General features: G+C 36.2%; 33 protein-coding genes and 1 tRNA gene. 13 read left to right on the top strand and 21 right to left on the bottom strand.

Features of this window, described 5'->3' with window-relative positions:
- Positions 1–353: 353 nt before the first annotated feature.
- Genes E0Y80_RS19700 through spt form a run of 5 tightly spaced genes read right to left on the bottom strand, consistent with a single transcriptional unit; the run spans position 354 to position 4,798 of the window.
- Positions 354–740: a GtrA family protein gene (locus E0Y80_RS19700; RefSeq protein ID WP_156309372.1), complete on the bottom strand. Its 387-nt coding sequence runs from the start codon at positions 738–740 to the stop codon at positions 354–356.
- 3 nt (positions 741–743) lie between these two features.
- On the bottom strand, positions 744–1,442 hold the full coding sequence (locus tag E0Y80_RS19695; RefSeq protein ID WP_156309371.1) for a CDP-alcohol phosphatidyltransferase family protein: 699 nt from the start codon (positions 1,440–1,442) through the stop codon (positions 744–746).
- Between the two features lie 13 nt (positions 1,443–1,455).
- Positions 1,456–2,454 (bottom strand): NAD-dependent epimerase/dehydratase family protein, encoded by a 999-nt coding sequence (locus E0Y80_RS19690; RefSeq protein WP_156309370.1) that lies wholly within the window; start codon positions 2,452–2,454, stop codon positions 1,456–1,458.
- The gene (locus E0Y80_RS19685) at positions 2,451–3,572 is read right to left on the bottom strand and encodes a hypothetical protein (protein WP_156309369.1); all 1,122 of its coding nucleotides are present in this window, start codon (positions 3,570–3,572) and stop codon (positions 2,451–2,453) included. The genes E0Y80_RS19690 and E0Y80_RS19685 overlap by 4 nt, the downstream gene beginning before the upstream one ends.
- Positions 3,573–3,589: 17 nt before the next feature.
- A complete protein-coding gene (gene spt, locus E0Y80_RS19680; protein WP_156309368.1) occupies positions 3,590–4,798 on the bottom strand; it encodes a serine palmitoyltransferase in 1,209 nt (402 codons plus the stop codon).
- Between the two features lie 298 nt (positions 4,799–5,096).
- Between spt and smpB the strand changes: the two genes are divergently transcribed.
- Positions 5,097–5,552 (top strand): SsrA-binding protein SmpB, encoded by a 456-nt coding sequence (smpB, locus tag E0Y80_RS19675; RefSeq protein WP_156309367.1) that lies wholly within the window; start codon positions 5,097–5,099, stop codon positions 5,550–5,552.
- On the opposite strand, the gene E0Y80_RS19670 is transcribed toward smpB, so the two are convergent.
- Positions 5,539–6,462: an AraC family transcriptional regulator gene (locus tag E0Y80_RS19670; protein ID WP_156309366.1), complete on the bottom strand. Its 924-nt coding sequence runs from the start codon at positions 6,460–6,462 to the stop codon at positions 5,539–5,541. The genes smpB and E0Y80_RS19670 overlap by 14 nt on opposite strands.
- A 176-nt stretch (positions 6,463–6,638) precedes the next feature.
- Here E0Y80_RS19670 and E0Y80_RS19665 point away from each other — a divergent pair, with 176 nt between their 5' ends.
- Both E0Y80_RS19665 and E0Y80_RS19660 read left to right on the top strand, forming a co-directional pair.
- A complete protein-coding gene (locus E0Y80_RS19665) occupies positions 6,639–8,141 on the top strand; it encodes an aldehyde dehydrogenase family protein (RefSeq protein WP_156309365.1) in 1,503 nt (500 codons plus the stop codon).
- Between the two features lie 69 nt (positions 8,142–8,210).
- Positions 8,211–8,585, top strand: coding sequence for a DUF779 domain-containing protein (locus E0Y80_RS19660; protein WP_156309364.1), 375 nt, complete (start codon positions 8,211–8,213; stop codon positions 8,583–8,585).
- Positions 8,586–8,603: 18 nt separating this feature from the next.
- Here the strand turns inward: E0Y80_RS19660 and E0Y80_RS19655 are convergent, their stop codons facing one another.
- Genes E0Y80_RS19655 through E0Y80_RS19645 form a run of 3 tightly spaced genes read right to left on the bottom strand, consistent with a single transcriptional unit; the run spans position 8,604 to position 11,546 of the window.
- Entirely contained in the window at positions 8,604–9,005 is a 402-nt protein-coding gene (locus E0Y80_RS19655; protein WP_156309363.1) for an acyl-CoA thioesterase, read from the bottom strand.
- A 21-nt stretch (positions 9,006–9,026) separates the two neighbouring features.
- A complete protein-coding gene (locus E0Y80_RS19650; RefSeq protein ID WP_156309362.1) occupies positions 9,027–10,847 on the bottom strand; it encodes a MutS-related protein in 1,821 nt (606 codons plus the stop codon).
- Positions 10,848–10,889: 42 nt separating this feature from the next.
- The gene (locus E0Y80_RS19645) at positions 10,890–11,546 is read right to left on the bottom strand and encodes a protein-L-isoaspartate(D-aspartate) O-methyltransferase (protein ID WP_156309361.1); all 657 of its coding nucleotides are present in this window, start codon (positions 11,544–11,546) and stop codon (positions 10,890–10,892) included.
- Positions 11,547–11,725: 179 nt separating this feature from the next.
- Between E0Y80_RS19645 and E0Y80_RS19640 the strand changes: the two genes are divergently transcribed.
- From E0Y80_RS19640 to E0Y80_RS19625, 4 genes are all read left to right on the top strand, one after another.
- Positions 11,726–12,583 (top strand): DUF4886 domain-containing protein, encoded by an 858-nt coding sequence (locus E0Y80_RS19640; RefSeq protein ID WP_156309360.1) that lies wholly within the window; start codon positions 11,726–11,728, stop codon positions 12,581–12,583.
- A gap of 184 nt (positions 12,584–12,767) precedes the next feature.
- The gene (locus E0Y80_RS19635; protein WP_156309359.1) at positions 12,768–13,427 is read left to right on the top strand and encodes a DUF6266 family protein; all 660 of its coding nucleotides are present in this window, start codon (positions 12,768–12,770) and stop codon (positions 13,425–13,427) included.
- Positions 13,428–13,549: 122 nt separating this feature from the next.
- A complete protein-coding gene (locus E0Y80_RS19630; protein ID WP_156309358.1) occupies positions 13,550–15,880 on the top strand; it encodes a TonB-dependent receptor in 2,331 nt (776 codons plus the stop codon).
- Positions 15,880–17,067 carry a PepSY-associated TM helix domain-containing protein gene (locus E0Y80_RS19625; protein ID WP_156309357.1) on the top strand — a complete coding sequence of 396 codons (1,188 nt, stop codon included), beginning with the start codon at positions 15,880–15,882 and terminating at the stop codon, positions 17,065–17,067. The genes E0Y80_RS19630 and E0Y80_RS19625 overlap by 1 nt, the downstream gene beginning before the upstream one ends.
- Here the strand turns inward: E0Y80_RS19625 and priA are convergent.
- Entirely contained in the window at positions 17,064–19,544 is a 2,481-nt protein-coding gene (gene priA / locus E0Y80_RS19620) for a replication restart helicase PriA (RefSeq protein ID WP_156309356.1), read from the bottom strand. The two genes, E0Y80_RS19625 and priA, sit on opposite strands and share 4 nt — an antisense overlap.
- A gap of 96 nt (positions 19,545–19,640) precedes the next feature.
- Complete coding sequence (locus tag E0Y80_RS19615) at positions 19,641–20,030, bottom strand: DUF423 domain-containing protein (protein ID WP_156309355.1); 390 nt, start codon at positions 20,028–20,030, stop codon at positions 19,641–19,643.
- 133 nt (positions 20,031–20,163) lie between these two features.
- Here E0Y80_RS19615 and E0Y80_RS19610 point away from each other — a divergent pair, with 133 nt between their 5' ends.
- The 5 genes from E0Y80_RS19610 (at position 20,164) to E0Y80_RS19590 (ending at position 26,883) form a co-directional block, all read left to right on the top strand.
- Positions 20,164–22,812, top strand: a complete 2,649-nt coding sequence (locus E0Y80_RS19610) for an outer membrane protein assembly factor BamB family protein (protein WP_156309354.1) — start codon at positions 20,164–20,166, stop codon at positions 22,810–22,812.
- Positions 22,813–22,928: 116 nt separating this feature from the next.
- Positions 22,929–23,936 (top strand): DHH family phosphoesterase, encoded by a 1,008-nt coding sequence (locus E0Y80_RS19605; protein ID WP_156309353.1) that lies wholly within the window; start codon positions 22,929–22,931, stop codon positions 23,934–23,936.
- Between the two features lie 27 nt (positions 23,937–23,963).
- The gene (locus E0Y80_RS19600; RefSeq protein WP_156309352.1) at positions 23,964–24,953 is read left to right on the top strand and encodes an FKBP-type peptidyl-prolyl cis-trans isomerase; all 990 of its coding nucleotides are present in this window, start codon (positions 23,964–23,966) and stop codon (positions 24,951–24,953) included.
- Between the two features lie 109 nt (positions 24,954–25,062).
- Positions 25,063–25,857 (top strand): TatD family hydrolase, encoded by a 795-nt coding sequence (locus E0Y80_RS19595; protein WP_156309351.1) that lies wholly within the window; start codon positions 25,063–25,065, stop codon positions 25,855–25,857.
- A 3-nt stretch (positions 25,858–25,860) separates the two neighbouring features.
- Positions 25,861–26,883 (top strand): asparaginase, encoded by a 1,023-nt coding sequence (locus E0Y80_RS19590; RefSeq protein WP_156309350.1) that lies wholly within the window; start codon positions 25,861–25,863, stop codon positions 26,881–26,883.
- On the opposite strand, the gene E0Y80_RS19585 is transcribed toward E0Y80_RS19590, so the two are convergent.
- From E0Y80_RS19585 to E0Y80_RS19540, 10 genes are all read right to left on the bottom strand, one after another.
- A complete protein-coding gene (locus E0Y80_RS19585; RefSeq protein ID WP_156309349.1) occupies positions 26,870–28,171 on the bottom strand; it encodes a bifunctional folylpolyglutamate synthase/dihydrofolate synthase in 1,302 nt (433 codons plus the stop codon). The genes E0Y80_RS19590 and E0Y80_RS19585 overlap by 14 nt on opposite strands.
- 10 nt (positions 28,172–28,181) lie before the next feature.
- Positions 28,182–29,003: an energy transducer TonB gene (locus E0Y80_RS19580; RefSeq protein ID WP_156309348.1), complete on the bottom strand. Its 822-nt coding sequence runs from the start codon at positions 29,001–29,003 to the stop codon at positions 28,182–28,184.
- Between the two features lie 59 nt (positions 29,004–29,062).
- On the bottom strand, positions 29,063–29,470 hold the full coding sequence (locus E0Y80_RS19575; protein ID WP_156309347.1) for an ExbD/TolR family protein: 408 nt from the start codon (positions 29,468–29,470) through the stop codon (positions 29,063–29,065).
- Positions 29,471–29,501: 31 nt separating this feature from the next.
- The gene (locus E0Y80_RS19570; RefSeq protein WP_156309346.1) at positions 29,502–30,200 is read right to left on the bottom strand and encodes a MotA/TolQ/ExbB proton channel family protein; all 699 of its coding nucleotides are present in this window, start codon (positions 30,198–30,200) and stop codon (positions 29,502–29,504) included.
- Between the two features lie 38 nt (positions 30,201–30,238).
- Entirely contained in the window at positions 30,239–31,267 is a 1,029-nt protein-coding gene (locus tag E0Y80_RS19565) for a hypothetical protein (protein ID WP_156309345.1), read from the bottom strand.
- Between the two features lie 37 nt (positions 31,268–31,304).
- Positions 31,305–33,020 (bottom strand): TonB-dependent receptor, encoded by a 1,716-nt coding sequence (locus E0Y80_RS19560; protein ID WP_156309344.1) that lies wholly within the window; start codon positions 33,018–33,020, stop codon positions 31,305–31,307.
- A gap of 12 nt (positions 33,021–33,032) precedes the next feature.
- Positions 33,033–36,062: a tetratricopeptide repeat protein gene (locus E0Y80_RS19555; protein WP_156309343.1), complete on the bottom strand. Its 3,030-nt coding sequence runs from the start codon at positions 36,060–36,062 to the stop codon at positions 33,033–33,035.
- 291 nt (positions 36,063–36,353) lie between these two features.
- Complete coding sequence (locus tag E0Y80_RS19550; RefSeq protein ID WP_156309342.1) at positions 36,354–37,289, bottom strand: aspartate carbamoyltransferase catalytic subunit; 936 nt, start codon at positions 37,287–37,289, stop codon at positions 36,354–36,356.
- 22 nt (positions 37,290–37,311) lie between these two features.
- On the bottom strand, positions 37,312–37,857 hold the full coding sequence (gene pyrR, locus E0Y80_RS19545; RefSeq protein WP_156309341.1) for a bifunctional pyr operon transcriptional regulator/uracil phosphoribosyltransferase PyrR: 546 nt from the start codon (positions 37,855–37,857) through the stop codon (positions 37,312–37,314).
- A gap of 163 nt (positions 37,858–38,020) precedes the next feature.
- Entirely contained in the window at positions 38,021–41,044 is a 3,024-nt protein-coding gene (locus E0Y80_RS19540; protein ID WP_156309340.1) for a glycosyltransferase family 117 protein, read from the bottom strand.
- A gap of 264 nt (positions 41,045–41,308) precedes the next feature.
- Here E0Y80_RS19540 and E0Y80_RS19535 point away from each other — a divergent pair.
- Positions 41,309–41,379 (top strand) — tRNA-Gln (locus E0Y80_RS19535).
- Positions 41,380–41,571: the final 192 nt, after the last annotated feature.

Genomic DNA, 41,571 nt, shown 5'->3' with positions numbered 1-41,571 from the left:
GCTCGGGTTTCGCTCGTGAATGGTCCGCACACCGTCCGGGAATGATCCGCAGTTCGTCCGCTCACACGCGGACGAGCTCCGGACGAGTTTTGGACAAGCTGTGGACGAGACACGAGCAATACTCGAACAAAACTCGAAGAGAACTAAAAGGGAAAATTAAAAAAGCCCCCAACATGTGGAAACACGCATGAAAAAAAATTAAAACAAACTGTTAGAAATAAATAATATCAATGCTGGATGGAATTGCATGAAAACTTACTTAATTCCATAAAATAAGAAAAGGCCATGATGAATTCTCTTCAACATGGCCTCTATATACAAACGATAAAAGGATTACCGCAGCATTTACTTTCTTATTTCTTAAATACCCAATACTTCTGCAGGGTGTAATTAAATCCCAAAGACACAATAATCTCTACAATCACTTTGGAAAGTAGAAAGTGCAAATTCCATTGATGTACTAAAAGGTAAATTCCAAGTGATTTTAAGGATATACTACCAATAACTACAAGTATGAATTTCCACAATTGGCTACTTATTGATTTATCAGTATTTCCAAAGGACCAATATCTATTGATTAAAAAATTTACAATAGCACCTAAGCTCCCGCTGATGACATTAGAAAATGGAGCAGTAAACTTTAATACCGTATAACAAAAAGTATAGATCCCAAAATCAGAAAGTCCGCCAATAAATGCGGACAGCTGTGCTCTGAGAAAAACCCTTAGTTTATCTGACATGGACTACTCGTTAACTTTTGCTTCCTTAAGTTTATTGGCTTTTTCTTCTAAATCCTTTGCATCACCAAGATCCAATAATTTCTTCGTATCAATTAAATTGATAAAGAAAAGAATAATACAGATTCCCAATACTGAATAATTAATAGAACCAGGAACGATAACTTCTAAAATGAAGACCAAACTAATAACTACTCTAATTTCAGTTGGCCCTAACAAACCAGCATCAATTGTGTATTTGTCGGTAATTCGATATCTCAACTGGGAAATGATCATCGCCCAGCCATACAATGCCACTAAAGTAAATCCAAGATATTTAAAATCTCCAGTAGCATATAGCACATAGCCCAAACCGATAAAAACAGTAGAAACCCAGTCCATTACGATATCTAGTGCAAAGCCATACCATTTTCTCGACTTATTTCTATAAAAAGCAATCCTACCGTCCAATGAATCTCCAAACCATTGAACAAAGAACCCTACAATTCCTAATAACAGATAGTTAATATGGACGTATTCTGCCAAAAGGAAACTTCCCAGAATCATAAAGGAACCAAAGAGACCGATTGCAGTCAAACCATCAGAAGATATCCAATCTGGAATTCTTGGAACTAAATAAGTAATCAATCTTTGTTCAGGATTACTTAGAATATTTGTTCTTTTTCTGTCTTGGAAAAGTTTTTTATTAATTTTTTCTTCACTCATTTCAATGCTAGTTTTAAAGCCATTTATTTTCTTTATACCATGTTAGGCTTTCCTTTAAACCTTTTTCAAGATTAAACTGCGGATTAAAGCCAAGGTTTAATTTTGCCCGACTAATATCACAGCCCCAATTTTCTGCTGTAAGTTCACTCAACCGCTCCGGGTAAATAACTGGAGTTTTTGAAGAATTTCTATACAATCTCTGCGACAGTTCCGCGACACTTTTGACCAAGCCCAATGGCACATGCATTCTAAATAATTTTTTATTGAGGACTTCCTTAAAGATTTCAGCCATGGCATATCTAGAATAAACCTCTCCATCACTGATATTATAAAACTGCAGTCCCTCTTGAGGAGTCATGCAACCCTGCAACAACACATCAACCAAGTCTTTAACATAGACGAAGCTTAATTTTTGTGGACTTCTTCCGATATAAGGATCCAAACCCTTATTCATGGTATCGAAAAGAATAAAGATATCCTTTTCACGAGGTCCATATACAGCGGTTGGTCGAAAAACAGACACAGGAGCATTTGGATATTTCTCCTGAATCATTAATTCAGAAGCTTCCTTGCTCCTACCATAAACTGTCAAAGGGTTATAGGGTGAATTTTCGGTAATAAGCTGATCGCTTTGATATGAAATTGGGCCCACAGCAGCAAGGCTGCTGACATAGCTTATTCTTTCGAGCGGCATATCTGAAGAAGATGCAGCATGCAGAATAGCATCAGTATATCCGACATTGACTTCACGCATTACATTTTCATCCTTTGCTTTTGTCATAGCAGCAGCATGGATAATGTAATGGTATTGCTCATTTTCGAAAAGGGATTTTAGTTCATCAGGATTCCCGAGATTAGGAAAAACGAACTTATTGACTGCAGGTTCAATATCCTTTATAAGGCTGGACTTCCTGACAGCAGCATGAACCTCAAGACCCAAGTTCTGGGCAGCTTCAACAAGGTGAGAGCCTACAAATCCGCTCGCACCGGTTATGAAAATTTTCTTTTTCATATCGCTTTTTCAAAAAGACGATACCGCTTATAGAGGTCTGCATTGATTTGCTCAATTGCGTGATTCATGAGGTAGTTGTGATCTAGCATCCAAGAACATTCCGCTCCGATAATACCTGAAGGGATTGAATTCTTAATAATCCGACCATAAAGACAAGCTTCTATTCCCAATTTTCTATAGTTATCCAGCACACCTAACATCAATACCCTTAATGTTTTGATTTTTTTCCTGCCGAATAGCAATTTGAAAATACCAGTTGGCAGAAGCCTTCCACGCTTAATATTGATTTGGATTTCGTTAATATTTGGAATACCAAGAGCAAAACCAATGATATCGTCCCCTTTTTCTGCGATAATACAGTATTTAGGATCGACAATCATCTTAAGATCTTTTGCGGTATGCGCAAATTCATCATCAGTCATAGGCACAAAACCAAGGTTTTTGTCCCATGCTTTATTATACACACGCTTGATTTTTTCTGCTTCGTTCGCAAAATCCTTCAAGTTGATTTCTCTCAGGATAATTCCTGATCGTTTAAGTCTTTCTTCAAGTTTATCCAAAAGCAAGACGGAACGCTTATCGGAATTTTCCTTATTGACAAAATAGGCTCTTAAATCAACTTTTTTAGCAAAGCCAGCATTTAAGATCAAATCTTGATAATAAGGAAAGTTATAGGGCATCATGGCCACAGGAGGTTTATCATATCCTTCAACTAACAAACCTATAGAATCGTTGGTTGTTAAATTGACAGGACCAAAGATGGTATTACCGCCTTTATTTTTCACCCAGTTTTCAGCAGTTTCCAATAATTTATTTGCGACTTCTTGATCATTGATACAATCAAAAAATCCAAATTGACCTTCATTAACTTGATTGAAGGCATTGTGATTATTGTTATAGATTGCGGCAATTCGACCTACAATTTTGTCGCCTTGATAGGCTAGGAACATTTGCAGGGAAGAATGCTTATAAAAAGGGTGTTTAGCTGGGTTTAGCATATCATCCTGAGCGACAAACAGTTCAGGGACATAATTTGGATCTCCTTCATAAAGGTCATGAGGAAAATCGATAAACTTTGCCCTTTGCTTTTTGGTTTCAACAGGAACGATCGTAATCACAGCTTCCAAGATTATATTTAGCTAATAAAAGTTTCCACTTCTAACGCTTTGAATACTTTAGTCATTTTCTCTACAGCCTCATCGATTTGATCGAAAGTATGAGTTGCCATTAAAGAGAAACGGATTAAAGACTCTTCAGCAGGAACAGCAGGAGCGACAACAGGGTTTACAAAAACACCGTCGTCCTGAAGCATTTTGGTAACTACATATGTTTTTTCGTTGTTTCTTACGAAAACAGGTAAGATCGGGCTTTCAGTAGCACCAAGGTCAAATCCATTTTCAAGCAACAATTTTTTAGCATAATTTGTGTTTGCCCAAAGTTTTTCGATATGTTCAGGTTCAGTTTGAATGATTTCCAGGGCTTTGAGGGTTGAAGCAACCGATGCCGGGGTCATGCTAGCACTGAACATCAATGATCTTGCTCTATGTTTAAGGAATTCGATGGTATCACTGTCAGCAGCGACAAAACCACCCAATGAAGCTAATGATTTACTGAAAGTACCCATAATTAGGTCAACTTGATCCGTTAGGCCAAAATGACTAGCAGTACCAGCCCCTTTATCACCGATAACCCCTAAAGAGTGGGCATCATCACACAATATAGCTGCATCGAATTCGTTAGCAACTTGAACAAGTTCAGGCAACTTCACGATATCCCCTTCCATAGAGAAAATACCGTCGGTTGCAATTAGTTTAAAGCTTTCCTCAGGTAAGCGGGAAATTTTATCCCTTAAGTCGTCAATATTGTTATGAGCGTATTTAATAACTTTTGAGAAAGACAATCTCGAACCATCAATGATAGAAGCATGATCACGTTCATCCAATAGGATGTAATCATGGCGACCAGTAAGACAAGAAAGAGGTCCTAGGTTGGATTGGAAACCTGTGCTGAAAAGAATAGCAGCTTCTTTACCTACGTAATCCGCTAATTTTTCTTCCAGTTCCACGTGGATGTCCAAAGTTCCATTTAAGAAACGGGAACCAGCACATCCTGTACCGTATTTAGCTAAAGCATCTTGGGAAGCTTTGATAATACGAGGATCGGTGGTTAATCCTAAATAAGAATTTGAACCAAACATTAAAACTCTGCGTCCATCAATTTTTACTTCAGTATCTTGTTTAGATTGGATAGGTCTAAAATAAGCATATAAGTTTTTTGACTTTATATCTCCTAACTCGCCATTTAAAAACCGCGCAGTTCTTTCGTTTAATTTTCCCTTGCTCATTCGTCAGGTGTCTATGTACTCAATAAAATTTACTTTTTGAACTTTTAACAAAAATCGTCAAAAATCTCACAAAGGTACAAAACTAGTTTTATTAACATAATAAAATCACGTTTATATTACCTCTTATTACAAAAAATCGACGCAAACATACAAAACTTAAACCTCAAATTACATTTGATTTGACATATAAATATCATAAAATTAAATTAATATTAAGATAATGTTTACTGTAAATTACATGGAAATTTTGCAAAAATTCTTAAATTCTTACATTTGTGCTTCAATATAATTAAATAAAATGGCAATTTCATCAACGGTAAACATTAAAAACAAACGCGCATCCTTTGAGTATCACCTACTTGACACCTATGTTGCGGGCTTAGCACTTTTAGGCACCGAGATAAAATCCATTCGTGAGGGCAAGGCAAATATCAACGATAGTTTCTGTGCATTTTTCGAAGACGGACTCTATATCCGTAATATGCATATTGCGGAATATTCCTTTGGATCCTTCTATAATCATGAATCGAAACGGGATCGAAAATTACTTTTAAGCAAAAAAGAATTGAAGAAGCTTCGTGAAAAAGGAGAAGAGAAAGGATTCACGATAGTTCCGCTTCGTATTTTTATCAATGAAAGAGGATTTGCAAAAGTTGAAATTGCCTTGGCACAAGGTAAAAAAGATTTCGACAAACGTGAAACGATCAAAGAAAGAGAAAGCAAACGCGAGCTTGACCGAGCTATGAAACGGTAAAATCTATTTTACGTTGGTAATTTCCTGGTGTAATTTGTTCCCTGGATTTGAATAATCTGATGAAATAATTGACATCTGAAAAGCCACAGGCATAACAAACCTCCTTTATAGCCATATTTGCGGACAGCATTTCTTTAGCTTTCCTCAATCTTTCTTGAATGACCAATTCCATTGGACTAATTCCAAATTCATCTTTAAAAAGCCTGAACAAACTGGCTTTGCTCATATTCGCTTTTAGGCTCAAATCATCAATTGTCAACTTTTCGGTTAGATTTTCCCGTATGTATGTTTTTAACTGAGCAATTGCATCATTGATAGGCGCATCGGCATCCATTAATTCTCCGAGTTGCTGTTGTTGGATGATCCTAACGAGTAATTCCTTAAACAATAAATCAGCGAGAACATCTTTTAAAGGGTCATCACTAATCATATTGCTAAACAATTTATTGGTTAAAGTTGCGAGTTCCTGCGTGTTGACCAAATGAAATTTATTCCATGAGAAATTCCAGGAAAGATGATTGTTAGCTTTTGGATAAGCTTTATTCAGAAATTCTATAGATTCTTGAATTTTATCAGCAGCGATTAAAAGCGCGGTACATTGAGTTGGCTGTTTCATCTGAGCTTCGGGGAAATCAATTTTCATGGCTCTATGAGCTGGCAGGACGAGGGTTTCACCAGGCAGATATTCAAAAGCAGGCACATCTTCCAGATGCATCACTTTTTTGCCTTTGAGCATACTGATGATAACCATGTCATTAAATTTGAGGGGTACAAGCTGGCTGGCTTGATAAGTTTCGTACACGTTAAGTTCAAAATTATTTAACGTATATGCCCTTCTATTTTCGACCAATGTATTTAACTCCCGCTCCTTTGAATAAGGAAGTTCAAAAACTAAATTATTCTTTCCCATACGACTAATATTTATAATTGGCTGTTAATCAAAATTAAAAAAAACTAAATAAAAACAAAATGCAGGTGTTTGAAATTATTATGCTATGAAAAGCGACAATAATGCTACACTTAAAATTTACGTCTAGGTAAATTTGAGAAAGAGTCCAAAAATAAACTTAGTTAAAACCAAATAAGATGAGCGAAATTAAGAGACCAACGTTCAAAGAACGTTATGATAACTACATTAACGGAACATTCGTTCCACCAGCGCAAGGAAAATATTTTGACAACATTTCTCCTATAGACGGGAAGCCTTTTACGCAAGTTGCACATTCTACAAAAGAAGATATTGACAAAGCAGTAGAAGCGGCTGCAGAAGCCTTCAAAACATGGAGTAAAACCTCATCCACAGAGCGCAGTAATATTTTATTTAAAATCGCTGACCGTATAGAGCAGCATTTAGAACAGGTTGCAGCAGTAGAAACCGTTGATAATGGGAAAGCAGTTAGAGAAACCTTGAATGCAGATATTCCCTTGGCAATCGACCATTTCCGGTATTTTGGAGGGGTAATTCGCGCAGAAGAAGGATCATTGTCTGAATTAGACAGTAATACCGTTTCCTTAATAGTAAACGAACCTATCGGCGTCGTTGCCCAAATTATTCCATGGAATTTTCCAATATTGATGGCGGTATGGAAACTAGCTCCTGCCCTTGCGGCTGGATGTACGGTGGTGCTTAAACCAGCTGAAAGTACACCAACCTCCATTATGGTTCTTATGGAGATCATCGGAGACCTTCTACCTCCAGGAGTGATCAATGTTGTCAATGGATTTGGGTCAGAATTAGGACGGCATTTGGTAACACATCCGAAAGTGGCAAAGGCAGCATTTACAGGATCCACAGCAACAGGTCGAATGGTTATGCAATATGCAACAGAAAACATAATTCCAGTAACGCTAGAATTAGGAGGTAAATCACCGAATATCTTTTTTGAATCGGTTATGGCAGAAGATGACTCATTCTTGGACAAAGCGATTGAAGGCGCTGTACTGTTTGCACTGAATCAAGGAGAAATATGTACCTGTCCATCGCGATTATTGATTCAAGAATCGATCTATGATAAGTTTATCGAGCGGGTTGTAGAGCGTGTAAATCAAATTAAGGTTGGAAACCCATTAGATCCTACGGTGATGATGGGCGCTCAAGCTTCCAAGATCCAAAAGGATAAGATTATGTCCTACATCAAATTAGGAAAAGAAGAAGGAGCTGAAGTGCTAACTGGAGGAGATGAAAATCAATTAGGCGGAGAAATCAATGCGGGATATTACATCAAACCTACCCTATTTAAAGGGAACAACAAGATGCGCATTTTCCAAGAAGAGATTTTCGGGCCGGTGTTAGCAGTTACTACCTTCAAAGACGTAAATGAAGCGATTGAGATAGCGAATGACACGATTTATGGATTAGGTGCAGGCGTTTGGACACGAGATGCACATGAACTTTACATGGTACCTCGGGCAATTCAAGCAGGCCGTGTTTGGGTCAATCAATATCATAGTTATCCAGCAGGAGCTCCATTTGGTGGTTACAAGCAATCAGGTATTGGGCGTGAAAACCACAAAATGATGTTAGCCTATTATCGCCAAGCAAAAAACATGCTTATCTCCTATAGCAAGGAAAAGCTTGGCTTCTTTTAATAGAACAGTGAATAGTTTAATGTGTGATAAGGGGTTATGCAAATTAACCCCTTTTTTAAAACAGACAAAATGATTTCAAGAATAGATGTTACCGATACGGCAAAGGAAGTAATCCGGGAATTGACAGAAAAACACGGTCCGCTGATGTTTTATCAGGCAGGTGGATGTTGTGAAGGCACGCAACCACAATGTTTTGAAAAAGGAGGATTTTACCCTAGGATGAATGATGCAATGATAGGTTTGGTAGAAGGCTATGAGTTTTGGGTTGATAGGGATTTATTTGAATACTGGAAGTTTTCACATTTTACGTTGGATGTATTGGAAGGATTTGGACCGGGAGGTTTTTCCTTGGAGACTCCAATGGGCAAAACCTTCAAGATTCACTATCGATTATTTACCGAATCAGAATTGAAGGAATTACCTGAAGTCATACGAAATGAATAAAATTTTGCTGATAAAAGATTAAGCAACATCCAATCCTTGAAGGACCGGGATTGGTTTTTTATCGTCACCTAAAGCCACAAAAGTAAATCGTCCCTGAATTGCTAATTCACGTCCGTCCTCATACATACTTTCCAAATATATTTCAACATAGACTTTTAGGCTGGAGTTCCCAATGTTTTCCACTCTGGCAATTGCCTCAACGATACTTCCAGAAGGAATAGCTTTATGGAAATCAATTTTATCAGTTGATACGGTAACTAAGGATTTTCTACAAAAACGGGTTGCACACATAAAGGAAACCTCATCCATAATCGCCATAGCTTTTCCACCGAAAAGCGTGTCATGATGATTGGTAAGGGAAGGAAACACAGTCATTGTAATGCGTGTTTCACTTTGATCGATACGGTCTTGAATAGTCATTTTTTAAATTGAAGTGCAAAGTTAATCAACTTTTTCGCTTTCAACGACTATCCCAATACCCTTTAATAGCATTGAGGCATTAAAAATAGTACATGCACCATCCTTCAATTTATAGTCAAATAACATTTCAGATCCTTGGACTTGAATATCAAAGTGGAAATTTTTCAAGTATCCTGGATAATCAACAACTAATTCGGACAACTGTAAGTCATGGGTTGCCAACATACCACGTCCGTTTAGACTGATTAATTTTTTAATAATAGCTTTTGAGCCTAAATATTTATCAACAGAATTTGTTCCACGCAACATTTCATCGATTAAGAAAAAGCTCGATTTAATACTATTTACACGTTCAAGTATAAACTTCATCCGATCAAGTTCTGCTTTAAAAGTTGATGTACTTTCATTTAAAGAGTCTTTGATGCGCATATAGGTGACTAGCTCATAAATAGGCAGTTCAAATTGTTTTGCACAAACTACTGCCCCTGCGTAGGCTAAGACGGCATTAATACCAACTGTTCTTAAAAAAGTACTTTTTCCGGCCATATTAGATCCGGTAATCAATGCAATTTTATGATCAGCGGCATCATAGGTATTACCGACAGATTTGTCCTGAGGGATCAGTGGATGGTTCACATCAACAGCAAGTAGGTGATCTTTTTCAAAATCATTTTTAATAATCGGCTGTGTCCAATCTTGGTGGTTATAAGCTAAAATGGATAATGATGTTAAAGATTCATATTTAGCCACCGCATCAAATCCAGAAAGAATAGAATCCTCGTATTGGTTTTTCCATCTGCTGATAGCCATTACTTGCTTGAAGTCCCAAAGAAAAAGCATATTTAGAATGGCACCAACCAACATATTGTTACGTACGTCCAGTTTATCGATGAGTTTTCCAAGTTCATGAATAATACTTGACAGTTTTTTATTTTGGTTTTCGACCTCAATTTTACCTTGTATTTCCTGATTAAGAACTGCAGAATATTTCCTGTCTTCAATTAATTTGATCGCATCGGCAAATCCAATCAATGAAACGCCTATTTTATCGATACGGTTAGAGAACTGACCTACCCTACCCGCCTGAGCAATTGTCCAAAGCAAATGAACTATAGCTAGGCCTAATAAGTAACCTGAAATATTTTGAATAAATACCGAGAATAAGATTCCCAAGAGAAATATCCATGGAACAAGAGGAACGTAAATTTTATAAAATGCGTTTCCAAATTCGAAAGATTTATCATGAAAATAGCTGTGAATATAGGATCTCAAATTAATTTTAGAGCCTAAATTGAAGAGCATTTTTGTTTGGAAAGCTTGTAAATGCTGGGGATCATCTTTCAATTCATTTACAGCCTGTTGACGATCAAGAATTTCTATTTTATCAGCAGGAGCATGCAGCCAGGATTTCAAAACAGCTACCCCATCTTTTGTGGCGCATCTGTTTAGCAATTCAAAAAGTGAATTCGGACCGAAAACGTCAAGGTCTGAAGAATAGGGATGCTTTTGATCTTCAAATTCCGCTCCATCTTCATACATATTCTTTTTGCGGTTCAGGATTTGAATTTCGTTTTCATTAATCCGTAGGAAAACTTTGGCTTCCTGTAATTTACGGTCGACTTTAGCTTGTCTAAAAACTAAGAACGCAAAAAGGAAAATGAGTAAAAAGAAAGCAACTAAAACGATAAGAATATTATTGAGCGCGAACAACTGCCATATTCCGATTCCACCTAACAGCATTAACCCTAGCCTTAAGAAGGCATTTTTGTTAATCTGCTGCTCTAATAACTTGATATCTTTTTGGGTCTTATCGACATTGCTTTGGTAAAATTCTGCACTCATGCTGCTAAGTTATGGATTAGAAGCGAGAAATGGGCTGATTTTCTACCAAGCTTGATCACCAACTAAAGGTACAAACCTGAAGGTATCCAATTCGATTCTTTCGAAGTCATTTTCACCAACACGGAGTATGGTAACCATCTTCTGAAATTTTTCATCACCAACTGGAATAACTAAAAGTCCACCCAGTCGCAGTTGTTTTAACATTTTTTCAGGCACAAAGGGAGCACCGGCGGTAACAATTATTTTATCGTAAGGAGCTTTTTCAGGAATTCCTTTTGAGCCATCCCCGAGGAAGAAATTAGGCTTATAGCCCATATAAGGAAGAACCTGAATGGTTCTATTATAAAGATTTTCTTGTCTTTCAATGGTGTAAACATCAGCCCCGAGTTCCATAAGAATACAGGTTTGATAACCGGAACCAGTTCCGATTTCCAAGACTTTATCACCTTTTTTGATATGAAGCAGCTGGCTTTGATAAGCTACGGTATAAGGTTGTGATATTGTCTGCCCATCTCCGATTGGGAATGCAATATCTCGGTACGCTTGGTTCCAAAAGGTTTCATCAAAGAAATAATGGCGGGGTACCTTAGCAATTGCTTCTAACACTTTCTTGTCCTCAATACCTCTTTTCTCTAGATGCTTGACTAATTGCTTCCTAGCTCCCTTCTCCCGATAATTATCAATAAACTTATAAGCCATATGCATCAAAATTACCCTTAATTTACCATATTATTAAGGTTAAAATGCAAAACATTAAAGGTCAGAACCCTTCTGATTTTTGAGAAAGAAAATATCTCTAAGCTATATTTTTTGTACTTTTATAGTATTTAGGAACATCATAGAAGAACTTCCTATAAAATTCCAAAATCTCTAATAAAATGAAGAAACTATCAATTTATCTATTCATCGTATTCCTACAGTTCCAATATGTTTTGGCACAGGAAACATCTCCAAAAGATGATGATATCATTAAAGTATTAGCTATCGGAAATAGCTTTTCGGAAGATGCACTAGAGAACTATTTATATGAACTATCGACAGGCGCTGGAAAAAAAATAGTTATTGGCAACCTATATATTGGTGGAGCACCTTTGGAACTGCACATAAAAAATGCACATAATAACCTAAAGGCATATAGTTATCGAAAAATAGGTTTGGATGGTTCCAAAAAAACAACAGAACAAGTAAGCATAGAAGAGGCATTGGCTGATGATAATTGGGATTATGTAAGCTTGCAACAAGCAAGTCCGTTATCGGGAAAATACAATGTCATTATGCAAACTTTAGGTGATTTATGGACCTATGTTTTTGCACATGTTCATCCCGATACCCGTTTAGTTTATCACCAGACATGGGCATATCAACAAGATTCAAAACATGAAGGTTTTACAAATTACGATAACAGTCAAAAGAACATGTACGACAGTATCATGAGCGTGACATCGAGGCTTGATAAAACAGGAGACTATGCATTTATTGTACCTGATGGAACAACGATCCAAAATGGAAGGACAAGTAGTATTGGAGATAATTTTACCAGAGATGGCTACCATTTGAATCTAGACTATGGGAGATTTGCCGCAGCATTGACTTGGTATGCAAAATTATTTAACCTTGACCCTACCAAAACTGACTACAAGCCAGAAAAGCTTACTGAACTTCAGTCAAAGATAGTTAAGGAGGCCGCAAAAAAGGCTGTTAAAAAACCTTTTAAGGTATCCAAGGTTAAAAAATAAATCAATAAAAACATTGAAAGGAAGCATCGAAATTATCGATGCTTTTTTTTTGAAAATTTTATAAAATACATGCAGACTATATAAAAAATACTAAAGTTAACATTAACTTATAAGAAATTTAATTAAACATTTAAACAAAAATTATATTGCTTTACTTATATTTATGAAAAGCAAATTTTAGATTATGGCAATTATTCTTAAAGATAAAGAAGGTATTTTTTCAGGGGTTTTAGGTGATTTTGTATTTTGTACATGGAAAGGCAAGACCTATGTTCGGTCAAAACCTAAGAAGAGTTTATTAAAAAAAACGAAATTACAAGAAAGAACCATTACGAAGTTCAAAATTATGCAGACCATTTTGAATCCCATTCTACCCTATATTCGGATTGGTTTTAAAGATTATAATCCCAATTTAACAAGCCATAATAATGCGATGTCATATAATCTAATGCATTCATTTGATGAGAAGGAAGAACAAATTAGCATCAATTGGGAAAAATTTAAAATCAGTAAAGGTCTTGAAAACCCAGTAGAGGAGTATCAAATACAGCTGGACCCTAATTCAGGTATATTAAGAATTTCCTGGAATCTTAATAATGAGACTGTTTCCAAACATAAAATGAAAGACTTTCGATGTATGGCAATAATAATCTCAGAAAACATAGTGTCTAAATCTATATTTGGAATTCTTGAAGGTGAAAATATATTAAAAGGAAATCAATTGATCAAAATTGGCCAAAGCCCTGAAGATTCAAACTATCATATATATCTATCTTTTTATTCCATTACGCAGCAAGAAGAATGTACAGATAGTATAAACCTCGGGAAGATTAAAATCCAATAGCTTAATTGGCTAAAAATAATTTAATAACAAATTTTTTTAATAATATTTAATTCTAGTATTTGGAATTTTAGCTAGTTTATCTATTTTTGGCACAATTTATAATTGTTCTAAATAAAAATAAGATGCAAAGCTTCAATACATATCTTCGAATTTTCACGCTATTCTGTACAATATTTTTTAGTTATAACTCTATAGCCCAACAAATAGATTTATTTGTAAAAACAAATAATGAAGCCCAAGAAAATGTCAATATAAAACTAAATGGCAAGTTAATTGGCAGGACGGATATAAGGGGATATTATAGAATTGATGGAAGCTCAGAGAAAGAATCCATTAATTTACAACTTAGTTATAGTGGATTTCAAACAATTACACAGCGCATCCATACTGATACTTTAAAGAATCCCTTGATTATTAACATGCAACAATTAAACAATTTAGATGAAATTGTTGTGACTGCAGGAAGAAAACCAGAACATATTTCGACGGTTCCTTCGTCCATATCTATTCTGACAAGCAAAGAAATAGAAGCTCAAAGTCAAATAAACACAAATATTTCAAACATATTAGGTAATACCATACCGGGTTTAGGAGTAAGTAATAATAAAGCGACAAACACCGGTCAAACATTACGCGGGAGGTCTGTCCTTGTGTTAATAGATGGAATTCCCCAATCAACGCCATTAATGAATGGAGCGAGAGATATACGATCAATTGATCCGGCAGTCATAGAACGGGTTGAGGTCATCAAAGGAGCCACCTCTATTTATGGCAATGGATCAGCGGGAGGTATTATTAATTATATTACCAAAACCAACAAAGATGCATTAAAATCCTTTTCTGGGATAACTAACCTAAGGAGCACCATCAATCCATTTCATTCCAGTGAAACAATGGGATATAGGGTTGACCAAACAATTTTCGGGAGATCTAACAAATGGAACTATACAGTTAGTGGAACGATCGATTATACGGGATTACAAAGGGATGCCGACGGAATTGCTCTTGGTCAGGTCGATGGTTTGTCGAATTCTTATCAATACAACGCCTTCCTAAAAGTTGGTTATGATATAAATTCTAATTCCGGATTATCCGTCCTATACAATTTTTACAATAGTTCTCAACATGCTAAATACATCAGCCAAACTGGAAAATATGGTCAGTCCCCTACAATTGCTGTAAAGGGAGATGATCCAGGTAAACCGACAGGTACACCTTATAATCATAATGCCATGTTGAATTATTATCACAATAATCTTATTGGTTCAACATCCTTGCAAGCATCATTATATTATAACACCTTTCGTTCAATGAATAGGTACATTGAAAAGGGAACTGCATGGTATGGTCCTGGACAAACACAGATAAATTCTGAGAAAAAAGGACTCCGCTTAAATCTGAATACAGCATTTGAGGTATTAAATTCGAATGCAGAAGTTACTTATGGAATTGATCTCTTAAACGATATCACGGATCAGAACTTGACAGATGGCCGGATTTATATTCCTGATATGAATATGGTAAACATAGCACCCTACGCGCAGTTAAAAATTGATTTCTTTGAGAATTTAATTTTTAAAGGGGGAGTTCGATATGAAAATGCAACAGTAAAAATTAAGGACTTTCACACCATAGCGACAGGTCCAAATAACGAAGGGAGCATAGCAGTAACAGGAGGAAAAATCCCTTATAAGGGAGCAACTTTTAATGCAGGATTACGATATAATAAATTCGATTATTTCAACCCATTTGTAAGTTTTTCACAAGGGTTTGCCATAAATGAATTAGGTAGAATAGTTCGAAGAGCTACAGACAACGATTTAGACAGCATAAAAACTGATCCAGTCATAACAAACAACTACGAAATTGGATTTTCGAGTGCTTATAGTATTTTCAATTTCTCAGCCTCTTATTATTACAGCACATCTAAAATGGGGGTTGAATTAGTTGATATTGGCGGTTATTTAGTAGCACAAAGATTACCAGAAAAAGTTCAAGGTCTAGAATTCACATTGAATGCAAAATTATCTGAAAAATGGACTTTAGGAGGAACATATGCACATGTCGAAGGGAAAGCAGAAGAAGAAGATGGAAAAAGTCATTATTTAAATGGGACTAGAATTACCCCAGACAAAGCAACTGCTTATCTTTATTATAGCCCAATAGAAGCTGTTAATGTTCAATTACACTGGGTTCATACTGGATCTCGTGACCGATTTGAGCCAAATGAAAAGGGTATATACAAGAATAGTGAAGGATCGATCAAACCAATAGATTTATTTAATCTTTCGGGAAGTTATAAAATAAATAAGCAATGGACTTTAGGATTGGGTATTGAGAACTTATTAAATAAAGACTATTACCCAGTAGTAAGTCAATATAGAGCGGTTGATGCTGAATATGTAAAGGGAGCAGGTACTACAGCATCCTTAAATATCAATTATAAGTTTTAATGGTAAAGCGTATTATCTTATGGTTGCATAAATGGTTAGGCCTGACCACTGGAATTGTAGTGATCATTTTAGGACTTTCAGGCTGTGTTTATACTTTTTTTGATGAGCTTAAGTTAATTAGCTATCCAGAGAAGTACTATCTCGACAGAGAATATAAAAATGAGGCCCTTCCATTAAGTCAACTTAAAAAGTCCGCAAGTCAATATTTAGAATCAGACGAATCGATCTCAAGAGTTGATTTATATCCATCGAAGAGTCGAAGTTGGATCTTTAGGGTCCAAGAAATAGACCCAGAGGCCTTTGGATACTGGAATTATTTTAAGACTTATAAACGGATTTTCATCAACCCCTATACAGGACAACTCGTTACAATAGAAAATTCAAAGACAGAATTCTTTCAAATTATTCTTCAGCTGCATATGAATCTTTTATTAGGAAAGAAATATGGAACTTGGGTGGTTGGAATATCGACTATAGTTTTTGTGATCACTTTAATATCGGGATTGATATTATGGTGGCCAAAACGTTGGCGGGGAAAAACACTTAAAAGAAGCCTTTGGATAGATTGGAAATCGAAATGGAAAAGACTAAATTATGATCTGCACAATGTAATTGGCATTTATTCATTTTTAATAGCCCTTGTATTAGCCATTACTGGCTTAGTTTTCACATATCCATCCTTTAAAAAATCATATATTACCTTCTTCAATAGTTTAGATATTAGACATCTTGGTGTTAAGGAAGAAACCCATGATAAAATCCCAGAATATTTTAGAGAAGGGGAACAAATAGATAATGCTTTACACTATTTACTAAATAAATATCCTAATTCAGGGATGATGTCCATTCGTAGCAGTAAGGAAGAGGATCAAACATTTGATGTTCAGATCAGGTTAGAAGAGATGAAAACTGGAAATTTCAGATGGTATTATTTCAACAAGGGTACTAACACGATTGAAAAGATAAATTCAAGTGAGAATCAAAAAACTGGAGATAAATTGGGTTCTTTGAATTATGACCTTCATACAGGAAATATTTCGGGCATGCCGACTAAAATACTGGCATTTATTATTTCATTATTTTGTGCGAGCTTACCGGTTACGGGATTTATAATCTGGCGACATAAAGTTAAAGGAAATAGAAGAAAATCCAGTAAAAGATCCGGAATAAATAAAAGAAATCCTTAATACGGATCAACATCAATCTGCACACGCACCCCTTTATTTTTCTTATCTAATTCAAAATGAAGTAAAGCTTGTTTAATCAATTCCTTCACCTTAGCAATAGAAATATTCTTACGTTCAATCTTTAAGGTAATGGTTTGAATAAAATTATTTCTGACTCTTGCCACTAAAGGAGGTTCTGGTCCCAGAACTCTTTCCGCAAGTTGCTGACGAAGAAGAGAGGCTAGTCTTTTTGCTGCATCGTGCACTAAATCTTGATCAGGATGTTTTACATCTAATTTAATCAATCTGTAAAATGGTGGGTATAGGTAATTTTTTCTTTCCGTGACCTCAGTTAAGAACATGCTATTATAATCGTGGTTTGTCACCTGTTCTAGAATTCTATGGTTGGCGGTGTTGGTCTGAATGATTACTTTTCCTTCCACATCCCTACGGCCGGCTCTTCCAGAAACCTGTGAGAATAGTGAAAACGCTCTTTCATAGGCTCTGAAATCGGGAAAGTTAATCATTCCATCTGCATTAATAATTCCAATGAGCGTAACGTTTCCAAAATCAAGCCCTTTTGTAATCATCTGAGTTCCAATCAAAACATCAAACTCTTGATTATCGAAAGCAGAAATCACCCGATCAAAACCATACTTACCTTTTGTAGAATCAAGGTCCAATCGTCCGATTTTTAATTCAGGTAATAGAATTTCTAACTCCTCTTCTACCCTTTCTGTTCCGAAACCTTTGCTCTGCATATTTGGTAATCCACAAGCAGGACAAGTTTCGACCATTTGCTCAGAAAAGCCACAATAATGACAATGCATTAAATTACTGGATTTATGGTAGGTTAAACTAACATCACAATTTATACATTTAGCAACGTAGCCACAGGTACCGCATTGTAGAAAAGGTGTATGTCCTCTTCGATTTTGGAATAAAATAACTTGTTCTTTTTTATTGACGGCCTCTTGAATTGCATTCAATAGTTTACTGCTGAAATATGAATGCATTTCTTCTTTTCTTGAAGCCTCGGTAATATCTACAATCTCAATGGCCGGCAATTTGGCATTTCCGTACCTTTCCATCAATTCAATTAAGGCATACTTTCCTGCCTTAGCATTATAGTAACTTTCGACGGAAGGAGTTGCCGAGCCGAGCAATACCTTGGCCTGATGTTGATGTGCTAAATAAATAGCTGTATCACGGCCATGATATCGAGGGGCAGGATCATATTGCTTATAGGAGGTTTCATGTTCTTCATCCACTATGATCAATCCGAGGTTTTGGAAAGGCAGGAATACAGCAGACCGAGCACCTATGATTACTTTAAAATCGCCTTTATTGACTTTATGCCATACTTCAGCACGCTCATTGTCATTAAATTTAGAGTGGTAAACCCCAAGTTGGTCACCAAAGTGCAACTTTAAACGCTCCGTAATTTGTGCTGTAAGGGCAATTTCTGGCAATAGATACAAAGCATTATTCCCTTTTTCAAGCACCTCTTCAATCAACCTAATATAGATTTGTGTTTTTCCCGAAGCAGTCACACCATGCAGCAATGCTACATCTTTATTTTGAAATGAGGTCTTAATTTGGTTGAAGGAAGATTCTTGGGCATGACTAAAATTAAAATTTGGAGAAAGCAGTACATCAGTACCTTCAAAACGGCTGACCACTTTTTCGTCAACAGTAAAAATTCCTTTTTCAATTAGTCCAGAAATTGCGGTAGCTCCAGAACCTGAGGCCTCCATGATATCTTGTCTTGAGATATCAGTTTTACTCTTCAATAACTGCAAAAAAGCAATGACTGCATCTTGCTGTTTAGGGGCTCGATTTAAGCTATCTAATAATTCCCGTCTTCCATCAGGATCATTGAACTCAGAGGCCAAGCGTAAAAACGCTTTAGTCTTTGGTTTGTATTTCTGTTTAATTTCCTCTGAAATAAGAATGAATCCATGTTCAAATAGGCTTCTCAGGAGAGGGAAGACTGTTTTCTGTCCTAGAATCTTGATAACATCATTAACAGTCAATTCGCCTGCTAGATCTAATGCTTCTAAAATCATATATCCTTTATCAGAAACAATAGATCGATCTAAATTCGGATCATCAGAAGCCATAATCTTAGTTTCTGAAGCCATCTTTAAGGCAGCCGGCAAAGCAGCCTGCATCACATCTCCAACATGACACATGTAATATTCTGCAATCCAATCCCACATTTGCAATTGTGTGGAATTAACTATCGGATCATTATCCACTACATCCAAAATATACTTCGCCTCATACTTTAAAGGTGGCTCTGTTGTAATTTCCTTTACAACCGCAGAATAGATCTTATTTTTCCCAAATTGTACAATTACCCTCACCCCCACTTTGACTTTATCAGCAAGGTCAAAAGGAACGCGATAGGTATATGATTTAGCAATTGCTAATGGTAAGATAACCTTGACAAAGTAGGTTGTACGACTTGGAGCAGATAAATCCAGTTGAGGCATAAACAAAGATAGTATTTAGTAGTTAGTATTTAGTAGTTAGATTCAATCAAGCCTTTCAAATGTCTAAATACTAACTACTTAATACTAAATACTACTTTACGCTCTATTTTTCATTGCGGCTATAAATAAAGCGATCCATCCTACCATAAAACAAAGTCCGCCAAGAGGAGTTACGGGGCCGATGATGGATATATTTTCGATTCCTAAGAGGTTTCTGGTGCTTAGGAGGTAAAGGGATCCGGAGAAAAGAATGATACCAATTGTAAACATGATATAAGAAACTTTAATGGATTGGCTTTTCGCTCTTGAGAAAGTTGATAAAAAAAGAAGTGCTAAAGTATGGTAAAAATGGTATTGGTTTGCAGTACCCCAAGTTTCTAGTTGTTTTTCGGAAATTTTACCTTCTAAACCATGTGCTCCAAACGCACCAAGTATAACAGCTAACAAACCAAAAAAAGAAGCAGTTAGGATAATTTGTTTGTTCATAAAAAAAAGCTAAAATAATCGCTTAAGATTTTTCGTTTATAAATGTATAAAATAACTTCTTAAAAAGCGCTCCTATTTTTGGAAATTTGTATATATTCAACATTAAAACAAACAAAAGGAAGAGTTTTCGTCCATGAGAAATACAATAATTGTTTCAGTCCTTCTATTTATTGCGGTGGTTGTTGCGTCGGTTTTTTACTTTGGGGATTTAAACAAGGAACAACATGAATACGTAGGTCCAGCACAACATCTACCAGAGGATACCTATTTAATAGCCTCTTTTTTAAATGATGCGACTACGGACAATATCTTTAAAGATTTTGAAATTTTTGAGGCCATGTTAGGAAAACATGGTATGCAAAAACTCAAACAATTGAAGCAAAACCTGCTTCGTAACAAAGAATTAACGCCATTGGTTGGTGGTGCTGAAATATTAATGTCTTTTCATCCAGAAAAGGAAGGGATGAGTACCTTATTTAGTATTCATAGCAAAGAGAAGGTTGATCAGGCAATTCTTGATCAAACATTTTTAACGCTAAGCAAAAAATACAAAGTCAATACGCAAGACACAGCAGGAATAAGGATTTATCAATTCTCAAACTTGGAAGCCGACACGTTAAGCAAGGATAAAAAAAATGTGGACTCATTATTTTATGTTTCTTTCCATGACGATATATTCTTTTCCAGTTTTAACAAATCACTCTTAGTTAAGGTCAGTGATAAAAAAACTGAGAAGTTAAAGAAAGATCAGGTTTCATTTTTTAATGAACATAACAATAGGAATGCACCATTTACGATATACATTCCCCAACAAAACCTTACTCAATTTATATCAGTTTTCAAACAAAGTAAACCTGGGGATTTCCTTAAACAATTTGTTGGTTTAAAAGGAGAAACAGTTTGGAATATTAATTTTAAACAGGATGCCTTAATGCTTACAGGCGAAAGCCAACTTAAGGAAAAGGATAAAGAATATATTTCTTTATTTTCTAATCAGAGCAAAACAACGCAGCGTTTATATAATTACTTTCCATCCAGCACCATGATGTATGTAGAATACTCATTCAGTGATTCAAAGACCTGGTTTGAGGAATTAAATTTGTGGCAGTCTAAACAAGACAATTATAAACAACTTCAAGGGCAGGCGACTGAAATCAATAAAAATAAGGAAGGTTTACTTTTAGATTTTCAATCTACTTTAGCGGGGAATTTTGCTGTAGCCGAACAGACTAATTCAGATTATTTAGGATTTATTACGATTCAAGACAGCAGTAAATTTGAAGAAATCTTAGGAAACATTGCAGAACATGTCGGTGATAGCACCTACCGGTTTCGATTTGCAAACATTCCATATCGTTATTTTGGAGAAGGATTAAAAGCATTTTCAAGACCTTATTTCGTTCGTATCAATGATATGTTGGTTATGGCAAACCAGCAATCAACGATTCAGGAGTATATACGTAAATGGAAAAACAAGGATCTACTTGTTGCGAGTTTAGGTTTTAAGAATTATGATCAGATTCAGGGCAATGAAGCAAATGTTACTTTCTTTATCAATACAAAGAATGGAGGTAACTTTATCAATAATACCTTAAAGTCGGAATTTAGCAAAAAATTCAGGGATGAGGAGGAATATGGATATCAGGATTTTTATTCCTGGTCATTGCAACTGTCCGGCAATGGTGGGAATTTTCTAAGTCGATTTTATGGCATTTATAAGAGTAAAAGCCGCTTAGGAGTTACCCCTGAATGGACTTATGAAATGGGAAGCCGATTAATAAATGGACCATATTTATTTGAACAGTCGGATACTTCCCAATTTATTATGGTTCAAGAACAAGACCATACCGTACATGCTATTCATCCTTCTGGGGCGAAATTATGGTCGACCTTGTTTTCTGGGCGCATAGTTGGTGGGGTAAAACAGCTAGCTGACCGTAGTTTACTACTGGTAACTGATAGGAGACGATTATATAGATTTGATACAAGTGGTAAGACTCTAAAAGGTTTTTCGACGAGTGTTACTTCAGAACCAGTTGCATCTCCAACGGTAGCTGAATGGGACGGACAACAGATCATACTAATTCCAGGGAAAAATAGGATTATGGCTTATGATATGGAAGGCGGGCCAGTTAGCGGATGGGATCAAGCAGAAGTTGAAGGAGATATTTTAGGTCCAATTTCATTTGTAAACAATCAAGCTGTCGTATCAACCAGTTTTGGTCGAGTTTATTTCTTTGATCAATCAGGGAGCAAAACAAAAGAAATTGATATAGAGGGCGATGTCACCTTTGAGAGCCCATTGGGCGTTACGTTAAGGGATAATGAATATATTTTCTATGCAACAGACAGTGATGGCAAATTACATCAAATAAAGTCCGATGGAAGTAATAAGGTTGTGTTTGAAGGGGAATGGAATAAAGGCTATAAAGCATATTTTGAAAATATCAATGGAAGTACAACCCCTGAATTGATAACATTTGACGGATCCTACATGCAAGTATTTGAATTGGGCGATACTCCAAAGCAGCTCTATGATTATAACTTCACTCAAAAAATTGATTCGGCTCCAAATTTCTTTCCTGTAAACAGCAGTTTGTTTCAGTTAGGGATTACTGACCAGGAGAATCTAATCTATCTATTTGCTGAGAATGGCAGTTTAGTAGATGGTTTTCCTGTTGAGGGTTTACCGTTGTTCTATTATGGCAAAATCAACTATAATTCAGGCAATTATTTATTGACAACTAAAAGGGATTTTAAAATCTATGCCTTTCGACATTAACAGATTAATTTTCAAGAGCTTCAAGGTTTCCAAAAAATTGCAAAAGATACATTTATAGGCTTAATTTTTTTTATTTGCAGACTTTTTTTCAGTAGGTTTGCATTCACAAAATACGTATGCTACAAGGAGAAGAATATTTAGAAGAACTTTCCAGACCTAAGAAGATCATAATTACAACTCACCATAAGCCTGATGGAGATGCATTGGGTTCATCTTTAGGATTATACCATTGGTTAAAAGGTAAGGATCATGATGTTCAGGTTATATTATCATCGGATTTTCCAACATTTTTAGATTGGATGCCAGGTTTTGAAGATTTAATATATTATCCTTCCGATTCTGAACTAGCACAGGGTCTGTTTGATGAAGCAGATATCATATTTTGTTTAGACTATAGTGCCTTGTCAAGAACTAATATTCTGGAGCCAGTAATTCGTGAAGCGAAAGGTCAGAAATGGATGATTGACCATCATTTAGATCCGGAAGATTTTGCGACGGTTGAATATTGGGACTCCAGTGCAGCGGCTACAGCGCAGTTAATTTATACCTTCATTGCGGATGTATATAAGGATAAAGAGTCTATCAGCCCTGAAATTGCAGCTTGCCTATATGCAGGTATTATGACTGACACTGGATCTTTCCGATTTAGGTCAACAACCTCTGCGGTTCATCATATTATAGCGAATTTAATCGATGCTGGGGCAAAAAATTGGGAAATACACGAGAATATATACAATAGTTCTACCGAAAACCGTTTAAAGTTTTTAGGTTATAGCTTACTAAACTGCCTTGAAGTTATTCCAGAATACAATACCGCCCTATTTTCATTGAGCAAAGAGGACCTGGCTAAATTTAATGTTACTACTGGAGATACAGAAGGTTTGGTAAATTATGCCCTATCCATTAAAGGAATTCGATTGGCAGGACTATTTATTGATAGAACTGAATTAATTAAATTATCTTTGCGATCGATTGGAGAGATACCATGCAATGAGATCTGCAGGAAATATTTCAATGGTGGTGGGCATTTAAATGCTGCGGGAGGCAATTCATCGGAAGACTTAGAGAAAGTAGTCTCAAAATTTAAGTCTATCCTACCCTTGTATAAGAATTATTTAACATAGAATATAATAAGCGTTATAAATAAAAAAATGAAAAAATCAATTTTAGTATTAACAGCATTAGCAGGTCTTATGCTTGCGTCATGCCAAAGTTTCAAAAAAGGTGATGGTGGATTAGAATATAAGTTCTTCGAAGATAAAGGCGGCGATAAAGCTGTAGGTGGAGACGTTCTAGCTATGGATATTGTTGTTAAAACAGACCGTGACTCATTATTAGCAAGTACATATGATTTAGGATTACCACAGATTGCACCGGTTATTCCTGATTCATTAGTTCAAGGTGGTTATCCAGGTGATAATAATACCATTTTAAAAATGTTAGGTGAAGGTGATAGCGCTACTTTTAAATTGGACTTGGATACAATGGCTGCAAGAACTGGCCAACCAAAACCTGATTTTGCAGATAAATACATTCAATTTACGATTAAGGTTAAGAAACTTTTCAAGAAAGGTAATTTAACAGATTCAGTATTATTTGAACAAGTAAACAAATATTATTTAGCTGAAATGGAAGGTTTGAAAAAATCTGAGGAGGCTAAAATTGCGAAATACGTTGAGAAAAACAAATTGCAACCTAAGAAAACTGCAACTGGATTACAATACGTAATTAAAGAAGAAGGTACTGGCGCGAACCCAGTAGTAGGTGATACAGTAGTTATTAACTATACTGGAGGATTGACCAACGATAAGATATTTGACACAAGCTTACAAGCTGTTGCGCAAAAGGAAAAAATCTTCCATCCAATGAAGCAATATGAGCCATTACGTGTTCGTGTTGGACATACTCCTGTAATTCCAGGATGGACTGAAGGTCTTCAATTATTGAAAAAAGGAGGAAAAGCAACGTTGATTATTCCATCATCCTTAGGATATGGTGAGCGTCAACAAAGTAACTTAATTCCACCATACGCTCCATTAGTATTTGATGTGGAAGTAATTGATATTATCCCTGGTCCAAAAGGCGATACACCACAAGTATTACCTCCAACAGGAAGTCCAGTTACGGCACCTACTAATTAATTAGAGGATATTTTACAAAATTTACAAAAAAGCGCAGTTTTCATTATGAGAACTGCGTTTTTTTATTCTATGGGAGCAGATTACCTAACAAAATATTAACTTTGGCTCCATGGTAGAGCAATTTGATCTTAACAACCAGTCCTTAACCGACACACATACGCATATTTATTATCAAGCTGGAAGTGAGAAATTAAAGGAACAAATGGACCGTTGTTTCAAAAATGGAATCACACGTCTTTTTTTACCAAATGTCGATGTATCATCTATTGAAAAAGTATTTGAGACGGTTGCTGCCTATCCGGATCATTGTTTCCCAATGCTTGGTTTACATCCATGCGATGTAAAAGAAGATTATGAGGTTCAATTAGAACAAATTTATGCTAAGATTCAAACCTCAAAAATCTATGCGATAGGAGAAATTGGGATAGATTTATATTGGGATAAATCCACTTTAGAAATCCAGAAAGATGCTTTTCGGAAGCAAATTGAATGGTCAAAAGAATTAGGGTTGCCCATATCGATTCATTGTAGGGAGGCTTTCAATGAGGTATTCGAAGTATTGGAAGAAATGGCAGATGATCGCTTATTTGGTATTTTTCATTGTTTCACGGGAACACTGGAACAAGCCCATCGTGCGATTAAACTTGGTTTTAAATTAGGAATAGGTGGAGTCGTAACATTCAAAAAAGCAGGATTAGATGCCGTTGTTAAGGAAATAAGCCTTGAGCATATCGTGCTGGAAACCGACGCACCTTACCTTGCTCCCGTACCATTTAGGGGTAAGGAAAATGAAAGCAGCTATTTAGTTTATGTTGCTCAAAAAGTAGCGGACCTTCATGAAATTGGAATTGACAAAGTTGCAGAAATCACAACGAATAACTCTAAACAAATATTTAAGATCTAATCCATGTACAATATCTTTATAATTTACACTGGTGGAACCATAGGAATGGTTAAAGATCCAGAAACTGGTACTTTTATTCCATTTGATTTTAAGTTAATAGAAAAGAATCTCCCAGACCTAAGTCGGTTAAACTATAAGTTGACGGTACATTCATTTGAACCTATCATAGATTCATCCAATATGCGACCAAGCATATGGTTAGAAATGGCAAAGATTATCCGAGATAATTATTCCTTATATGATGGCTTTGTTATTCTGCATGGCTCAGATACAATGGCCTATTCAGCATCTATTTTGAGTTTTCTATTAGAGGGATTACAAAAACCCGTTATTTTTTCCGGTTCGCAATTGCCTATAGGAGAAATCCGTACAGATGCTCGAGAAAATCTAATGACCGCATTGGAAATTGCTTCAGCCAAAAGAGATGGCGTTTCCATTATTCAGGAAGTCTGTATCCTATTTGACAACAAATTATTCAGAGGCAACCGTTCATTCAAATATAATTCGGATAAATTTGAGGCCTTTCGCTCTCCAAATTACCCAGTATTAGCAGAAGCTGGAATTCATATCCGATACAATGAAGAAGTGTTAGCAAATAATGCTGGATTGGAATTTATCTGCCACTATCACATTGACAATCGAGTAGGCGTTTTAAAGTTATTCCCTGGAATTAGTGAGGAAACGATTCAATCAGTTTTAAACTCCAATGTGAGAAGTATTGTGATGGAAACCTTTGGAAGTGGGAATACGATGACCGACAGCTGGTTTTTAGATTTATTATCAGAAGCTATAAAATCGGGCAAAAACATTTTAGACATATCCCAATGTAAGGTAGGCTCTGTTGAATTAGGTCGATATGAGACATCACAGGGCTTAAAAGCCATTGGTGTACTCAATGGGTACGATATGACCTTTGAAACTGCTGTAACCAAGCTTATGTATCTTCAAGGTGAATTATCAAACCAGGAAGATGTTGCGCATTGGGTACAGCAAAGTTTACGAGGTGAGTTAACTAAAAATGATTAGTTAAAACCTCTGCAACTACAAAAGTACTACCACCGATAAATATAAGATCGCCATCTTGATATGCTTGCTTAGCAGAAGCGAAGGCATCATCAATTGATTCATAGGCGTTACCCTTTAACTCAAAGGAATGCGCTAAATTTTCAAGATCCTTAGAAGCCATAGCTCGCGGCATTTTTGGAGCCCCAAAATAATAAGTTGCCTGTTTTGGCAATAATGGCAGGATATGTGAAAGGTCTTTATCTTTCATTGCTCCGATGACAAAGTGCAGATGATTAAAATTAAGAGTTGCTAAATTTTGGACCACAGCTTTAATTCCATCTTCATTATGGCCTGTATCACAGATTATCCAAGGCTCAGTAGATAGTGTTTCCCATCTTCCCCTTAATCCCGTACTCTGCTGAACATTTGCCAAACCACTTTTTATTTGATCATCATCGATAGCATAGCCTATCTTCCGCAGTTGACTAACGGCAGTCAGAACACCTAAAATATTCTTTTTTTGATAAGAACCAGCAAGGTCCAAATGCCAAACGTTAATACTTTTAGAAGCCTTATTTTCTACCGCAATATCCAATCCAGTTGATTTCTTTTCTACCTGTCTAACTTCGAAGAACTCATCAGCAAAGAAAATAGGACTATCATCCTGCTTTGCCTTTTCCAAGAATACATGTTCAATTTCGGGCTGTCTCTCAGAAATAACAACTGGTACATGAGGCTTAATAATGCCAGCCTTTTCTCCAGCTATTTGTTCCAAGGTATCCCCTAAAATATTCATGTGGTCCATTCCTATGTTGGTAATGAGGCATAATTCAGGAGTAATTATATTTGTGCTATCCAATCTACCTCCTAATCCCACTTCAATTACGGCAATATCTACATTTTCACGTGCGAAGTAATCGAAAGCCATTGCGACGGTTACTTCGAAGAATGAGGGTTCAATATTTTCGATAAGAGATTTATGTTCATTGACGAAATCAATGACGGTTTGTTGGGATATCATCTGTCCATCAATTCTGATACGCTCTCTAAAATCTACTAAATGAGGAGAGGTATAAAGACCGGTTTTAAGACCAGCTGCCGCTAAAATTGAGGCTAGGGAATGAGATGATGAACCTTTTCCGTTGGTACCGGCAATGTGGATTGATTTAAATTTTTTATGAGGGTTATGGAGTGCTTGGCACAGTTGGAGGGTATTGTCTACATCGGGATTTATGGCATTTGCACCATCACGAGTAAACATAGGTAATCGAGCATATAAATACTCGATTACCTCTGCAAATGTTTTCATATAATTAGAATTATCTTACTCTAAACCTGAAGGTAATAAGACCGGTTTGTGTCTGCGGGGCATTTGGAAGTTCGTTTAAACGTGCCTGTTCAACTGCACGAATACACTTTTCAATAAGTCTATAGTCGGCAATAGTTGTACCTTTTGCCTGTCTTGCACGAACAATATTTCCGCTTTTGTCGACAGTGAATTCAATTTTAACAATACCGGTTTGTTGTCCGTTATCTTCAATTTTTGGGGGCACAGTAAAGCGTCTGTTTTCAAGAGATAACATTGCGTTTCCAAAACCAGATCCCCCTTCGCCGTAATTACTAGCTAAAGGGTCGCCAAGATTTGAACCTTGGTTACCCGGAGTAGATCCAGTACCATCCCCAGTTCCTTGAGCGTTATTCTTTTTCCCTTTATATAAGGCATTTGGATTTACCGCAGGAGTTGCATTCTTTTTTTCAGTTGTTGTCTGTTCAGCATTTGCCTTCACAGGTTTTTCAGCTTTAGCAACGACAGGAGCTTCTTCTACATCTTGCGTAGCGACAGCCTGATCAGTAACTTGCTGAGAGGGTGTAGGTATAGGCGTAGAATTAGGATCTATTTTATCCGGTCTGACATTGTTTGCATTTTCGTCCATTGAAGGTTCGTCGACACTCATATAATCTTCACCCATTCCTACAGGAGAAGTACCATAGTTAACAATGATACCACCCGTACCATATTCTGGAAGATTTTGACCAAAGACAATAAAGAAACCAATAACAGCCAATGCTGCTAAAACCAGTGTTGAAATTCCTAATGCTTTAGGAAGATTATTTTCTTCTTGAAATTGATTGTAGTACATTTTTCCTTAATCTCTTCTATATTGACTTTGTTAAACCTAAAACGTTTAATAAGAATTAATTAATCCTTTTTAGGTTCTGTTGCCAATACCATTTTCACTTTTAGTTTGTTTGCGATATCCATAACTGAGATCACATTTTGGATAGGCACAGTGCTGTCTGCATAAAGCATGACAGTAAGTTCCTCACCAGTTGCCAAATTTGATTGAATGTATGATTCCAAATTTTCTAATGGCATCGCTTGTTTATCCACATGATATACCAAATCCTTTGTGATGGATATCGTCATTGTTTTTTTAGCCACGGACTGTTCACCAGCACTGGACTTAGGTAAAAGTAATTTTACGACCTGTGGATTAGATACTGCAGAAGCCAACAGGAAGAACAACATCAAGAAGAACATGATGTCATTCAGAGCGGCTGTATGTACTTCAGCAGAGGGTTTATTTCTTCTATTACGTAAATTCATGTTAAGTTCTCTTACAGATTAGGGAGTTAGCTTACATGCTAGGCTCATCCAATAAATCGATAAATTCAATTGCATCAGTTTCAATTCTCAAGATCAAGCGCTCTACCATCATATTTAAGATATGATAGCCGATATAAGCCAAGATACCGATTGTTAGTCCTGAAGCTGAAGCAATCATTTTAACGTAAAGACCACCAGATACGGAACCGATATCGATACCACCGGCGATTTCCACATCACGGAAGATTTGGATTACACCGAAAATCGTACCTACGAAACCAAGCATTGGCGCGATACCGGCGATAATACCTAAAATATTAATGTTTTTTTCAAGGCGTGAGACTTCAAGTTTACCTTGATTTTCAATAGCACCTTCAATATCTTTAATTGGGCGACCTACGCGAGTCAATCCTTTTTGCAACATTCTTGACAATGCTGAATTGTTGGAACGACATGCTGCCATAGCTGCGTCAATTTTTCCAGACAATACGCTACTTTTTACAGAAGCTAACAATCCACCTTCGGATCTACTAGCTTTACGAATTGTAATGTAACGTTCAAAAAAGATTACTAATCCTAAAAAGAATAAGATTAGGATAGGAATCATGATCCACCCACCCTTCATCAGAAGTTCAAGTAGGTTAAGGTTTTCTTGTGGAGCTAAGGCTACCGTTTGTTGTTGAACTTGATTTAATGTATCAACGATCGCAGGGTTTTGTACTAATGACATAGTTTAATAACGTATTTTATGCTTTTTGATTGATTTACTTATTTAATTTTTTGATTCCAGGCATCTGCCACATATTGTTTTCTGACAACTCTCAATGCAGAATCTGCTTTTTCTTTTGTTTCATAAGAGTCCCAAATCACCTTCTTTTTGTTATGTGCAAGGTTACTAGGAATTACCCTTACGGATTCTATTCCCGCTTTGTTAAAGGATTCCGCTTGTTCGTAGGCTTGAGCCAATGTAGCATGAGTACCTATAACAATTTGATAAGTGTGATTCTCAGGAATCAAAGGATTATAAACTTTTTTAACAGGGGCTGCCGAAGTATCCGTTACGGAATTAACAGCAGCGTTTGTTGTATCAGCTATATTAGTTTTAGCAGTATCAGGCTCTTCTATTCCAGCATTCAACAAACTATCAGTTTTCTTCGCTTGTTTTTTAATGCTGTTAGTATGATTTACATATAACAAACCCGCTATAACGACGATTGCTAATAATGCAGCCCAAATATACCATTTGGATTTATTATTGACCTGTGGTTCTTCATAAACTTCTTCGACTTGATTCTCTGTAGGAGATTCTTCATGTTCTAGGTTTTCATCATGAGAAGACTCTTCCACAGTTTTATCATCCAGAATCGGAGTAGTTTCCTCAGCGGGAGTTTCTTCAATCAGATTATCCCCAGCACCTTCGATCGGCTGCAGTTGAAAACCACTCAAATCCTCTGCTTTAAAAACCAAAGAATTACCATGCTTAATAAGCTGACCTAAATGATTCAATGTTGCGGAACCATTTTCCTTAATGGACTCTAATAGATTCAACACTGCATCATGTACATCACTTTCTGCGGCTTGTCTAGTAGATTGAGTGGACTGTTGAATGTAGTCGATAAAATCGACTCCATTTACAGATTTACCATCGAATTCTAAATAAGTCACCGGCGGTAAATACACCCCTCTTCGATCATCATAGACAGAAGGTGTGTGAATACGTTTGAATACCCCCAAACCCTTCACATATACTTCGTTTCTATGTTTTAATAACTGATGAATGTATTTTCCTAAATCCATTTATTTTGTTGCTGATGCAAATTTAAAGTTTGTAAGATTAAAACGAGAAATTTAAACCACCTAAAATATTAAATCCTAACTTCGGATAGTATAAATAACGTTGATATTCTGTATTTAACATATTATTTGCTTTTACAAATACACCTAAATACTTAGTTGCTTTATATTCAGCACCTGCACTTAAATCAAAGAAAGAAGGAATTGTTTCTTTTTGGTAAGGATTACCATCTACAACACCATTAAGATAAGAGAACTGCTGCGCATATGTATTACCATGGAATAATGCCTCTGCATCAATAAATAATTTTTCTGAGATGTTAAACCTAGCCGTTGCAGCTAAGCGCATTTTAGGCAAATGCCATGCTTCTTCCTGTTCAACCATTGTATATTGATCGATATTCAAACGGCCACCCAAATTGACAAGGGCAGAAAGTCTCACATTGATTTCACCTTCTAATCCAATATGTTTTACCGCATCGTCACCATTTCCATCATACACTAAATCGAAGTTAAAAGGAGTTTCCATATTATTTACGAACATGGCCAACCCTTCAACTTTTCTGTAGAAACCTTTAACTTTATAGCCAAATGTTGCACCAGCATTCCCTTTAATACCACCATAGATATTCATTCTTTCTACAGTATTTTGGATGTTAAAATTAGAACCTAAATAAGGGTTCATACGAGTAAAGTCGCGGAAAGATCCTTTCTCTACTCCACCGGTAACACCACCAAATATATAGAAGTAACCAGGAGCCAAAGCAAAATCAATTTCTGCTTCCGGGAAAACATTAAATCTAGAGACATCACCGAATTCGGAGACGATGTTTGCACCTAAAGTAATGTTATAATTATCACCTTTGAAACGGATATAAGGATTGATGCTGGCGATTGAATTGTTCAATTTTCCATTGTCAGTATTTACGCCAGTAATACCATTATAGTCTAAAGCTAAATTTGCTCCAGCATTAAATGCACGGTATCGTTTGTTAAGATAACCAGCTAATGCGATTGAGTTTTCTTTAGCTTTGAATTTATCACTATAAGCATAAGCATCAGCTTTTACAGAGTAGGTTAAAGCATCTTCATTTTCAGGATCATAGTTACTTGTAAGTTCACCTGTAAAATAGATATCATTAAAACGTTGAGCCTCACGACTAGGATTGATAATAGTTCCGTCTTGATTTGCTGGAATTCCATAAAAACGAGTTCCATACCCATTATATCCAATCACGCCATCTAACGTAAAGAGAGGAAGGATACGACGTCCAAAAATTCCGATTTCCTGTTTAGAGAATTTTTGGTCTTCAAGATTTCCCTTTTGACTCAAGTGTTTAGCAAATCCACCGAAGCGAATATCTTCATAATCTTCAACGGCAAAGTAAGCTTCACCCAAGATTGTATTAAAATTACCGGCACCGAATTTTACATAATTACTTTTATGGTCGAAGATTTTAGAAAATGGGGTTTCCATAATTCTTAATTCACTCAGACCAGTATTAATGTCTAATTTTTTATCAGGAACATTACCATAATTTAATTTAGGCATGTATTCTCTTTTATTTGACATGTCGGGACTACGACGGATTTTTACTGCATCAGCAAGAATAGGTCTATAATCACGAACGATATCAAATGAATCCAATGTTACAGGACGGTCTGTAGTATCTCTTTTTTGAGCCTGCGCTCCTACTCCCATCCCTAACAATAAGGTTAATATTGCAGATTGTTTAAAAACAGTGTTCAACTTCATCTTTTCCTATTCTTATTTAATTTTTTCTAAAAGTGATTTCGCTTCATTTAAGATACCATCTTCAGTGTTTTCGTAATTGTCGATCACACTTTCTAAGGTTGATTTAGCTTGGAATTTATCGCCTTTGGCCTCATAGGATTGAGCCATTACAATAAATCCTTTTGCTACCCAATAATCATATGAAGAGAAGGAATCAGATATATCAAGTGCAGATTTAATTGCACCATCGTAATTTTTATTTTTGAATTGTTGTTCAGCTACTAAGAATCTAGCTTCTGCCCCGGTTTCAGTTTTAGACTTCAACGCAGCAAGGTTCAGTTCCTTCATACCTTCTCCTCCTTTGGAGGTCGACAAATAAGCTTTAGCAGCGTATAAATGGGCTTTAGCTATATCTTCTTCAGAAGATTTCTCATAATTCTTGATGATATTAGCGTAAGTTAAAGTCTCAGCATAATCACCCATATTGAAGTAACTTACCAATAGGTTGTTGACTGCCCATCCATAGTTTTCTTTATACTCAGAGGTTAATTCAAGTTTTTTCAAAACCTGTACAGCTTCGTTATAAGCTTTATTTCTTAGGTGCAATTTTGAAACAGAAATTAATGTACGCTCAGTATAAGCCGAAGTCCAGTCGTTCATGATAATATTGAAGTCATGCATCGCTTCGGAATCCTTTCCTAGGTTTGCATTACTTTCAGCACGGATAAAACGGGCATGTTTCTCTTGAATTGGTTTCGGGAATTTATCAAAGTAAGCATTCACAGCTTCAACAGCAGCTTGCCAATTTCCACGATCAAATAATGTACGAGCAACCGAAAAGGTATGAGAATCTTGCTCGGCGGTACTTAAGTCGCCAATGTTTGTGCTGGTTGCGTAACGGATATATCCTGAAGCATCCCCCTTATCCAAATAAATATTTTCAATAGATGCCAATGCTTGTTTGGCTTCATCTGTGGTTGGATATTGGTTCACTACACGTTGAAATGTTGCCAAAGCAGCATCATTATCATCCTTGTTATATTGAACTAGGCCAATTGTTGTTAAAGCTCTCGGAACATAAGAACTTCTTGGATATTGTTCGACCATTTTCTGCAAACCATCAATCGCTAAATCATGATTTCCCATTAAGAAATAAGTATAAGGGATCTCAAATGCCACATCATCAGCGTAATTTGACTTCGGATATTTAGACATAACCGAGTTTAATGTCGCAATTTTGCCATTGTTATCACCTTGAAGACCAAGGAGTATACCTTTTTGAAACAATGCGTAATCCTGACTTTGCGCACCAGATGCGATTAAGCGATCATAATAGTTGGCAGCTTTGCTGTAATTTTTAATTGCTAAATAAGAGTCCGCTGCACGAGCCATCGCATCGTTTCTGGTATTCAGATCGATACCATCTTTTCCGCCACCTGCCAAGAAACGCTCGAAATAATTAGCAGCTGTACTATAATTATCAGCCCTAAAAGCTGCATATGCCAATGCATAGTTTGCATAGTTATAGACATCGGTTTTTTTAGCTGCAGGCAACTGTAAGAATTTATTGAAAGAAGCAACCGCTTCTTTATATTTACGCACCTCATACATTGCTTCAGCTTTCCAATAGTTTGCTAAAGCAAAGATTTCCTCATCATAACGATTTGCTTCGGAACGCATAAACATGGATATAGCATTTTCGAAAGCGCGTTCATTATAATATTCCAAACCACGATAATAAGTTACTTTTTGATAGGCCGCATTAGCATCCTTACCCCTATTTGGAAGGTCTTCTAACACATCCACCGCTGCACGATAGTTCTTAGTACTTAAAAGAACCTCAGCTAATAGGGTTTTTGCTTCTTCCTGACGTTTGGATCTTGGATAGGTTTGCATGTATTCATTTATCGCATCAAGAGCGACTTGATGGAATTCCAAGTCATAGGAAAGTTTGGCGTAGTTAAATAAACCTTCTTCTTTCAATTGCGGATCAAAATCAAGTTTTGACGCTCTGAAGAAAGCATTTCTAGCACTTTGCTTATTTCCGGTTTTCAAGAATGCATCCCCTAAAGTGATCATTGCACTTTGGAAATAAGCATCAGGTTCCTCTAGTTTTTCAAGTTCGGTAATTGCTTTTTGGTACTCTCCTAATTTATAGTTGATATATCCAATCTGGTAGCTATCTTGGTTGTTTTGTGTTTTTCCCTCGTCCTGAGCTTGAAACTTATCATAGTATTCTTTTGATTTTTCAAGATCACCTTTAATGAAATAGGTCGCAGCAACAATACGGAACATGTCAGTTTCATTTTCCTGTTTAGTTGATTGCAGCTTAGGAAGTGCATATGCCAAGACCTCATCGTAACGCTTATCTAAGAAATATAGGGCCGTAATATAATAAGGGTAACTATTTTCATAAGTTTTAGAACCTTCTAATCGTTCAAACTCATTTAACGCAGTTTTATACTCTTGATTTAAATAGCTTAAATAGGCAGAATAATAGATGGAAGCCTCTTGATATTGTCCTCTGACATCTTTAAGTTCATTAAAAACAGGTCTAGCAGCTTCGTAATCACCTGTCATAAATTTTGCATAGGCCAATTTAAAACGGTACTCTGTATTTTCAGCCCCTGCTAAATTTTTACTATCGATTTTTTCGAACCATTCAATTGCTTTAGCGTAATCCTTTTGCGCATAATAAGATTTTCCGATTTGGAAGTAAGCTGCTTTTGAGTTAGCACTTGCCGGATAATCTTTTATGTATTTTAAAAATCTGTTTTCAGCATCCGTTTCCCCTAACTCCAATGCACATACCGCTTGATAGTACCTTACATTTTCTTTTAATAAGCTTAATTCCTTGGTTTCATCTAACTGAAGAGATGATTTTGTTCTGATTTCTTCAAATTTATCGAATTGTTTTGCAGCAGAACTGAATTTACCTCTTTCATAAAGCTCTAACCCGTCTTTGTAAGCTTTATTCACTTCTTGCCAAGCAGAATGTTGCGCCAATACCGGTGTACTCAATAAGCTCATGGCCACACCTAACTGGTAAATTTTTTTATACATATGATTGAATACTCCTTTAAATGAATGCTTCTGTATTAATACAATTATGAGGTAAAACGTTGATCAAATGATACAACTCCTTCAACCTACGAAATTAATGGATAACTTGAATGTTTTCCGCAAAAGTTGTTAACAACTGTGGATAACCCAGGGTATTTAACGATATTTAACAATTGGTTGGCTGATAGGGAATTTATCTAGTAGAAGAGCAAGGAATAAAATATTGAGAAATAAAAAAAGAGAGTTAAAAAACTCTCTTTAAAATTCAATAAGAATTAAATTCTTTAATATCTATCCTCTTTTACCAGCAAGCAAGTATAACACAGCCATTCTAACTGCGACACCATTTTCCACTTGATCAAGAATAATTGAATGATCACTATCCGCTACATCAGAAGTAATCTCCACTCCTCTATTAATAGGTCCTGGATGCATGATTACAATTTCTTTATCCAGAGAATCCAAGATCTGTTTATTCAATCCATACAGCATAGAATATTCCCGCAACGATGGAAAGTAAGCAATATCCTGACGTTCTAGTTGAATTCTTAGCATATTGGCGACATCACACCAATTAAGTGCTTTCATCAAATCATGCTCAACCTTCACCCCCAAAGAAGTAATATATTTTGGGATCAAAGTAGTTGGACCACAGACCATCACTTCAGCCCCTTGTTTTTGGAGACAAAGGATATTTGAAAGAGCGACACGCGAGTGCAAGATATCCCCAATAATAGCGACTTTTTTTCCAGCAACATCACCCAGTCTTTCGCGAATTGAAAATGAATCAAGTAACGCTTGAGTAGGATGCTCATGGGCACCATCCCCAGCATTTACAATTTGGGCATCAACATGTCTACTTAAGAAAACACCAGCTCCTGCATATGGATGTCTCATGACAATCATATCCACTTTCATGGCTAGGATGTTGTTAACCGTATCAATTAAAGTTTCACCTTTACTAACAGAAGAAGAAGAAGCGGCAAAATTTACGATATCAGCAGAAAGTCTTTTTTCGGCAAGTTCAAAAGAGAGACGAGTTCGGGTAGAGTTTTCGAAGAATACGTTTGCGATGGTAATATCCCTTAAAGAAGGCACCTTTTTAATCGGTCGATTCAATACCTCTTTAAAATTGGCAGCGGTATCCAGAATCAATTGAATATCATTGCTATTTAAATCCTTTATACCTAATAAATGGCGGGTACTAAGTTGTTCAGATGTTGACATTTGTTAAACAATAAAATCTTTTCTATTTTTTTTCGGTGATCAACACGATACTATCGTTATCATCGACTTCTTTCCAGCTCACAATTACTTTTTGGGAATCAATGGAATCTACTTGAATTCCGATATAATCCGGTTGAATAGGAATCTGCCTTGAGAATCTTCGGTCCACAAGAACCATTAATTCAATTCTGTTGGCTCTACCAAAAGCTTGTATGGCATCCATTGCAGATCGGATTGTTCTACCAGTCCAGAGCACATCATCCACTAAAATGACGTCTTTACCTTCAATAATAAAATCAATGACGGTACTGTTCGCCGCTAAAGGGCTAGCACCTTTCATTCGAAAATCATCTCTATAGAAGGTGATGTCTAAAATTCCCATTGGGACATTGACCCCGGTCATTTCTTTGATTTCCTGTACTAATCTGTTGGCTAAATAGGTTCCTCTCGGTTGAATTCCAATGATTACGGCGTTGGAGAAATCTCCATGGTTTTCAATTAATTGCTGAGACAATCGCTTGAGCGTAATCTGAAACTTCGGTCCATCTAATAATATCGATTGTTTCATCTATGGATTTATTTAGGCAAAAATAAGGCATTTTTTCCGAAAATCGTAATTTAAGACGGTTCAAATTGGGAAATAAAAACTACTGTTTAAGGAAATAATGGTGCTGAACAAAAAAAGCCTATGCAAAAATTTGCATAGGCTTTCTTATCAAGGACAAGAAATCTTATTGATTACTTGCTTCAAATAATGGTCTATAAGTTTCAAAGATTTGATTTACCTCTTTCAACAAATCCTGTTGTTTAGCATCCGTCAAAACTCTTTGATAATTTTGAATAGAAGCTAAGCCAAATCTCATATTTCTGAATTCTAAGTTTGGTTTCGTCTCGGCAATGTTCATATAATATGCCATATTCTCTCGAAGAAACTGTAGATTTCTTTTCACAATCTCATTAGCTTTTTGGGTTTCACCGGTTTTATACATTGCATCCACAAGGCTTGTATAAGAGAAAACTTCAGACATCAAATAAGCACGCTTTGGTAAATTCTCGTAGGCATTCACGACCAATTTTTTAGCTTCATTCGTTTTACCCATGGCTAAAAGGTTCTGAGCAGTTTCGCCAAATATTGAACCTGCATACATACTAATATAACGGTATGAATCTGGGTCTAAATACTTAGCATTAGCAATATTTCCCCATTTATATTTATTGATTACATTGTTGTAAGTTCCTTCTACATCGGTAATAGGACTTGCCATATCACCTTCTGCAGCAATTGCTACAGGCATTAATCGCATAGCAAAACCTTCAGAAACAAGATATTTATCCAACCCAATAAAGTTTTCTTCTGGCGTTGTCGTTGTAAAATAAATTGGACGTTTCCAATTATTATTAGCAAGAAGAGCCAAAATAGATAGGTCTGCCCGGCTAACAATCCCGCTGCTATAGTTCCACTGCATAGTATCCACGATTGCGTCTTCCCATTCTTTAGGAACTACCTTATTAGCAATGACAGCTTGCTTATCAACTTTCAACTGCATTTTCTTAGTTGGAAGAATGTTTGCCCAATCACCGCTTTGTAATTGCACCTTATATTGCTGATCATCAGAAAGCATAATTTGCAATAAATCTTCAACATCAACATATCCAGGGATATTCATTTCACTGAAATAAATCACATCACGAACACCATCTTTAATTTTTTCAGGATCTATATTTAATGGAAGAGCGTCAGCATCATTTACCTTATGCATCATTTGCTTCATATACCAATCAGCACTTAATAAACTTAAGTTTACTACGCGCACATCGGTACGGAAACCTTCCACTTCTTGCACATACCATAAAGGGTAGGTATCATTATCGCCATAACTAAACAGGATTGCATTAGGCGCACAAGATTCTAAATAATTCTTTGCCATATCACGGGCTAAGAATTTCTCAGAACGGTCATGGTCGTTGAAGTTTTGGCTTGCCATAAGTATAGGACCGCATAATAATGCTACTGCTGTTGCTCCTATCGCAGCATTTTTCGCGTTTATCTTTTTAGACAGTAAGTCTGCAATCCAAATTACACCCATTCCTACCCAAATACAGAAAGCATAGAAGGATCCAGCATAGGCATAATCACGCTCTCTCGGCTGTAAAGGAGTTTGGTTTAGATAAAGTACAATGGCTAAACCTGTAAAGAAGAATAACAGTGCAACCACAGAAGCATCACGTTGCTTCATTTTAAACTGCCACACAGCACCAAGAATCCCAAGAATTAAAGGCAGGAAGAAATAAGTGTTTCGGCCAGGGTTTTCTTTTTCTGATGTAGGTAGAGCGTATTGTCCACCGATAAGCGCATTATCAATTGGCTTAATACCGGAAATCCAGTTACCTTCGGTAAAAGAGCCTTGGCCTTGTTGGTCATTTTGACGACCAACAAAATTCCACATAAAATACCTACTGTACATCTGACCAATTTGATATCCAAAAAAGAATTTCAAGTTATCGGCCATAGTAGGCTGTTCATCCGGGCCTAGCTTAAGAAATTCTCTATAATAAGATTCGTGTTTATCAGAATAAATACGAGGGAACAAAGTGCTATGGCTCCAAGTATAATCGAATTTCTTTTTTGCCACAACATATTTATCTCCATCCTTGCGGTAGATGTTTCCTGTTTCAAAAACATCAGTAGGTTTAGCGTCAAAATATCTACCTTTTAACAAGGGTTCATCACCATATTGTTCACGATTCAAATAACTTAAGAACGTAAAGACATTATCAGGATCCGAGTTATTTAGGGTAGGATTGGCTTTAGCTCTGACAAGAATCATGGTGAAAGAACTATATCCAAAGATGACAAAAGCTAAGCTTAACAAAGAAATATTTAAGATTGGTTTTACATTTTTCCATGAATACCAAATTCCGAAGATTAATAGTCCGGCAACAAGCAACGCGAAGAAAGTTGCACCAGAACCAAAACCAAGTCCAAGAGTATTAACGAAGAATAGGTCAGAGAAAGCTGCAAATTTTATTAAGAATTGGATTACTCCCCAAAGGACAACAGCAAGCACAATTACTCCAATAATTAGGGCTTTAGCCACACCTTTTCCAGTAACGGTATTTGTTCTTCTAAAATAGATCACTAATGCGATAGCTGGGATAACTAATAAGTTTAATAGATGGACTCCAATAGAAAGTCCCATAACGTAAGCTATCAGAATTAACCATCTGTCAGCACCAGGCTCATCGGCTTTAGCTTCCCATTTGAGAATTGCCCAGAATACGACTGCAGTACATAAGGAAGACATGGCGTAAACTTCAGATTCAACAGCAGAGAACCAAAAGGTATCTGAGAAAGTATAAGCCAATGCACCTACCACTCCAGCACCCATAATTTTGATGATATTGCTATCGGAAATCGTATTTTCTTTGGAAAAATTTACATAGGCTTTTTTTGCCAAAGCGGTTATTGTCCAAAAGAGGAAGGTAATAGTAAAAGCGCTACAAACAGCTGCACCAATATTCATCCAATAAGCAATACGAGTATTATCACCCATTGCGAAGTTGGAAAATAAGTTTTGGATCATTAAAAACAATGGAGCCCCGGGTTGATGTACGATTTGTAACTTATATGCCGAAGCAATAAATTCACCTGTATCCCACCAACTCGTAGTTTTTTCAAGGGTCAATACATAGGTTATTAAAGCTATAAATCCTACTGCCCAACCTAACAGGTTATTGATCTTTTTATAATTCATACTAAAAAATAGAAGGTTTTTCTAAAAAATATGCTTCGAAAATAAGGATTACAAATTATAAATAAACAAATAGTTTCTAATTTGTGGGTTCAAACATGGAGAAACAAGTCTTAGTACCCCAACGATAAAGAATTAATGAAAAAATATTGTTCTGAAAATCAGTATATTTAATAATTAAGGTTGTTTTTTATTTGCAGATTAGAAAACTCGGCGTATATTTGCATCGTCAAAAGGGAACAACCTTGCGATAAAACAAAAATAGTTTGCCCAATAGTATAATGGTAGTACGACGGTTTTTGGTGCCGTTTGTCTTGGTTCGAATCCAGGTTGGGCAACTAAAAAAAAGCCTTGATACAATGTATCGAGGCTTTTTTTATGTATTCAATTTTTGAAAAATCGCCAGAAATCATGGATCATGTACAAAAGTTGTGGAGGGGATAAAAAATAATTAGATATTTGTGCTTTGAACTTATATAGAGATGCACGATTCATTTAAAGCTTTAATGCCGCTTATCATTCCTGAAGGA

Source organism: Sphingobacterium endophyticum, assembly GCF_009733535.1.
In the GTDB taxonomy this organism is placed as follows: Bacteria; Bacteroidota; Bacteroidia; order Sphingobacteriales; family Sphingobacteriaceae; genus Sphingobacterium; species Sphingobacterium endophyticum.
This window is presented reverse-complemented; position numbering and strand designations above follow the sequence as displayed.

What these genes read in the sequence shown, in the direction of transcription:
- E0Y80_RS19700 (WP_156309372.1), bottom strand. Translation starts at nt 740, where the DNA reads ATGTCAGATAAACTAAGGGTTTTTCTCAGAGCACAGCTGTCCGCATTT.
- E0Y80_RS19695 (WP_156309371.1), bottom strand. Translation starts at nt 1,442, where the DNA reads ATGAGTGAAGAAAAAATTAATAAAAAACTTTTCCAAGACAGAAAAAGA.
- E0Y80_RS19690 (WP_156309370.1), bottom strand. Translation starts at nt 2,454, where the DNA reads ATGAAAAAGAAAATTTTCATAACCGGTGCGAGCGGATTTGTAGGCTCT.
- spt (WP_156309368.1), bottom strand. Translation starts at nt 4,798, where the DNA reads ATGAGCAAGGGAAAATTAAACGAAAGAACTGCGCGGTTTTTAAATGGC.
- smpB (WP_156309367.1), top strand. Translation starts at nt 5,097, where the DNA reads ATGGCAATTTCATCAACGGTAAACATTAAAAACAAACGCGCATCCTTT.
- E0Y80_RS19670 (WP_156309366.1), bottom strand. Translation starts at nt 6,462, where the DNA reads ATGGGAAAGAATAATTTAGTTTTTGAACTTCCTTATTCAAAGGAGCGG.
- E0Y80_RS19665 (WP_156309365.1), top strand. Translation starts at nt 6,639, where the DNA reads ATGAGCGAAATTAAGAGACCAACGTTCAAAGAACGTTATGATAACTAC.
- E0Y80_RS19660 (WP_156309364.1), top strand. Translation starts at nt 8,211, where the DNA reads ATGATTTCAAGAATAGATGTTACCGATACGGCAAAGGAAGTAATCCGG.
- E0Y80_RS19655 (WP_156309363.1), bottom strand. Translation starts at nt 9,005, where the DNA reads ATGACTATTCAAGACCGTATCGATCAAAGTGAAACACGCATTACAATG.
- E0Y80_RS19650 (WP_156309362.1), bottom strand. Translation starts at nt 10,847, where the DNA reads ATGAGTGCAGAATTTTACCAAAGCAATGTCGATAAGACCCAAAAAGAT.
- E0Y80_RS19645 (WP_156309361.1), bottom strand. Translation starts at nt 11,546, where the DNA reads ATGGCTTATAAGTTTATTGATAATTATCGGGAGAAGGGAGCTAGGAAG.
- E0Y80_RS19640 (WP_156309360.1), top strand. Translation starts at nt 11,726, where the DNA reads ATGAAGAAACTATCAATTTATCTATTCATCGTATTCCTACAGTTCCAA.
- E0Y80_RS19635 (WP_156309359.1), top strand. Translation starts at nt 12,768, where the DNA reads ATGGCAATTATTCTTAAAGATAAAGAAGGTATTTTTTCAGGGGTTTTA.
- E0Y80_RS19630 (WP_156309358.1), top strand. Translation starts at nt 13,550, where the DNA reads ATGCAAAGCTTCAATACATATCTTCGAATTTTCACGCTATTCTGTACA.
- E0Y80_RS19625 (WP_156309357.1), top strand. Translation starts at nt 15,880, where the DNA reads ATGGTAAAGCGTATTATCTTATGGTTGCATAAATGGTTAGGCCTGACC.
- priA (WP_156309356.1), bottom strand. Translation starts at nt 19,544, where the DNA reads ATGCCTCAACTGGATTTATCTGCTCCAAGTCGTACAACCTACTTTGTC.
- E0Y80_RS19615 (WP_156309355.1), bottom strand. Translation starts at nt 20,030, where the DNA reads ATGAACAAACAAATTATCCTAACTGCTTCTTTTTTTGGTTTGTTAGCT.
- E0Y80_RS19610 (WP_156309354.1), top strand. Translation starts at nt 20,164, where the DNA reads ATGAGAAATACAATAATTGTTTCAGTCCTTCTATTTATTGCGGTGGTT.
- E0Y80_RS19605 (WP_156309353.1), top strand. Translation starts at nt 22,929, where the DNA reads ATGCTACAAGGAGAAGAATATTTAGAAGAACTTTCCAGACCTAAGAAG.
- E0Y80_RS19600 (WP_156309352.1), top strand. Translation starts at nt 23,964, where the DNA reads ATGAAAAAATCAATTTTAGTATTAACAGCATTAGCAGGTCTTATGCTT.
- E0Y80_RS19595 (WP_156309351.1), top strand. Translation starts at nt 25,063, where the DNA reads ATGGTAGAGCAATTTGATCTTAACAACCAGTCCTTAACCGACACACAT.
- E0Y80_RS19590 (WP_156309350.1), top strand. Translation starts at nt 25,861, where the DNA reads ATGTACAATATCTTTATAATTTACACTGGTGGAACCATAGGAATGGTT.
- E0Y80_RS19585 (WP_156309349.1), bottom strand. Translation starts at nt 28,171, where the DNA reads ATGAAAACATTTGCAGAGGTAATCGAGTATTTATATGCTCGATTACCT.
- E0Y80_RS19580 (WP_156309348.1), bottom strand. Translation starts at nt 29,003, where the DNA reads ATGTACTACAATCAATTTCAAGAAGAAAATAATCTTCCTAAAGCATTA.
- E0Y80_RS19575 (WP_156309347.1), bottom strand. Translation starts at nt 29,470, where the DNA reads ATGAATTTACGTAATAGAAGAAATAAACCCTCTGCTGAAGTACATACA.
- E0Y80_RS19570 (WP_156309346.1), bottom strand. Translation starts at nt 30,200, where the DNA reads ATGTCATTAGTACAAAACCCTGCGATCGTTGATACATTAAATCAAGTT.
- E0Y80_RS19565 (WP_156309345.1), bottom strand. Translation starts at nt 31,267, where the DNA reads ATGGATTTAGGAAAATACATTCATCAGTTATTAAAACATAGAAACGAA.
- E0Y80_RS19560 (WP_156309344.1), bottom strand. Translation starts at nt 33,020, where the DNA reads ATGAAGTTGAACACTGTTTTTAAACAATCTGCAATATTAACCTTATTG.
- E0Y80_RS19555 (WP_156309343.1), bottom strand. Translation starts at nt 36,062, where the DNA reads ATGTATAAAAAAATTTACCAGTTAGGTGTGGCCATGAGCTTATTGAGT.
- E0Y80_RS19550 (WP_156309342.1), bottom strand. Translation starts at nt 37,289, where the DNA reads ATGTCAACATCTGAACAACTTAGTACCCGCCATTTATTAGGTATAAAG.
- pyrR (WP_156309341.1), bottom strand. Translation starts at nt 37,857, where the DNA reads ATGAAACAATCGATATTATTAGATGGACCGAAGTTTCAGATTACGCTC.
- E0Y80_RS19540 (WP_156309340.1), bottom strand. Translation starts at nt 41,044, where the DNA reads ATGAATTATAAAAAGATCAATAACCTGTTAGGTTGGGCAGTAGGATTT.